Below are 54484 nucleotides of genomic sequence, written 5' to 3' on the forward strand. Positions count from 1 at the left end.
TGACCTTCTCGCCCTCGGCGATGAACAGTCCCTCGGCGGGTTCGCGCCGGCGGCGCAGGGCCACGTCGGTGAGGTCGGTGTAGTCGGCGAGGCGCGGGTCGGCGGGGTCGTCGACGGTGATGAGCTGGGCCACGGGGTGCTGGTGCCTTGTTCTTCCGGAGGGGTCAGGGCTGGTCGGTGGTCGGGGTCGCGTCGACCACGGCGCCGATGACGATGACCGCCGGGGGCTTCACCGCCTCGGCGCGCACGGTCTCCGCCACGGTGGCGAGCGTCGCGTCCACCCGGCGCTGGGCGGCCGTGGTGCCCTCCTGGACGAGGGCGACGGGGGTCTCGGGGGCCTTGCCGTGGGCGATCAGGGTCTCGGCGATCTTCCCGATCTTGTCGACGCCCATCAGGACGACGAGGGTGCCCCTCAGACGGGCCATCGCGGGCCAGTCGACCAGGGAGCGGGGGTCGTCGGGGGCGACATGGCCGCTGACCACGGTGAACTCATGGGCGACCCCGCGATGCGTGACGGGTATCCCGGCCGCGGCCGGCACCGATATCGAGCTGGAGATGCCGGGGACCACGGTGCACGGGATGCCGGCCTCGGCGAGCGCCTGCACCTCCTCCATGCCCCGGCCGAAGACGAACGGGTCGCCGCCCTTGAGCCGCACCACGGACTTGCCCTGCTTGGCGTGCTCGATCAGGGCGTTGTTGATGGCCTCCTGGGCCATGTACCGCCCGTACGGGATCTTGGCCGCGTCGATCACCTCGACGTGCGGCGGGAGTTCGGCGAGCAGGTCGCGCGGGCCGAGCCGGTCGGCGATCACGACGTCGGCCTCGGCGAGCAGCCGCCGGCCCCGGACGGTGATCAGGTCGGGGTCGCCGGGGCCGCCGCCGACCAGGGCGACGCCGGGCGTGCGGGTGCGGTGGTGGGGGGCGACCAGGGTGCCGTCGCTCAGGCCCGCCACGACCGCGTCGCGGATGGCGGCGGTGTGCCGGGGGTCGCGGCCGCGCGCGCTGGTGGTGAGGACGGCGACGGTCACGCCCTCGCTGGTGCCGGTGGCGGGCGTCCAGGCCGTGGCCCGGTCGGCGTCGTCGGAGCGGACGCACCAGACGCGGTGGGCCTCGGCCTCGGCGGAGGCCGCGGCGTTGGCGACGGGGTCGCTGGTGGCGATCAGGGCGTACCAGGCGCCGGAGAGGTCGCCCTCGGCGTACGGGCGGCGCAGCCAGGTGATCTCGCCGGCGTCGGCCATCGCCTCGACGGAGGGGGTGGCCTCCGGGGAGACGAGGAGGACGTCGGCGCCCGCCGCGATCAGCGCCGGAAGGCGGCGCTGGGCGACCTGGCCGCCGCCGAGGACGACCACGCGGCGACCGGTCAGGCGGAGGCCCACGGGGTAGGCGGGGTGTTCGGCCATGAGGTGCGGCTCCTCGTGCGGTGTGCGGTGGGCGCGCCGCGCCTTCGAAGCGGCCCTGACGTGCGGATCTTAATGTCTGGGCCCCTGGTGGGGCACGGGTGGTCCGGCTGGTGAACTCCGGGCCGGACCGCCCGTGGCCGTCGGCTGCTTCTCGGTGACGCTACTTCTCGGTGACGCCGGCCGAGTCGAAGGTCGCCACCTCGTGCATCGCGCGGGCCGTGCTCTGCACCAGCGGCAGCGCCAGCAGCGCGCCGGTGCCCTCGCCCAGGCGCAGGTCGAGGTCGACCAGCGGGCGCAGCCCCAGCTTGTTGAGCGCGGCCACATGGCCGGGCTCGGCGCTGCGGTGACCGGCGATGCAGGCCGCCAGCACCTCGGGGGCGATGGCACGGGCGACCAGCGCGGCGGCACCGGCGCTCACCCCGTCCAGGATCACCGGAGTGCGCAGCGACGCGCCACCCAGCAGCAGACCGACCATGGCCGCGTGCTCGAAGCCGCCGAGGGCCGCGAGGACCCCGATCGGGTCGGCCGGGTCCGGCTGGTGGAGTTCCAGCGCACGGCGGACGACCTCGGTCTTGCGGGCCAGCGTCTCGTCGTTGATGCCGGTGCCCCGGCCGGTGACCTCGGCCGGGTCGGCGCCGGTGAAGACGGAGATCAGCGCGGCGGAGGAGGTGGTGTTGGCGATGCCCATCTCGCCGGTGAGCAGCGCCTTGTTCCCGGCGGCGACCAGGTCGCGGGCGGTCTCGATGCCGACCTCGATGGCGGCTCTGGCCTCCTCGCGGGTCATCGCGGGCCCGGTGGTCATGTCGGAGGTGCCGCCGCGGATCTTGCGGGGCAGCAGACCGGGGGTGGCGGGCAGGTCGGCGACGACACCGACGTCCACCACGCACACCTCGGCGCCGACCTGGTTGGCGAAGGCGTTGCACACCGCGCCGCCGCCCAGGAAGTTGGCGACCATCTGCCCGGTGACCTCTTGCGGCCACGGGGTGACGCCCTGGGCGTGCACACCGTGGTCACCGGCGAACACGGCCACGGCCGCGGGCTCCGGGATGGGCGGCGGGCACTGCCGGGACAGGCCGGAGAGCTGCGCGGAGATGATCTCCAGCATGCCGAGCGCACCGGCCGGCTTGGTCATGCGCTTCTGCCGCTCCCACGCCTCCCCGAGCGCCTTGGCGTCGAGCGGGCGGATCTGTGCGACGGTCTCGGCAAGCAGGTCGTGGGGGTCCTCTCCGGGCAGGGCGCGGCGGCCGTACGTCTCCTCGTGCACCACCCAGGACAGCGGGCGGCGCTTGGACCAGCCGGCCTGCATCAGCTCGGGTTCGTCCGGGAACTCGTCGACGTACCCGACGCAGAGGTAGGCGACGACCTCCAGGTGCTCCGGCAGGCCGAGCGCGCGGACCATCTCCCGCTCGTCGAAGAAGCTGACCCAGCCGACGCCGAGGCCCTCGGCGCGCGCGGCGAGCCAGAGGTTCTCCACCGCGAGCGCGGAGGAGTACGGGGCCATCTGCGGCTGGGTGTGCCGGCCGAGGGTGTGGCGGCCGCCACGGGTGGGGTCGGCGGTGACGACGATGTTCACCGGGGTGTCGAGGATGGCCTCGATCTTCATTTCCTTGAACTGCTTCGCCCGGCCCTTGGGCAGCGACTTGGCGTACGCCTCGCGCTGGCTCATGGCGAGGTCGTGCATCGCGCGACGGGTGTCGGCGGAGCGGATGACGACGAAGTCCCAGGGCTGCGAGTGGCCGACCGAGGGGGCGGTGTGGGCCGCCTCCAGGACGCGCAGCAGCACGTCGTGCGGGATCGGGTCGCCGCGGAAGCCGTTGCGGATGTCACGGCGCTCGCGGATCACCTTCAGCACGGCTTCGCGCTCGGCGTCGTTGTACGCGGGTGCGGCCGGGCCCAGTGGCAGGGCGGACTCGGGCTCCTCCTCGTCCTGGTCGGCGTCGGTGGTGGCGAGGTCCTCGGCGTGCTGGACGAGGTCCGGCTGCGGGGCGATCGCGTCCAGGTCGGGAAGGATCAGCGGCTGCGGCGGGGTCGGCGCGAGGTGCGGGGTGGTGGGCACCTGCCCGTCCACGGCCACGAACTGGCCGAGCGGCTGCTCGGGGTGCGGCGCCTGCGGCAGACCGGAGGGCAGCGGTTCCGCCTGCGCGGGCACCTCCTCGGGGGCCTGGAGCTGGGGGCCGGACGGGGCTTCGCGCGCCTCTGCGGGGGCCGGGGGCTCGAAGACGGGGGGCTGCGGGGCGGCCACCGGGATGTCCTCGGGCGCGGGGAGCGGGAACTCCTCGGCGGTGAGGGGGGCTTCGGGCTCGGGCTCCGGCACGGGGGTCTCCACGGCCTCCGCCACCGGGGCGACCGGGGCCTCGGGCTCGGGGGCCTGCGGGGCCTCCTCGGCGGGAGCCGCCACCTCCTCGGCAGGAGCCTCCGCGATCTCGACGAGCGCCTCCTCGATGGCGGCCTCGGCCTCGTGCCCCGGAGCCGCGTCGGGCACGGTCTCCAGCACCGGCTCGGCCACCTCGGGCTCGGGAATCCCGGCCGCGAGGGGGGCCTCCGGCGTCTCCTCGACGGCGACCTCGGCGACCTCGGCCTGAGCGGTCAGCCGGTCCACGGCGGCCTGCGCGGCCTCAGCGGGCTCGACCGGCGCGCTCTCGGCGACGGGCGGGACAGCCTCCGGCAGGGCTGCTTCCGGTGCGACCGCCTCAGGGGCAACCGCGTCCGGGACGACCGCCTCGGGGGCAACCGCGTCCGGGGCAACCGCCTCGGGGGCAACAGCCTCGGGGACAACGGCCTCCGGAGCAGTCGTCTCAGGAACAACCTGCTCCGGGGCAACCGCCTCCGGAACAGTCGTCTCAGGAACAACCTGCTCCGGGGTAACGGCCTCCGGAACAACCGCCTCAGGCACAACCTGCTCCGGCGCCACAGCCTCAGGAACAACCTGATCCGGCACCAGAGCCTCCGGGGCAACCGCCTCGGCGACACCCTGCTCCGGCACCCCACCCTCCGGAACAACCGTTTCGGCGGCCGGTGCCACGTCCTCCACCGGCCCCGCGCCCCAAGGCACGGCGGCCTGCGGGGCCGGGTCGGGGAGCGCCTGTACGTCGAGGTACTCGGGGCCGGCGAACGGCCGTACCGGCGCACCGGCGGGGCCCCGGTCGGCGAGGGAGCGGACCGGGCTCGCGGAGGCATCCGGGATCGGCGGGCCGAGGTGCAGCGGGCGGCGCGGCGGCTGCACCGGGCCGGGCCCCTGCTCGGGCAGCCGTACGCCGCCGAGGTCGACGGAGCCGGTGTCCCGGCCCGCCGTCTCGTGGGCGTCGGGCTGGTGGACGGCCTCGACGATCGGTGCCGGGGCCGGGGGCGGCAGTTCGTTGCCCCACGCGCCCTGAGCGCCCGGCAGCAGCAGGTCCTCGTCCTCGGCGGGCGCCTCGGCGAGGTAGGTGTACGCGCCGTGCCCGAGGCCCGGCTGCTCCACCATGCCTGCGCTCTCCGGCTGTCCCTCGGCCGGGACCTGGCCGGTGTCGGTCATGCGTACCCCTCGCCCATCGGTTTAGTGCTCCTACGACCAGCTCACCCGGAACGGCGCACCGACCGCCCCGTAGTGAGAACGAGCGTCCGTGCGCATCGGCACGAACGACCCGCCAGAAATGGCGACAAAGCCATTCGGTGGCATTCTCGCGGCCGTTCGGCCGTCGTGACAGCGAGATCACGTGACAGCCCGTTGTGGACTGCGCCACGTTGCGCGTCCTCCGGTTTTGCCGTACCTCACCCACCGCCCCAAAGCGGGCGAGCTTTCCGGACATTGACGAACGAACTTCCGGACCGCGGGTGCGGTACAACGATCGGCCAGCCTACCGCGCGCGGTACGACAAACCGATCACGGGGCGAACCGGTCGGGGAGGGCGGCGGCGGTTCAGCGCGCGGTCTCGCGCGGGGGCAGCTCGCCGCCGAGGAGGAAGACGACGCTCCGCTCGTTCTCCGTCCAGGACTTGGTGTCCAGTCCGACGGCCTGGAGGAGGGCGCACTCGACGCGGTAGCCGTGCTCGGTGAGGTCGCGGCCGATGAGTTCGGCGGCGTCCCGGGTGGCCGCGTGGGCGACGATGCGCTGCGGGCGCCGGTCGGCCACGGCCGAGACGACCGCCGCTCCCCCGCCGCCGACGCGTACGACGTCCGGCTCGGGCAGGTTCTCCAGGATGTGCGGCGCCTCGCCGCGCACGATCTGCAACTGGACCCCGAACTCGCGGGCGGCGGCTTCCGTCCGGGCGCAGGACTCGGGGTCGGCGTCGACGGCGAGCACGGCGGCACCGGCGCGGGCGGCCTCCACGGCGAAGGCGCCGGAGCCGCAGCCGATGTCCCACACCAGGTCGCCGGTGCGCGGGCCCAGCCGGGCGAGCTGGGCGGCACGCAGCAGTTCGTTCTCGCCCTCGCCGAGGACGCCCCCATACACCTCGTCGGGCTGGGTCCAGCCGCGCGGGCCGGTGCCGGGGTCGCGGCCGGCGATCCAGCCGTCGCCCACGAGTGCGCTCTGGGGGCCGCCGATGACGATGACGATGTTGGGGTCGCGCCAGGTGTGGTCGGCGGCCTTGTCGGAGGTGAGGACGCTGACGCGCTCGTTCTCGGTGCCGAGTTCCTCGCACACGACGAAGGTGCGGTGCACCCCGTCCAGGAGCAGGCCGAGTTCGGCGGGTCCGGCGCCGGGTGCGGTGAGGACGGCGACCTTGCTATGGGCACGGCACACATTGACCGCCCGGCGCAGGGTGCGGGGGTGTGCGACGACCACATGGGCGTCGTCCCAGGGCATGCCCGCGCGGGCGAAGGCGCCGGCCACGGAGGAGACGCCGGGCACGACCTCGACCTCCAGGCCGAACTCCGGTGCGCGCAGGGTGCGCACGACGCCGAAGAAGCCGGGGTCGCCGTCGGCGAGCACGACGGCGGTGCCGCGGTGGCCGGCGATCCGGCGGGCGGCCAGGCCGACGCTGCCCAGGCGGACGCGTTCGGCGGTGGCCGGGATCTCCGGAAGCGCCAGGTGGTGGGGGGCGCCCGCGACGAGCGTGGCGGCGCCGAGGGCGCCGCGTGCCGCTTCGGTCAGCGGCGAGCCGTCCCAGCCGATCACCGTGACCCGGTCGGCCATCGTCGTCAGTCTCCAGGTGTCGGTGTGTCGTCAGTGCCCCTGCTGCAGTGTCCCTACTGCGGGCTTGGTGAGGTTACCTGGTGGTCCGGCGCGGCGGGGCGGCGGGGCGGGGTCAGTTCCACTGGGCGTAGGAGCCGAAGCCCCGGCTGTCGGCGAGCTGTTCGTCACTGCCCTCCAGGTCCTCCGGCAGCAGGCTCCACACGATGAAGTCGGTGCGCATGTCGGTCCAGGTGCCGTCCTCGGTGCGCACGTGGACTATGCAGGCGTTGCGGAGCACGCCCTCGCTGATGCAGCCGATCTTCTGGGCGACCTGCTGGGAGGCGGTGTTGTCGGCGGCGGTGCGCAGTTCGATGCGCTCGAAGCGCTGGTCGCCGAAGAGCCACTTGGCGGTGGCGAGCGCGGCCTCGGAGGCGTAGCCCTCGCCGCGTGCCCAGGGGGCGATGATGTACGACAGCTCGGTGGACCGGATGCGCCAGTTGGTCCTGCCGAGCTGGACGACGCCGACCAGGCGCTGGGTGAGGAACTCGGTGACGGCGAGGTCGAGGCCGCGTCCGGCGGCGCGTTCGGCGGGCGCGTACTGGGTGATCCAGCGGCGGGCGCCGTCCTCGGTGAAGGGCTGGGGCACGTCGGTCCAGGCGGCCACCTGCTCGTCGTTCATCATCTCGGCCAGGGCGGGCAGGTCGTCCTCGTCGAGGGGTCGCAGCACCAACCGCTCCGTCGAGATGGAGATGTTGGGGAAGGTGCTAGTCATGCGCCGCTCCGTAACCTTCGAGGATTCGTGAGGGTCCGTCAGGGCCCGCTGAACTGCCCAGCATGCAGCATGACAGCACCCCTGCGCACGTACGGGCCCGCCCCCTGCCGCCCGTTGAGGGGCAGCGGGCGGCGGGCCCGTACGGCGAAGGTCAGTTGCCGCTGACGGGCAGGACCGACCCCTTGTACTTGTCCTGGATGAACTTCTTCACCTCGGGCGAGGTGAGCAGCTTCGCCAGCTTCTTGACCCTCGGGTCGTCCTCGTTGCCCTTCTTGACCGCGAGGAGGTTGGCGTAGGGGTTGTTCTTCGCGGACTCCAGGTAGACGGCGTCCTTGGTGGGGCTGAGGCCCGCGTCCTGGGCGAAGTTGTTGTTGATGACGGCGGCGTCCATGTCGTCCAGGGAGCGCGGAAGCTGGGCGGCCTCCATCTCCTGGAACTTCAGGTGCCGGGGGTTGCTCGTGACGTCGGCCGGGGAGGCGTCGGCGCCCGCGCCGGGCTTCAGCTCGATGACGCCGGCCGAGGCGAGCAGCTTGAGCGCGCGGGCCTCGTTGGTGAGGTCGTTGGGCACGCCGACGGTGGCGCCGTCGCGGAGCTTGGCGACGTCCTTGACCTTGTGGGAGTAGACCCCCATGGGCGGCAGGTACGCCTTCACCACCGAGACCAGGTCCGTGCCCTTGGACTTGTTGAAGTCATCGAGGAACGGCTGGTTCTGGTAGAGGTTCGCGTCGAGCGTGCCCTCCTGGAGCGCGGTGTTCGGCAGGACGTAGTCCGTGAACTCCTTGATCTCCAGCTTGAGTCCGGCCTTGGCGGCGAGCTTGTCGTCGATGTGGTGGAGCACTTCACCGGCGGGGACGGGGGTGACGCCGACGACCAGGGGGCCGTTGTCGTCACCTCCCTTGCCGGTGGCCGTGCCTGAGCCGCAGGCGGTCAGGCCGAGCGAGAGGGCCGCGGCGGTGGCCGCCGCGAGCCAGGTGGTCTTGCGCATGGGTCGGTCCCCTTGAGAGCGGTCGGGGTCTGGCTGCCGGGTGCGGTCGGAGCGATCAGAAGGAGGGGATGACGGAACCCTGGTACTTGTCCTGGATGAACTTCTTCACCTCGGGCGAGGTGAGCAGCTTCGCCAGCTTCTTGACCCTCGGGTCGTTCTCGTTGCCCTTCTTGACCGCGAGGAAGTTGCCGTAGGGGCTGTTCTTCGCGGACTCCAGGACGATGGCGTCCTTGGCGGGCTTGAGGCCGGAGGATATGGCGTAGTTGCCGTTGACGACCGCCGCGTCCACGTCGTCCAGGGAGCGCGGGGTCTGGGCCGCCTCGACCTCCTTGAACTTCAGGTTCTTGGGGTTCTTGGTGATGTCGGCGGGGGTGGCCTCGGAGCCGACGCCGTCCTTGAGGGTGATCAGCTTGTTGGAGGCCAGCAGCTTGAGCGCGCGGGCCTCGTTGACGGCGTCGTTGGGGACGGCGACGGTCGCACCGCTCTTCAGGTCGTCGGCCTTCTTGACCTTGTGGGAGTAGAGGCCGAGCGGTTCCAGGTGAACCGTGACGACGGGCACGATGTGGGTGCCGCGCTTCTTGTTGAAGTCGTCGAGGTACGGCTGGTTCTGGAAGTAGTTGGCTCCGACCGAGCCGTCCTCGGTGGCCGTGTTCGGCGTGATGTAGTCGGTGAACTCCTTGACCTGCAGGTCGAGTCCGGCCTTCTTCGCCAGGTTCTTGCTGACGAAGTTCAGGATCTCGGCGTGCGGGGTGGGGCTCGCGGCGACGATCAGCGGTCCGCTGGTGTCGGTGGAGCCGGAGTCCTTTCCGGAGCCGCAGGCGGAGAGACCGAGGGTGAGGGCTCCGGCGGCGAGGACGGCGGTGGTGAGCTTGGCGGTGTTACGCACGAAAAGTGCCTTTCCTTAAAGGGTGGTGCGACCCCGGACTTGGGTGGCCGGGAAGTCTTGAGGGGGCGTACGGGCGGCTCAGGCGACCTTGGAGATGTCGGCGGCGGCCGGCTCCTTGGCCTTGAGCAGGCGCAGCTTCGGCACCGGTCCGGAGCCGCCGCGCCCGTGCAGCGAGCGGGCGGCGAAGTCACCGGCGAACTGGATGAGGGAGATGACGACGGCGAGGATGCCGACGGTGATCCACATCAGTCCGGTCTCGAAGCGCTGGTAGCCGTAGCGGACGGCGAGGTCGCCGAGTCCGCCGCCGCCGACCGTGCCGGCCATGGCCGAGTAACCGATGAGCGCGATGATCGTCGTGGTGGTGCTGGCGATCAGCGAGGGCAGCGCCTCGGGGATGAGCACCTTGCGGACGATGGTCCAGCTATTGCCGCCCATGGCCTGCACGGCCTCGACGAGTCCGCCGTCCACCTCGCGGACGGCCGTCTCGACCAGCCGGGCGAAGAACGGGATGCCGCCGATGGCCAGCGGCACGATCGCGGCGGTGGTGCCGATGGTGGTGCCGGTCACCCAGCGGGTGAAGCTCATCAGCGCGACCATCAGGATGATGAACGGCATCGAGCGGCCGACGTTCACGACCTGGCCGATCACCTTGTTGGCGACGACGTTCTGGAGCAGTCCGCCGCGTTCGGTGAGGACGAGGAGGATGCCCAGCGGCAGGCCGAGGGCGATGGCGATCAGGGTGGACCAGAGCACCATCGAGAACGTCTCGGAACACGCCTGGGACAGCAGCGGCTGTATCTCGGACCAGGTCACTTCGCACCCTCCGTCACCAGAACGGGCTCACCCTCGGCGTCGACCACGTCGACCTGGAGGCCCTGCTCACGCAGGAAGCCCACCGGCACCACGTTGTCCTCGTAGCGGCCGGGCAGTTCGATGCGCATCCGGCCGATCTGGAGGCCGCCGACGGTGTCGATGGCCGCGCCGAGGATCGAGATCTCGATGTTGTAGGTGCGGGCGAGCTGGGAGACGACCGGCTGGGTGGCCGCCTCGCCGTGGAAGGTGATGTCGAGGACGGTGCGGTCGTCGCCACTGGCCTCGCCGCCGACCGGGAACAGGGCGGAGGCCAACTGCGAGCCGGGGGTGGCCAGCAGTTCGCTGACGGTGCCGGATTCCACGATGCGTCCCTTCTCCATGAGCGCGGCGGAGTCGCAGATCGACTTCACCACGTCCATCTCGTGGGTGATCAGCAGGACGGTCAGGCCCAGTTGCCGGTTCAGGTCGCGCAGCAACTGGAGGATGGAGCGGGTGGTCTCCGGGTCGAGGGCGCTGGTGGCCTCGTCGGAGAGCAGCACCTTCGGGTCGCCGGCCAGGGCGCGGGCGATGCCGACGCGCTGCTTCTGGCCGCCGGAGAGCTGGGCCGGGTAGGACTTCGCCTTGTCGGCCAGGCCGACGAGGTCGAGGAGTTCCAGCGCCTTGCGGGAGCGCTCCTTGCCGGACTTGCCGAGGATCTCCAGCGGCAGCTCGATGTTGTCCTGCACGGTGCGCGAGGACAGCAGGTTGAAGTGCTGGAAGACCATGCCGATGTGGCTGCGGGCCCGGCGCAGTTCCTTGCCCGCACGCGGTCCGCGGCCGGCGAGGGCGGTGAGGTCCTGTCCGGCGACGGTCACGGTGCCGGCGGTGGGGCGCTCCAGCAGGTTGACGCAGCGGATCAGGGAGGACTTTCCGGCGCCGGACTGGCCGATGACGCCGTAGACCTCTCCTTCGCGGACGTGGAGGTCGACGCCGTCGAGGGCGGTGACCTCACGGCCGCGCGAGCGGTAGACCTTGGTCAGGCCCGAGGTGGTGATCACAGGGGTTTCCGTCACTGTCGAGTGCCGGGCGCGGGTGTGCCCGGCACAGGTGCATGGGGTTGCATTTCAGGGACGCGGCACGGTTCTCGCGGTGGCGAGTGAACCGGTGGAGAACAGCGTGTGCGCGAATGGCACGGGGTCCGGTACGCCGGTGTTCCGGAGCCGGGCCGGGCCATGGCTCTCGCTTCGGGGCGCGAGGCTCGTCGGTGGTGCGGGGGCCCTCTAGAAGGCGCGCATTCGGCACGTCATGCGACACATACAACGAGCACCGGGCGTGTGGGTCGCCTCGGTCGCAAGGGTGCGGCTGCTCGTCGTGGTCATGCGGTCAGTAAACCAGACCGGCCGCGCGGACCGGAGAGACCTGTCCACATGCTGGACACGCGTGGATGGTGTCGGTGAGACACACCGGCCCAGGTGGGGGGTGGGTCACCCGCGTCAGCACGGGGCAGGAGCGCATCGGAGGGGCGCGGTGTCCGGCCCCTCCCGCGCGGACGGTTGTGGCCAACACCACGGCGCTCGTGCCCGTGCCGGGGGCGGCGGCGGGCGCCCGATTCGGCCGTAATAAGGTCTCCGCATGCTCAATGCCCTGACGCTGGTGACCGGGATCGCCGCGCTGCTGCTGGCGGCCTGGTGCGGCTGGGCCGCACACCGGGACCAGCCGACCAAGGACTGGCACTTCATCGGCATGGCCGTGGTGTCCCTGCTGGCCGTGGTCCAGTTGGTCGTCGGCATCGTGCTGCTGGCGCGGGGCGACAAGCCGGACCAGGGCACTACGATCTTCGTGGCGTATCTGCTGGGCGCGCTGGCGTGCGTCCCGGCGGCGGGCTTCATGTCGCTGGCCGAGCGCACGCGCTGGGGTTCGGTGACGGTCGCGGCGGGCGGCGTGGTGCTGGCCGTCCTGGAAGTACGGCTCTTTGACATCTGGGGAGGCTGACATGACGGCGCTGGAGGAGAAGCCGGCCCGGCTGATCAGCGGTCCGGGCATGCTGCTGGTCTGGTTCTACGGCGTGATGGTGGTCGGCGCCGTGTCGCGCTCGGTCTACCAGATCGTCACGGACTTCGACCGGGCACCGCTCGCGTACATGCTGTCGGCGCTCGCGGGCGTGGTGTACGGGTTCATCACCTACACCCTGGTCCGGGGCGGCGAGACGGCCCGCCGGGCGGCGGTGGTGTGCTGCGCCGCCGAGCTGGCCGGGGTGCTGATCGTGGGCACCTGGACGCTGGTCGAGCCGTCCGCGTTCCAGGACTCGACCGTGTGGTCGGACTACGGGATGGGGTACGTCTTCATCCCCGTACTGCTGCCGGTGACCGCGCTGTACTGGCTGCGCGCGGCGCGGCGGCAGGCGGCTTGAGACCGCCTGCCCGTCGGTCTCGTCAGGCCGTGGCCGCGTAGTCGGCCGCCGGCTTCTCCAGCACGATCATCTCGACGCCGTCCGCGCCCAGTGAGCGGCCCACGGCCCGGTAGCCCAGCTTGCGGCAGAGCCGCAGTCCGCTCTCGCTGCGGTGCCCGGTGCGCATCCGGTACGTGGTGGCGCCGCGCTGCTCGGCGAGCGCCTTCTCGGCCGCGCCCAGCAGCCGGGCGCCGATGCCGTGGCCCTGGAGGCGGGGGTGGACGCAGAGCATGCCGATGGCGGCCGCGCCGTCCTCGGTGAGCCGCCCGCGCACCGAGCCGACCACCTCGTCCCCGAGCCGCGCGACGAAGACGCAGTCGGCGGCGACCTCCTCGCGGACCTGGTCCAGGCTCTGCACCAGCGGGTCGATGCGGTAGTTCCCGTAGCGCGCGGCCTCGCTCTGGAAGCAGAGGTACTGGAGCCGGAAGATCTGCTCCGCGTCCGGCTCGGCCGCCGCCGAGATGGTCACGCTCATGCCCATGTGCGCATGCCTCCCGCTCACCTGATCACTGTTGTCCCCCACCTCTATCCCCGTGCTTCGGTGCTGGCAACCTCCGCCGTCAGCATTCGTCGCAGACATCCCAGACATCTGGAGCGTTCCGGTCCGAGGCTGCCCTGTGAGATGCCCAACTCCCCCGCGATCTCGCGGTAGGTGAGGTCGCGCGGGGAGAGCAGGGCCGCCATGATGCGCGGGCAGCGGCCGGGGAGCCTGCGGACCGCGTCCCGCACCACCCGGTGCCGGGCGGCGCTGAGGGCGAGTTGCTCCGGGCCGGGCCGGGTGTCGTCGGCGGGTTCCTCGTCGTAGGGCCGCTCCACGCCGTGGGTACGGCGGCTGAGCCGGCCCTCGTCGCGTACGGCGTCGCGCAGCCAGCCGGAGGGGTCCGGCGGCGGGCCCTGGCTCTGCAGCCGCTCCAGCAGCCGGAGCCACACGGCCTGTTCCAGGTCGCCGGGTTCGCTCCCGGAGGCATATGCCTCGGCGGACGCCTCCGCGGTGAGCAGCGGGCGCAGATCGGTCAGCAGGTCGTGGGTCATATGCGTCGAGACGCGCCGTCCCGGCCGGCGGGTTTCCGGGACGGCGCGCTGTCACCCGGATCAGCGGGTGCGGGGCGCCGGTGTTGACGCCCCGGCCGTACTTCAGTGGCCCAGGAAGTCGGCGCGGGCCAGCACGCCGGTGTCGGCGTTGTCGGTGAAGACGCCGTCGATCCCGGTGGCGAAGTAGGTGCGGTACGCGCCGAACACGTCCCCGTAGCCGTCGGGGTCGCCGCCCTTGCGGAACTCCGCCGGGAGGAAGGGGTTCTCGTTGCGCATGGTGTACGGGTGCAGGATCAGGCCGACCTTGTGCGCGTCGGCGACCAGCCGGGTCGGCTCGCCCAGGGTGCCGTCGGCCTTCTTCGGGATGACCAGGTCCAGGGTGGGACCGATGCCCTGGGCGTACCCCGCGATCTCGCGCAGCCCCTTGGGCGTGACGAGGTCGGCCACCGTACGGGGGTCACCGGTGGCGACGAAGTCGTACGGGCGGGTGCCCGCGGCGTCGAGGAGGACGACCAGTGGATTGTCGACGATCCGGTTGAGCCGCTGGATGCTGGTCGGCTCGAAGGACTGCAGCACGACCGGCGAATTCCGGGTGTCCTTGCCGTACTTGCGCAGCAGCTTGGCCACCCGCTGCTCCGGGTCCAGGCCGAGGCGGCGGAAGTAGGTGGGGTGCTTCAGCTCGGGGTAGATCCAGACCTGGCGGCCGCGCTCACGGGTGCGGGCGTCCTGCCACTTCAGCACCTCCTCGAAGGTGGGGATCTCCCAGCGGCCGTTGTAAAGGGTGTTGTGCGGGCGGTTGGCCGGGATGCGCTCGACGGCCCGCAGCGTCTTCAGCTCGGCGAGCGTGAAGTCCTCGGTGAACCAGCCGGTGACGGAGACCCCGTCGAGCACCTTGGTGGTCTTCCGGCCGGCGAACTCGGGGTGCGCGGCGACGTCGGTGGTGCCCCCGATCTCGGGCTCGTGACGGCAGACGAGATGCCCGTCCTTGGTGGGCACCAGGTCACCGGCCTCCACGATGTCGGCGCCGAGTTCCAGCGCGAGGTCGTACGAGCCGAAGGTGTGCTCGGGGCGGTAGCCGCTGGCACCCCGGTGGCCGATGATCGTCGGCACCGGCAGGCTCTTCAGACCGCGTCCGCCGGACCCGGCCGTCCGGGTGTCCGCCGCCCGGGCGGCGGAGGGCAGCCCGAGGACCGCCCCGCCCGCGCCGAGCACCGCCGCACCGAGGACCGCGCGCCGTCCGGTCGCGCGCGAGGGCTGGTTGGTCCGGTCGCTTTCCATACGCGTCTCCCGCTGTCGTTACGAGGGTCTTCTTGGGTCTGACCTGTGCTGTGTCCGTTGGGGTGCGCGCCGATCGTAGGGGCGTGGACATGACGGAGGGGAGACCTCGGCGGGAACACGCGGGTGCGGGCCGATGGCACGACGGGGTGTTCCGCGGCGGATGAGCCCGTGTCAACAACACGTAAGACCTCGGTGAATCGCGCTGCCCGATGTGCGCTTTTCCCATAGCCGCGAGTAATGTCCTCACCTGCACAGACTCATATCGTCCGCTCGGCCTGGAGGACCCGTTGTCCCGCTTCGCGCTCATCAAGGCAGTGCTCGCGCCGGCCATGCGCCTGATGTTCCGCCCCCAGGTGGAGGGCCTTGAGCGCATCCCCGGTGAGGGCCCGGTGATCCTGGCGGGCAACCACCTGACGTTCATCGACTCGATCGTGCTGCCGGTGGTGTCCAAGCGGCAGGTGCAGTTCATCGGCAAGGACGAGTACGTCACCGGCAAGGGGATCAAGGGGCGGGCCATGGCCTGGTTCTTCACCGGGGTCGGCATGATTCCGGTGGACCGGGACGGTGCGAATGGCGGCGTGGCCGCGCTGATGACGGGGCGGCGGGTGCTGGAGGAGGGGCGGGTCTTCGGGATCTACCCCGAGGGGACTCGCTCTCCCGACGGGCGGCTGTACCGGGGGCGTACGGGGATTGCTCGGCTGACGCTCATGACGGGGGCGCCGGTGGTGCCGTTCGCCATGATCGGCACGGACAAGCTTCAGCCTGGGGGGAAGGGGTTTCCCCGTCCGGGGAAGGTGACGGTTCGCTTTGGCGAGCCTATGGAGTTCTCCCGGTATGAGGGGATGGATCGGGATCGGTATGTGCTGCGGGCTGTGACGGATTCTGTGATGGCTGAGGTTATGCGGCTTTCTGGGCAGGAGTACGTGGATATGTACGCCACGAAGGCCAAGGCTGCGTGAGGTTGTTTTTTGGGCGTGGGTGCGTTGTGGCTTGTCGCGCAGTTCCCCGCGCCCCTGGGTAGGCACGGTCAGGCCGCGTTTTCCAGCCTCTGCCCCTTCAGCAGGAACCACGCCGCCACCGCAGTCATCAGCAGTACCGCCGCTCCCGCTCCTGACGCCAAGTGCAGGCCGTGTACGAAGGATTCTCTGGCCGCTTCCAGCAATGCCTCTGATCTCGGGGTGGGCATTGCCGTTGAGGCTTCCACTGCCGCGCCCAGGGACTCGTGGGCGGATTCCGGGGTGCCCGGTGGGGCTGTGAAATTGCGGTAGGCGGCCGTCACGATCGAGCCCAGCAGGGCGATGCCCAGGGCCGCGCCCAGTTCGTACGCCGTTTCCGAGACGGCCGAGGCGGCGCCCGCGCGGTTCTTGTCGACGCTGGAGAGGATGACGTCGGAGGTGACGGTGAAGGAGAAGCCCGCGCCGGTGCCGACGATCAGCAGGGCGGCGCCGAGCAGGGGGTAGCCGGTGGTGGCGTCGAGCGTGGTGAGGACGGCGAGGGAGACGCCGATCGCGGCGAGGCCGCCGGAGACCACCGCGCGTACCGAGAAGCGGCGGGCCGCGCGGCCCGCGATCAGACCGGCCACCACCGCGCCGACGGCGGCGGGCAGTTCGGCCAGGCCCGCCTCGAACGGGTGCCTGCCCTGGACCAGTTGCAGGAACTGGGACAGGAAGAACACCAGCCCCGACATCCCGAGCACCGTCAGCAGATCCGCCAGCACCGCCCCGCTGAAGCCCCGGTGCCGGAACAGCCGCATGTCCAGCAGCGGGGTCGGCAGGGTGAGCTGGCGCCGGACGAACCCGTACAGCGCGGCGGCGCCCAGCAGGCCGGTGGCCAGCGTGAGCGGGCCGAAGCCGTGGGTCGCGGCCTCCTTCACCGCGTAGACCAGCGCGAGCATGCCGACCAGGGACAGCAGCACGCTCGCCAGGTCCCACGGGCCGGGGTTCGGGTCGCGGGACTCGGGCAGGGTGCGGATGCCGACCAGGACCAGGACCGCCATCACCGGCAGGTTGATCAGGAACACCGAGCCCCACCAGAAGTGCTCCAGCAGGAAGCCGCCCACGATGGGGCCGACGGCCGTGCCGGCGGAGGCGGTGGCGCCCCAGATGCCGATGGCGAGGCTGCGCTCGCGCGGGTCGTGGAAGAGGTTGCGGATCAGGGCCAGGGTCGCGGGCATCAGGGTCGCGCCCGCGACGCCGAGCAGGGCCCGCGCCAGGATCATCAGGCCGGGCGTGCTCGCGTAGGCGTTCAGCACCGAGATCGCGCCGAACGCGGCCGCGCCGCAGAGCAGGATGCGCTTGCGGCCGACGCGGTCGCCGAGGCTGCCCATCGAGACGAGCAGTCCGGCGATGACGAACGAGTAGACGTCCCCGATCCACAGCAACTGGGTGCCGGAGGGGTGCAGATCCTCGCTGATGTAGGGGGTGGCGAGGCCGAGGACGGTGGCGTCGACGGCGACGAGCAGGACGGCGAGGACCAGCACCGAGAGTGCCAGCCAGCGGCCGGGGCGCCGCTCGGTCTCGACGGGTAGGGGCTGCCGCAGGGTGCTGGTCATGATTCCGCCCTGCGCAGCGCGCCGCCGAGCAGCAGCTCGGCGACCATCGTGGCGAAGTCTCGGGAGGCCACCCGGCCGTCCACCGCGGCCCAGGCGCACGAGGTGATCAGCCCGTAGAAGGCTTCGGTGAGCCAGCCGGGGGTGAGGTCGATACGGAGGTCGCCGTCGCGCTGGCCGCGCTGGAAGAGGGCGCTGATCCGGGCGTCCAGGCCCAGCCAGCCGGTGTTCTGCCCCGCGCCCTCCCAGAGCTGGTTCTCGCCGTAGAGGAAGGCGAGCAGTCCGGCGGCCGGCTCGATCTCGCGGACCAGACGGCGTACGGCGTCGGCGGCGGGGCCCTCGTCCAGCCGGGCGCGGTCGAGCGCCGCCTCGCACTCCGCGATGCCGAGCGCCTCCAGCGCGCGGACCAGCGCGTCGCGTCCGGCGAAGTGCCGGTGGAGCGTGGCACGGCTGATCCCGGCCGCGCGCGCGACCTCGTCCATCGTCGCGGTGGACTTGCGGGTCAGCAGGGCGGCGGCGGAGCGCAGCACGTGGTCACGGTCGAGAGCCATGAGACAAGGGTACCTCGAATGAGACATTGATGTCTCACCGTGGGCAGGTGAGGCCGTTCACCGGCGGAGAAGCCCCGCCCGCCGCCGTCCGACTACGGGTGAGGCTCGTCTTCCCTCGTCGCCCCTGAGGCCGTGTTGTCGTAGACGGCCCTGGCCTCTGCGATGGCAGCGCGGTGCCGCTCCGCCCATTCCACGAGGCCGGTGAGGGAGGAGTGCAGCTCCTGAGCCATGGAAGTGAGGCTGTACTCGACCTTCGGCGGCACGGTGGGGTAAACGGTTCTCGTCAGCAGACCGTCGCGTTCCAGCCTGCGCAGGTTCAGGGTGAGCATCCGCCGGCTGATGCCTTCGACAGCTCGTTCCAGCTCGGTGAACCTGACGGGGCCGTGCGCGGCGGCGACCAGGATGCTGATGCTCCACTTGCCCGCCACGTGATCGATCACCTCGACCAGCGGACACGCCTGGGCGGTGACCTCCTGGGACACACGCGTGTTACTGCGTGACATGAAAGTGCCTCCTTCCCTGGCTCCTGATGGTTACAGAAGATGGCGGCTGTAACAAATAGTTCCCCAAAGGGAGGTACGACCATGCCCATGTCCCACGCACGGGCGAGTGCGTCACCCTGGCTGACCGTCATCCTGCTCTGCGTCGGCCAGATGATGATCGTCCTGGACCAGAACATCGTGAACGTGGCGCTGCCCGCCGTACAGCGTGGCCTCGGAATCTCCTCCGGGAACCTGATCTGGGTGGTCAACGCCTACGTGATTCCGTTCGGTGGTCTCCTGCTGCTGGCCGGACGGCTCGGTGACCTGATCGGGCGGAAGGCCGTCTTCCTCACCGGGATCGTGTTGTTCAGCGCCTCTTCGGTGCTGTGCGGTCTCGCGGCCGGCGAGAGCGTGCTGATCGCCTCCCGCTTCCTCCAGGGGATCGGTGGGGCGGTGGCCTCCGCCTGCATCCTCGGCATGGTCGCGACCGTGTTCTCCGGTCGCCGCGAGCAGGCTCAGGCCATCGCCGCGTACAGCTTCGCCTCGGCGGGCGGCGGCGCGGTCGGGCCGCTGCTCGGCGGCGTCCTCACCGAACTGCTCAGCTGGCACTGGATCTTCTTCATCAACGCACCGATCGGTGCCGCCCTCGTCCTGGTCGGCGCACGAGTGCTCCCCGGGCAACGCGGCGAGGGCCTGGGCAAGGGCACCGACTTCCTGGGAGCCCTGCTGCTCATGGCCGGCATGACGCTCTTGGTGTACACCGTCGTGGACGCCGAGCGAGTCGGATGGGCAGCGCCCCGGACCCTGCTGCTCGGTCCTCTGGCCCTCGTGTCGCTGATCGGGTTCGTGGTCCGCCAGGCCACGGCCGCCAGACCGCTGTTGCCACTGACTTACTTCCGCTCGCGGAGCCTGGCCGCGGCCAACATCGTCCAGTTCCTGATGATCGGCGGCATGTTCGGCCTGTTGTTCTTCGGCACGCTCTATCTCCAGCGGGTGCTGAGGTATGGCTCCCTGCGGGCCGGCATGGCGTTCGTGCCCATCGCCGTGGTGATCGCGGCGGTGTCCCTCGGTCTTTCGACCCGGCTCATCACCAGGTTCGGCCGGCGCGCGATGCTGCTGCTCGGGCTCGCCCTCGTCGTCGGGGCGTTCGTCATGCTGTCGTTCGCCCGCGTCGACGGCGTCTACCTGGTGGATTTCCTTCCGGCCGGTCTCGTCATGGGGCTCGGCTTCGGCCTCGCCGCGCCCGCCGTCATGGGACTCGGCATGGCCGCCGTCACGCCCGCCGAGTCCGGCATCGCCTCCGGGCTGTTCAACACCACTCAGCAGATCGGGGGCGCGATCGGCCTGACCGTGCTGAGCGCCTTCGTCAGCGCGCGTACCGACAGCCTCACCGCCGCGGGGAAGACCGAGACGGAATCGCTGGCCGGCGGCTACCACGTGGCCTTCCTGGCCGCCTCCGGATTCGCGCTGGCCGCCTTGCTCGTCGGCGCCGGCCTGCTCAGGGGAGCGCCGTCCGTGGGCATGGAGCAACAGAGCACGGCGTCTCCCGAACACCACACCCCGGTCTCCTGACCGGCGGCGGGACGGCCCGGTCAGAGGAGCCGTCAACCTCTCATTGCCAAGGCAGCTCGCCGCGTCGTGCCCAGTAGGTGTGCGGGTCCTCCGCGAGGGTGTCGAGACGGGCCCGCTGGTCGTCGCTGAGGTCGACGGCGGCGGCGTGCAGGTTGGAGCCGAGCTGGGGGACGGTCGCGGCGCCGGAGAGGACGACGCCGGCCCAGGGGCGGCAGAGGATCAGCGCGAGGGCGACGGCGTCCGTGCCGAGGCCGGTCTCCTCCGTGATGTCCCGCAGGGGCTGGGGGGCGTGGTCCGGGGCGAGCCTGCCGTTGGCCATGCCCTCCTTGACGATCACCGTGAGCCCGGCGTCGTGGGCTTGCGCGAGCGCGGGGCCGGCCGAGGTCTCCAGGGCGTTGTACGTGGACTGCACGGTGCGGAACAGGGGCGTGCCGTCGACGGTGATCTCCAGAGCGGCCCGGATGGTGTCGGCCTGGGCGGGGCCGCTGGTGGAGAAGCCGATGGTGAGGCCGCCTGCGGCCGCTTCGGCGAGCCTTTGATGCAGGGCGCGGTCGGTGAGGGCGGGGCTGTCGGGGGTGAGGGAGTGGATCTGGTACAGGTCCAGCCGGTCCCCGAGCAGTTCGGCCGTTTCGGCGCGCTGGCGGTCGTACGTGGGGAGGGTGTGGTCCTTGATCTCGTGCTGGTCGGCGTCGGTGGACCAGTCGGCGGTGTAGGTGTAGCCCCACTTGCTGCCGATCACCACGTCGTCGGCGTCCGGGCGGGCCTTCAGCCAGTTCGCGAGGAACTCCTCGCTGCGGCCGTAGGAGCGGGCGGCGTCGAAGTAGCGGACGCCTTGGGCGTAGGCGGCGTCCAGTAGTTCGTGCGTGCGGGTTTGTAGCGCCTTGGCGCTCCGGTCATCTCCTAGGTCTTTGGCTCGGTTCAGGTTGATGTAGGCGGGGCGGCCTACCGCGGCCAGGCCCAGACCTAGGTGGCAGGTGGGGGTGGTGGCGGAGGAGAGGCGAGTGAAGGGCATCGTGGCGGTCCGTTCGTTCGGCTCCAAGGGGGCGCGCGACCAACGTAACGGGCTGCCGGTGCGTTGTGGCTGGTCGCGCAGTTCCCCGCGCCCCTAGGTTGCGCTGCTCTTGGCCTTTGCCCATTCGTGCTGGTTGGCCACGTCCTGCTTTACCTCCGCCAGTTGCAGCGCCACCGCGCTCGGCGCAGTACCGCCCCTCCCATTGCGGGACGCCAGCGCGCCCTTGACGTTCAGTACCGTGCGGACCTCCGGGGTGAGGTGGGGGGAGATCTTGGCGAACTGGTCGTCGGTGAGGGCGTCGAGTTCCTTGCCGTCCGCCTCCGCGACCTTGACGCACTCCCCCGCGACCTCGTGGGCTACGCGGAACGGGACGCCCTGGCGGACCAGCCACTCGGCGATGTCGGTGGCGAGGGAGAAGCCGGCCGGGGCCAGTTCCTCCATGCGGTCGCGGTGGACGGTGAGGGTGGCGATCATGCCGGTGAAGGCGGGGAGCAGTACCTCGAGCTGGTCGCAGGAGTCGAAGACGGGCTCCTTGTCCTCCTGGAGGTCGCGGTTGTACGCGAGCGGCAGCGCCTTCAGCGTGGCCAGCAGGCCCGTGAGGTTGCCGATCAGCCGGCCGGACTTGCCGCGCGCCAGCTCCGCGATGTCCGGGTTCTTCTTCTGCGGCATGATCGAGGAACCGGTGGAGAACGCGTCGTGCAGGGTGACGAAGGAGAACTCCTTCGTGTTCCAGATGATGATCTCCTCCGCGATCCGCGAGAGGTCGATGCCGATCATCGCGGTGATGAAGGCGAACTCCGCCGCGAAGTCCCGCGAGGCCGTGCCGTCGATGGAGTTGCCCGCGCTCCCCCGCTCGAAGCCGAGGTCACGCGCGACCGCCTCGGGGTCGAGCCCGAGGGAGGAACCGGCGAGCGCCCCGGAGCCGTACGGGGAGACGGCCGTGCGCTCGTCCCACTGGCGCAGCCGCTCGGCGTCCCGGCCGAGGGACTGGACGTGGGCCAGCACATGGTGGGCGAAGAGCACCGGCTGGGCGTGCTGGAGGTGGGTGCGGCCGGGCATGGCCACGTCCGGGTGGGCCTCGGCGAGGCCGACCAGGGCGTCCTGGAGGTCCGCGATCAGACCGCCGATGATCCGGGCGTGGTCGCGCAGGTACATCCGGAAGAGCGTGGCGACCTGGTCGTTGCGCGACCGGCCCGCGCGGAGCTTGCCGCCTAGGTCGGGGCCGAGCCGCTCCAGCAGACCGCGCTCCAGGGCGGTGTGCACGTCCTCGTCGGCGATCGTGCCGGTGAACTCCCCGGAGGCCACGTCGGCTTCGAGCTGGTCGAGCCCCGCGAGCATCCGGGTCAGCTCGTCCTGGTCGAGCAGGCCCGCCGTGTGCAGCACGCACGCGTGGGCGCGGGACCCGGCGATGTCGTAGGGGGCGAGCCGCCAGTCGAAGTGGACGGACGCGGACAGCTTTGCCAGGGCCTCGGCGGGACCGTCGGCGAAACGGCCGCCCCAGAGCCGTACGTCACCGCTGTTGCTGCTCACTGCGTTGCTCCTCGAGCTCGTGGTGTGCCGCCGCCTCCCCACCCTGGCAGGCGGGGAGGCGGTCGGCCTGCTGCTGACGACGGTGCTTAAGCGAGGTCTCGCTTGGCCGCGATCTTCGACGACAGGCTGTAGATGTCGATGAAGCCCTTGGCCGCGGCCTGGTCGAAGCTGTCGCCGGTGTCATAGGTGGCGAGGTTGAAGTCGTACAGCGACGACTGGGACCGGCGGCCGGTGACGACGGCGCGGCCGCCGTGCAGGGTCATCCGGACGTCGCCGGAGACGTGCTCGTTGGCCTCGGCGATGAAGCCGTCCAGCGCCCGCTTCAGCGGGGAGAACCACTGGCCGTCGTAGACCAGTTCGCCCCAGCGCTGCTCCACCTGCCGCTTGTAGCGGGCGAGTTCGCGCTCGACGGTGACGTTCTCCAGCTCCTGGTGGGCGGTGATCAGGGCGATGGCGCCCGGAGCCTCGTACACCTCGCGGGACTTGATGCCGACGAGGCGGTCCTCGACCATGTCGATCCGGCCGATGCCCTGGGCGCCCGCGCGCTCGTTGAGCTGCTGGATGGCCTGGAGGACGGTGACCGGGCGGCCGTCGAGGGCGACGGGCACGCCGCGCTCGAAGGTGACGACGACCTCGTCGGCCTCGCGGGCCTCGGCCGGGTTCGAGGTGTACTCGTAGATGTCCTCGATCGGGGCGTTCCAGATGTCCTCCAGGAAGCCCGTCTCGACGGCGCGTCCGAAGACGTTCTGGTCGATGGAGTACGGGGACTTCTTGGTGGTCGCGATCGGGAGGTTCTTCGCCTCGCAGAAGGCGATCGCCTTGTCACGGGTCATCGCGTAGTCGCGGACCGGGGCGATGCACTTCAGGTCCGGGGCGAGGGCGACGATGCCGGCCTCGAAGCGGACCTGGTCGTTGCCCTTGCCGGTGCAGCCGTGGGCGACCGTGGTGGCGCCGTGCTTCTGCGCGGCGGCGACGAGGTGCTTGACGATCGTCGGCCGGGAGAGGGCCGAGACCAGCGGGTAGCGGTCCATGTACAGGGCGTTCGCCTTGATCGCCGGGAGGCAGTACTCCTCGGCGAACTCGTCCTTGGCGTCGGCCACTTCGGCCTCGACGGCACCGCACGCGAGGGCGCGCTTGCGGATGACGTCCAGGTCCTCGCCGCCCTGGCCGACGTCCACCGCAACGGCGATGACCTCGGCGCCCGTCTCCTCGGCGATCCAGCCGATGGCGACGGAGGTGTCCAGTCCGCCTGAGTAGGCGAGTACGACGCGCTCGGTCACGGGTTCTCTCCTCACGTGCATTCGCTGATATGCATGAGTATGCAGAACTCCGCATGATTCGTCAATCGCGGAGGTGGGGTAGGCAGCGGGCATGGGAAAGACATATGAGCGCATCGACGGCAGGCTCCGGAGATTCATCGAGGAGCAGCCCCTCTTCTTCACCGCGACCGCGCCTCTGTCCGGCGACGGCACGGTGAACCTCTCCCCCAAGGGCCTCAAGGGCTCGTTCGTCGTGCTGGACGAGCTGACGGTGGCGTACCTCGACTTCGCGGGCTCCAACGCGGAGACCGTGGCCCACCTGCGGGAGAACGGCCGGATCACCCTGATGTGGTGCGCCTTCCAGGGCCCGCCGAACATCGTGCGCGTCCACGGGCGGGGCGAGCCGGTCTTCCGCGACGACCCGCGCTTCGCCGAGCTGCTGGCCGCCTTCCCCGGCATCGACCCGGCCCCGCACGGCCTGCGGGCGATCATCGTCGTCCATGCCGAGCTGGTGCGGGACTCCTGCGGGTACGCCGTGCCCCGCATGGCCTACGAGGAGGACCGCGATTCGCACCGGCGGCGTTTCGTACGCGAGGACGACGCCTCCCTCAGCGCCTACTTCACCAGTAAGGAGCACATCGCGACGAGCATCGACGGCCTCCCCGGCCTGCCACTGCCCCTGCCGCCCTCTACGGTCTGAGCCATGCGCCGCCGCCTGGCGCGGCACGGGCGGTGGACGGCGGCCGGGACACGCGTCAAGTACCGCCCGGTGGCCGAGAGTTCCTGGTGGTGCCAGGACAACGACTCCCGCGCCTACAACCGCTGGGCCGACCCCCTCCCCGCCGACTGCCGCGCCTCGGAGTCCGAGCACCTGGTCCCGTACAGCACCCATGCCATGACCGAGATCCTCCGCTGGACCGACCCGTCCAGGCATCCGCACATCGCCATCGGAACCGGGGGCGGGGCCACCGCGCTGGCCCGCTACTGACCCCCGCCAGGTCACCCGCCGGGACGCTGAACACTCCGCCCGCACCGCACGTATGTGTGGGCCAAGGGTCAAGTCCCCCGGAGGAACCGTGACCACCACGCTCGCAGGCGGACGTGCCGCCCGCCGCCAGACGATGCGCCGCATCCGCCCGCGCCGCTCGCCGGCCGTCATCCTGCTGCTCGCGGTCTGGGCGGGTGCCGCGGCCGTGTTGTGGCTCTGGTGGCACAACACGCCGTCCATCGCGGACGACAACGGCAGGATTCTGAACGCGGGCCGGATCACCGGACTGCTCGCCGGCTATCTGATGGCCCTGGTCGTGCTCCAGATGGCGCGCGTACCGGCGCTGGAGCGGCGGGTCGGCTCGGACCGGGTGGCCCGCTGGCACGCGATGAGCGGCCGGTACACGCTGAGCCTGGTCCTGGCGCACGTCTTCCTGATCATGTGGGGGTACGCCCTCCAGGCGGGCAAGTCGCTCGGCGACATCGTCCAGCAGACCGTCGATTCGGTGAACCAGCTCCCCGACATGGGCAAGGCGGCCATCGGCACCGGCCTGTTCGTGGTGATCGGGCTCACCTCCATCGGCCCGGTCCGGCGCAGGCTGCCGTACGACACCTGGTACCACGTGCATCTGCTGACGTACGCGGCGGTGTTCCTGACCTTCTGGCACCAGATCACCACCGGCAACGACTTCGCGGTCGAGCCGATGGCGAAGACCTTCTGGTACGTGCTGTACGGCGTGGTGACCGCGCTGGTGCTCTGGTACCGCGTCATCGTGCCGGTCCGGCTGAACCTGCGGCACCGGATGCGGGTGGAGGCGGTGATCGAGGAGTCGCCGGGCATCGTGTCGGTGCTGATCTCCGGGCGGAAGCTGCACCGGATGGGCGCGGAGGCGGGCCAGTTCTTCCGCTGGCGGTTCCTGGCGCCGGGGATGCGGTTCAGCTCGCACCCGTACTCGCTGTCGGCGGCGCCCCGGCCGGGCATGCTGCGGATCACCGTGAAGGCGATCGGCGACCACAGCGCGCGGCTGCGCGAGCTGACGCCGGGCACGCGGGTGTGGGCGGAGGGCCCGTACGGGGCGCTCACCGCGCAGCGCCGCAGCCGGGGCAAGGTGCTGCTGGTGGCGGGCGGGGTCGGGATCACGCCGATGCGCGCGCTGTTCGAGACCCTGCCGGGCGCCTCCGGCGACATCACCCTGCTGTACCGGGCGAACACCACGCAGGACCTCGCCCTGTGGGACGAGCTGGCCGCGATCGCCGACGAGCGGGGCGCCCGGCTGATGTACGCGGTGAACAGCCCGGAGGGCGAGCGGCCGGACATCTCGGCGGAGAACCTCCGGCGCAAGATGCCCGACATCGACCGCCACGACGTCTTCATGTGCGGGCCGCCCGGCTTCGCGCAGTCGGTGTACGAGGCACTGCGCGGCGCGGGGGTCCCCGCCCGGCGCATCCATCACGAGTCGTTCGAGATGTGAGCGGAGCTCCAGAAGCCATGAGGAAGAGCCACCCCATCCGCCGCGTGATGCTGGCCACCGCCGCCACCGTGTCCGGTGTCGTGCTGCTGCTGTCGCTGAAGCCCGCCTCCGACCCGGCGTCGGCCTCGGCGGCGGCCCCGCCGGCGTCGGCGGCCGCGCAGGAGTCCCCGCAGGGCGGGTCCGGCGGGGGCGCCCAGGCGTCCGACCAGGCCGGCACGGTCACCGGGGACGCGGCGCAGACGCCGTACGGTGCCGTGCGGGTCCGGCTGACGGTCAGCGGCGGGAAGATCACCAAGGCGGAGGCCGTCGAGGCGCCGAAGGGCCCGACGAGCGACGAGAAGACCGCGCTCGCGGTGCCCCGGCTGAACCAGGCGGTCCTCGCGACGCAGAACGCGGACATCGACTCGGTGTCGGGGGCGACGTACACCAGCACCGGGTACAAGAAGTCGCTCCAGTCGGCGCTGGACAAGGTCAAGAAGGCGCCCACGGGCGGGAGTTCAGGGGCCGCGCAGGTCCGTACGGTCACCGGCAGCGCGGAGCAGACGCCGTACGGCGCCGTCCAGGTGCGGGTGACGCTCAGCGGGAAGAAGATCACCAAGGCGGAGGCGGTCCAGGCGCCCAAGGGCGGCGAGAGCGACGAGAAGACCGCGCTGGCGGTGCCCCGGCTGAACCAGGCGGCGGTCGCGGCGGGCAGCGCGGAGATCGACTCGGTGTCCGGGGCGACCTACACCAGCACCGGGTACAAGAAGTCGCTCCAGTCCGCGCTGGACCAGGCCGGTGGCTGAGACGGTGGCCGAGCGGGCGGGGACACCGCATGTGCTGCGGCACGCGGAGGAGGTCATGGGCACCGTCTTCTCCTTCGACGTGCGCGGCGGCGACCCCGGCGAGGTGCGCGCCGCGCTGGGGACGGCGGTCGCGGGGCTGCACCGGGTCGACGCGGTGTTCAGCACCTACCGCGAGGACAGCGAGGTGTCCCGGCTGGCCCGCGAGGAGCTGACGCCGGAGCAGTGCACCCCCGAGGTGCGCGAGGTGCTGGCGCTGGCGGCCGAGGCGGAGCGGGTGAGCGACGGCTGGTTCAGCACCCGGTACCGGGGGACCCTCGACCCGACCGGCATCGTCAAGGGCTGGTCCGCCGAGCGGGCCGCGCGCACCCTGGCCGCCGTCAGCGGGGTGTGCGGGGTCAGCGTGAACGGCGGGGGTGACGTCCAGATGGTGGGCGCGCCCGAGCCGCACCGGGCCTGGCGGGTGGGCGTGGCCGATCCGCTCCGGCCGGGCGGGCTGGCGGCGGTGGTGTCGGCGGCCGGTGCGGACGAGCTGGCGGTGGCGACCTCGGGCACGGCCGAGCGGGGCGCGCACATCGTGGACCCGCGCACCGGCCGTTCCGCGGTGACCGACCTGGTCGCCGTGACGGTGGTGACCCCCCGGCTGACCTGGGCGGACTGCTGGGCCACCGCCGCCTTCGCGATGGGCTCCCGCGCGGGCCTGGCCTGGCTGGAGTCCCTCCCGGACGTGGAGGGCCTGCTGATCACCGCGGGTGACGAGGTCCGCTGCACGGGGGGCCTGGCCACCCGGCTGGGCTGAGCGTCACGGCGCGTTCTGCGCCAGCCGCAGCAGATGGTCCGCGAGGGCCTGCCCGCCGGTGGCGTCCCGGCTGATCAGCATGAGGGTGTCGTCGCCCGCGATGGTGCCGAGGACGTCGTGGAGTTCGGCCTGGTCGATGGCCGAGGCGAGGAACTGGGCGGCGCCGGGCGGGGTGCGCAGCACGACGAGGTTGGCGGACGCCTCGGCGGAGATCAGCAGCTCCTGGGAGAGCCGCCGCATCCGCTCCTCCTTGGCGGAGCCGCCCAGCGGGGCGCGCGGGGTGCGGAAGCCGCCCTCGCTGGGCACCGCGTAGATCAGGTCGCCGTCGGTGTTGCGGATCTTGACCGCGTTCAGCTCGTCCAGGTCGCGGGAGAGCGTCGCCTGGGTGACGCTCAGCCCGTCGTCGGCGAGCAGCTTGGCGAGCTGGCTCTGCGAGCGCACCGGCTGCCGGTTGAGGATGTCCACGATCCGGCGGTGTCGGGCCGTCCGGGTCTGCGGTACGGCGGGTCCGCCCGCCGCCTGATCGTGGTCCTGCGCCTGGCTCATCGTCGTCTCATTCTCGGGGTCGTCCGTCCTCGGTGCTCTGGTCGAGGATGCCGGGCAGCGCCTGGAGGAAGGCGTCCACCTCGTCGTCGCGGAGGTTCAGCGGGGGCATGAGCCGTACGACGTCGGGGGCGGGCGCGTTCACCAGGAACCCGGCCTCCTGGGCCGCCGTCTGCGCCTCGCCGGCGTGCGGCCCGGTGAGCACGATACCCAGCAGCAGGCCCGCACCCCGGACATGGTCGACCAGCGGGTGGTCCAGCGCCTCGATCCCGGCGCGCAGGGCCTCGCTCTGCCGCTTGGTGTTGGCGAGCAGGTCCTCGTCCTCGATGGTGTCCAGGACGGCGAGTCCGGCGGCGCAGGCGACCGGGTTGCCGCCGAAGGTGGTGCCGTGCTGGCCGGGCCGGAGCAGGTCGGCGGCGCGGCCGAAGGCGAGGGTGGCGCCGAGCGGCAGTCCGCCGCCGAGCCCCTTGGCGAGGGTGACGATGTCGGGCAGTACGCCCTCGTGGGCCTGGTAGGCGAACCAGTCGCCGGTGCGGCCGACGCCGGTCTGCACCTCGTCCAGCACGAGCAGCGCGCCCGTCGCGGCCGTGATGGCGCGGGCGGCCTTGAGGTAGCCGGGCGGCGGCACCACGACCCCGTTCTCGCCCTGGATGGGCTCGATGATCACCATGGCGGTGTCCGGGGTGACGGCGGCGGCGAGCGCTTGCGGGTCGCCGTACGGCACGTGCGTGACGTCGCCGGGCAGCGGGCGGAACGGCTCCTGCTTGGCGGGCTGGCCGGTGAGGGCGAGGGCACCCATGGTGCGGCCGTGGAAGCCGCCGTCGGTCGCCACCATGTGGGTGCGCCCGGTGAGCCGGCCGATCTTCAGCGCGCCCTCGTTGGCCTCGGCGCCGGAGTTGCAGAAGAACACCTTGCCGTCCCGGCCGAACAGCCGGAGCAGGCGCTCGGCGAGGGCGACGGGCGGCTCGGCGACGAACAGGTTGGAGACATGGCCGAGGGTGCCGATCTGCTCGCTCACCGCGCGGACGACCGCCGGGTGCGCGTGCCCGAGGGCGTTGACCGCGATACCGCCGACGAAGTCCAGGTACCGCTTGCCGTCGGCGTCCCAGACGGCGGTGCCCTCACCTCGTACGAGAGGGAGGCGCGGGGTGCCGTAGTTGTTCATGAGCGCGCCCTGCCAGCGCGCGGTCAGTTCCTCGTTGCTCATGACTCCCCCGGTGTGTCCGGCTCGTCGGGCACGACCATGGTGCCGATGCCCTCGTCGGTGAAGATCTCCAGCAGGATCGAGTGCTGGACGCGGCCGTCGATGACACGGGCGGTGCGCACGCCGTTGCGTACGGCGTGCAGGCAGCCCTCCATCTTGGGCACCATGCCCGAGGAGAGTTCGGGCAGCAGTTTCTCCAGCTCGGTGGCGGTGAGGCGGCTGATCACCTCGTCGGAGTGCGGCCAGTCCTCGTAGAGGCCCTCGACGTCGGTGAGGACCATGAGGGTTTCGGCGCCCAGCGCAGCAGCGAGTGCCGCAGCCGCCGTATCAGCATTGACGTTGTAGACATGTCCGTCGTCCTGGGAGCGGGCGATCGAGGAGACGACCGGGATGCGGCCGTCGGCGAGCAGGGTCTCGATGGCGCCGGTGTCGATCTCGGTGATCTCGCCGACGCGTCCGATGTCGACGAGTTCGCCGTCGACCCTGGGCCGGTGCCGGGTCGCGGTGATGGTGTGGGCGTCCTCGCCGGTGAGGCCGACGGCGAGCGGTCCGTGCTGGTTGAGCAGGCCGACCAGCTCGCGCTGCACCTGCCCGGCGAGCACCATCCGTACGACGTCCATGGCGTCCTCGGTGGTGACGCGCAGGCCGGCCTTGAACTCGCTGACGATGCCGTGCCGGTCGAGCGCGGCGCTGATCTGGGGGCCGCCGCCGTGCACGACGACAGGGCGCAGGCCGGCGTGGCGCAGGAAGACGACGTCCTGGGCGAACGCGGCCTTCAGGCTCTCGTCCACCATGGCGTTGCCGCCGAACTTGATGACGACGGTGCGGCCGTGGTGCCGGGTGAGCCAGGGCAGCGCCTCGACGAGGGTCTGCGCCTTGGGCAGGGCGGTGTGCTTCCGCGTGGGGGTGCTCATGAGCTGTACGCGCTGTTCTCGTGGACGTAGTCCGCGGTCAGGTCGTTGGTCCAGATGGTGGCGGTCTCGGTGCCTGCGGCGAGGTCGGCGACGATGTGCACCTCGCGGTAGCGCATGTCGACCAGGTCGCGGTCCTCGCCGACCGAGCCGTCCTTGCAGACCCAGACGCCGTTGATGGCGACGTTGAGCCGGTCGGGCTCGAAGGCGGCCTTCGTGGTGCCGATGGCGGAGAGCACGCGGCCCCAGTTGGGGTCCTCGCCGTGCAGGGCGCACTTGAGGAGGTTGTTGCGGGCGATGGAGCGGCCGACCTCGACGGCGTCCTCCTCGGTTGCCGCGTTGATCACCTCGACCTTGATGTCCTTGCTGGCGCCCTCGGCGTCCCCGATGAGCTGGCGGCCGAGGTCGGCGCAGACCTCGCGGACGGCGTCGGCGAAGTCGTCGTAGCCGGGGGTGATGCCGGAGGCGCCGGAGGAGAGCAGCAGGACGGTGTCGTTGGTGGACATGCAGCCGTCGGAGTCGACCCGGTCGAAGGTGACCTTGGTGGCGTCGCGCAGCGCCTTGTCCAGCTCGGCGTCGGTGAGATCGGCGTCGGTGGTGAGGACGACCAGCATGGTGGCGAGGCCGGGGGCGAGCATGCCGGCGCCCTTGGCCATACCGCCCACGGTCCAGCCGTCGCGAGTGACCACGGCGGTCTTGTGGTGGGTGTCGGTGGTCTTGATGGCGAGGGCTGCCTTCTCGCCGCCGTGCTCGCTCAGGGCGGCCGCGGCCTTCTCGACGCCGGGGAGCAGCTTGTCCATGGGCAGGGTCACGCCGATGAGGCCGGTGGAGCAGACGGCGACCTCGATGGGGGCGCGGTCGATAACCTCGGCCACCTTCTCGGCGGTGGCGTGGGTGTCCTGGAAGCCCTGGGGGCCGGTGCAGGCGTTGGCGCCGCCGGAGTTGAGGACGACCGCGCTGATCTGGCCGCCCTTGAGGACCTGCTCGGACCACAGCACCGGGGCGGCCTTGACGCGGTTGGCGGTGAAGACGCCGGCGGCGGCACGTCGGGGGCCGGTGTTGACCACGAGGGCCAGGTCGGGGTTGCCGTTCTGCTTGATCCCGGCGGCGATGCCCGCCGCGGTGAATCCCTTGGCCGCTGTGACGCTCAAGGTGCGACTCCGATCGTGGAAAGCCCGGTGGTCTCGTCGAGCCCGAGGGCGATGTTCATGCTCTGTACGGCACCGCCCGCGGTGCCCTTGGTCAGGTTGTCGATGGCGCTGATCACGATGACGCGGTGGGTCTCGGCGTCCAGGGCGACCTGCACCTGGACGGCGTTGGAGCCGGTCACGGCGCCGGTGGCCGGCCACTGCCCCTCGGGGAGCAGCCGCAGATACGGCTCGTCGGCGTACGCCTTCTCGTAGACCGCGCGGAGGGTCTCCGCGGTGACCCCGGCGCGCGCCTTGGCGCTGCACGTGGCGAGGATGCCGCGGGGCATGGGCGCGAGGGTCGGGGTGAAGGAGACGCTCACCCGTTCCCCGGCGGCCGCGCTGAGGTTCTGGATCATCTCGGGGGTGTGCCGGTGTCCGCCGCCGACGCCGTACGGGGTCATGGACCCCATCACCTCGCTGCCGAGCAGATGCGCCTTGGGCGCCTTGCCGGCCCCGGAGGTGCCGGAGGCGGCGACGATCACGGCCTCGGGCTCGGTGATCCCGGCGTCGTAGGCGGGGAAGAGGGCGAGGGAGACGGCGGTGGGGTAGCAGCCGGGTACGGCGATGCGCTTGACGCCCTCCAACGCGGCGCGTGCGCCGGGGAGTTCGGGCAGGCCGTAGGGCCAGGTACCGGCGTGCGGGGAGCCGTAGAAGCGCTCCCAGTCGGCGGGGTTCGTGAGCCGGAAGTCGGCGCCCAGGTCGATCACGAGCACGTCGGGGCCGAGCTGCTCGGCGACGGCGGCGGACTGCCCGTGGGGCAGCGCCAGGAAGACCACGTCGTGCCCGGCGAGCGCCTCGGCGGTCGTCTCCGCCAGCACCCGGTCGGCCAGCGGTGCGAGCTGCGGCTGCAGCTCCCCGAGCCGCCGCCCGGCACTGGAGTGCCCGGTGAGCGTCCCGACCTCGACCCCGGCATGCCCGAGCAGCAGCCGCAGCAACTCCCCACCGGCATACCCACTGGCCCCGGCCACCGCCACACGCACCACCATGCCAACCTCCTTCAACTGGCATGACTATACGTAGTGCCGCAGGTTTATGCAATCAGGTGCACGAAGGAAGGGCTCCGTGAGCGGCCAGTACGGCCGCGAGGCCCTCCTGCAGGTCCTTGACGAAATACTCCGGGACTTCCAGCGACGGGAAGTGGCCCCCCGCTTCGGGTGACCTCCAGCGGACGATGCGGCGGTACCGCTCCTGCGCCCAGGGGCGTGGGGTCTTCTCGATGTCGCGGGGGTACATGGTGATCGCCGACGGGACGTCGACCCGGAGGTCGGGGTCGAGCGAGTTGTGGCTCTCGTAGTAGATGCGGGCCGCCGACGCGCCGGTGCGCGTCAGCCAGTACAGGGTGACGTCGTCCAGGACGCGGTCGCGGGAGATCGTCTCGAACGGGCTGTCCTCGGTGTCCGACCACTCGGCGAACTTGTCCAGAATCCACGCGAGCAGCCCGACCGGTGAGTCGACGAGCGAGTAGCCGATGGTCTGCGGCCGGGTCGCCTGCTGCTTCGCGTACGCCGCGCGGTGGTGCCAGAAGTCGTGGGTCTCCTCGGTCCACCGGCGCTCGGCCTCCGTCAGGCCGTCCGTGCTCAGTCCGGGCGGCGCCTCCGCGAAGGTGCTGTGGACGCCGAGAACGTGCGCCGGGAACCTGCCGCCGAGGACCGTGGTGATGTTGCCTCCCCAGTCGCCGCCGTGGGCCAGGAACCTGTCGTAGCCGAGCCGTCCCATCAGTTCGACCCACGCGGCCGCGATCTTCTCGGTTCCCCAGCCGGTGGTGGCCGGCTTGTCGCTGTAGCCGAAGCCCGGCAGCGACGGGACCACCACGTGGAACGCCGGCGCGTCCGCGTCCTTCGGGTCCGCCAACTCCTCCGCCACGTCGGTGAATTCGGCGATGCTGCCCGGCCAGCCGTGCGTCAGGATCAGCGGAGTGGCATCCGGGCGCGCGGAGCGGCGGTGCAGGAAGTGGATGCCCAGACCGTCGATGGTCGTGCGGAACTGGCCGATCCGGTCGAGGCGCTTCTCGAAGGACCGCCAGTCGTACTCGGTGCGCCAGTAGTGCACGAGATCGGCGAGGTCGGCGAGAGGAACGCCCTGGTCCCACCGGCGAGAACCGGGCGGGGCGCCATGGACCGTCTCGGCCTCCGGCAGTCGCGCCGCGGCCAGTCGCGCGCGCAGATCGTCGAGTTCGGCGTCGCTCGCGTGGGCTTCAAATGCTTGTACGTCGCTCGTCGGACGGGGCATGAGACCTCCTGGTTCACGGAACCGGCCAAGACGGTTCTAACAGCTCTCCGAGCCCCGCCGCAACCGGCTAAGGTGGTTCTCATGCGTACCGGCTTCCCTGAATTCCGCCTCGGTTCGGTGCTCGCGACCAGCTTCACGGGGACCCTGTCGGAGCGGCACGGCGACGCAGTGGAGCGCATCCCCACCCCGCAGCGGCTCGTCGACTGGCTGGCCGTGTACGGGCTCGCCGTGGACTCCTGCACCGCCGCACAGCTCGATCTCGCGCGGGAACTGAGGGAGTCGATCCACGCCGCCGCGACGGCGGCCGCGCTCGAGGAGGCTCTTCCCGCGCCTGCCGTCCACGTCATCAACAGCCGCAGTGCTCAGGGTCGGGCCGCTGCCGCCCTGACGCCCGAGGGCAAGCGGCAATGGCGGCTCAGCCCGGCTTCCGCCGTAGAAGACGCCCTCGGGGTCATCGCCGCCGACGCGATCAGCGTCATCTCGGGCGCACGGGACGGCAAGCTGGCCCTGTGCGCCTCACCGACCTGCCGAGCCGCCTTCTTCGACACCAGCCGCAGCCGCACCCGCAGATGGTGCGACATGAACACGTGCGGCAACCGCGAGAAGAAGGCACGCTTCCATGCCAACCAGCGCACGACACCCCCTAGGACCGCGTAGCCCTCCCGCACTCGTTCTGCGAGGAGCCGTCCCGGCCGAACGGCGAGTCGCGGTCGTACGGGTCGACCTCCCTGCCGGACTCGTCCGACTGGCGGCCCGGGCCGAAGGGCGGGACGAGGTAGCCCGTGGGGGTGCCGCAGCCGCCGTTGGTCGTGGCGTACTTGTACGAGGTGATCGAGAACGTGCCCGGCTCGGTGCTGACCTTTTCGGGGTCGTCCCAGCTCAGGACCAGTTCGCGGCGGACGATCGTGCGCAGGATCTCGTCGTCGCCGCCCGTGCGGGCGACCGGGTAGACGAAGGTGACGTCGGCGGTCACCTTCAGCGCACCGCGCTCGCCCTCCTCGTACGTCAGCGCGCCGCGTGTCTTCACGACATCGCCGACCAGGTGGGCGCGGGAGGGCTGGAAGCGGCTGAAGAGGAGGAGGGGGTCGTTCTTCTCGCCCGGGGTGCGGAAGGCGGTCTTCAGGAGGTGCTGTACGTCCTTCTGGTGCGGGTTGATCAGCGCGATCGCCTTTTCGGGGCGCTCGCCCCGCAGCACCCCCCGGTCCAGGCTGGACGCGACGAGGAAGTCCCGGCTGCGCGCGAGGGCCCGCTCGACCTCGGCCGCGCTCATCCAGCCGACCGCCCTGGCCTCCTTCGGCAGGGTGATCCCCGCCGCGCCGCTCGCCCAGGTCGCCGCCGGGGAACCACGGAACGGGTCCTGAGCGGTGGGGCGTTGGGCATCCGAACGCGACGCGTCGGAACCGGTGACGAGGTCCACCACCCGTCCGGGGGCGAGCGCCACGAAGAGCAGGGCCGGCACGGCCAGCAGTCCGACCACGTACCAGCCGACGCGCCGCCTGGGCCGGGCGGGCGGGGGGCTGCGCCAGCCGTCCGGGCCCCGGTCGGGCTCCGTGCGCAGCCGTCTCGCCACTTCGCGGGCCCGCGCCGACGGCTCCTTGGGCGCGTCGGCGGTACCCGCCACCGACTCCCGCAGAAACCGCTCCCACTCCTCGTCGGACCTGGACGACCCGTCCGGCTCCGTACCCGCGCCCATCCCGCACCCCCTGCTGATCAGTGAACGCGCCCCACTCCCCTGGGACGCGTCCGCATAATGACACAGAGTGCCGACAGGGGGGCCGACCCAACTGGCCGGATCAAGCGCTCACTTCACGCGTACAGCGCCGCCATCGCTCGCGTCGACGCCGCGATGCGCTCCCGGAGTTCGGCCGGGGCGAGCACCTCCACCTCCGGGCCCAGGCGCAGGAGTTCCGACTCGGCGTGGGTGAGGCTCTCGACGGGGACAGTGGCGTGGCGATGGCCGTCGGGGCCCGGTTCCGCGCGGCTCACGGCGTCGAGGACGGCCTGCGGCGCGAAGTCGCGCAGGCGGTCGAGGCCGGCTTGGGAGATACGGATCTCCGCCTCCCCTTGCCACAGCCGGTCCTGGAGGGACGCCGAGTGGGCCTGCCAGTGGCGGGCCAGGTCGAACCCGGCCGGGGGGTCGAAGGGCTCGTCCAGGGGGTCGAGGACGAGGATCTGCCCGATCCGGTACGTGCGCAGCTCGCTGTCGGTACGGGCGACGACGTACCAGCGCCCCGCTTTGAGCACGATCCCGCACGGCTCCAGCCGCCGTTCCACCACCTGGGGGTCGTACCAGCGGCGGTAGCGGACCCGGACGGCCCGGCGTTCCCACACCGCGGCCGCGACCGCCGGGAGGTGCGGCACCTCGTCGGCCTCCCGGTACCAGCCCGGTGCGTCGAGGTGGAAGCACTCGCGGATACGGCGGCCCTGCTCCCGCAGCCCGGCGGGCAGCGCCGCCTCCAGTTTCAGCTCGGCGGCCGCCAGTACGGGGCCCAGCCCCAGCTCGGCGGCCGGTCCGGGGAGGCCGGCCAGGAACAGGGTCTGCGCCTCGTCGGCCGTCAGCCCGGTCAGCCGCGTGCGGTAACCGTCCAGAAGGGAGTAGCCGCCCGCGTGGCCCGCCTCGCCGTACAGCGGGATGCCCGCCGCGCTGAGCGCCTGCACGTCCCGGTACACCGTGCGTACGGACACCTCCAGCTCCGCCGCCAGCTCGTCGGCGGTCATCCGGCCGCGGTTCTGGAGCAGGAGGAGCAGCGAGAGGAGTCGGCCGGCGCGCATGGCCGCGAATCTACGTCCTCTTCCCTGACACAGGATGTCAGGGGACCGGTCCTAGCGTCTGCCGCATGACGGACAACGACTTCACGTTCTTCACCGGCACCTACGACGTCGCCAACCGCCGGCGCAAGGACTTCCTGGACCCCACCGACGGCGACGACCGCTGGGAGGAGTTCCCCGGCGTCACCCGCGCCTCCGTCCACTTCGACGGCGCCGCCAGCTTCGACGAGATCGAGTTCCCGACGATGGGCTTCTCCGGACTGACCCTGCGGCTGTACGACCCGAAGACCGCCGAGTGGTCCCTCTATTGGGCCAGCAACCGCACCGGCACCCTCTTCCCGCCCGTCACCGGCAGCTTCGGCCCGGACGGCACCGGCGTCTTCCACGGCGACGACGAGCACGCCGGCCACAAGATCCGCGCCCGCTTTATCTGGTCCGCCATCACCACGGACCACGCCCACTGGGAACAGGCGTTCTCCCTCGACGAAGGCCGAACCTGGATCACCAACTGGCACATGGCCTTCACCCGCCGCACGTAACGGCCCCCGGCTACGGCAGACGCCGCTGCCCAAGCGCAGCGGCGACCGATGTCCCCCCGCGCCGCGCGTACGCCACCCGCTCCCGCACCTCCCGCAGCGTCCGCGGCCGCTCCCCCGGCCCACCACAGCAACCTGAAGCAACCCGGCCAGCTTCGGCGTGGGCGCCGGCCCTAGGCTCGGCCTCATGCGCGATGACCAGCAGATACTCGATCTGCTCCGCTCCCTGGACCGCCTCCCGGGCCCGGACCATACCGAGTTCCCCGACGGGTTCGACTACCAGGAGGCCGAGGCGCGGGCGGCGGCGCTGAGCGAGCGGCTGTCAGACGAGTTCGCGGGACCTTGCTCCCTCGACGTGACGCAGGACGCCAGCTACTACTTCATGGTGAGTGTGCCTGCCGCCCTCACCGAGGCGGGTGTCTCTCTCGGCATCCGACTCAGCAACTACGGGCGGCTCGCCGCGGTGACCACGCCCTTGCCCGACAGCCACGCCGACTTGGACGACGCCGTCGCGGACGGGGCGTTGTCGGCGGTGGACCGTCGGCGGGTCGAGACCGCGCTGGCGGAACTGGGGTGCCGGATCGTGCCCCTGCGGCTGCTGCACCTGCGCTACGACGGGGTGACCTGGCTCGCTGACGACGTGCCCGGTGCGTCCGTACTGAGCTACGGACCGTACGCGGGCGAAGCGACCTGGTGGACCAGGTTCTTCGAGCACCTGTGATCGAGGACCCGTGCATAGGATCGCCGCCATGGGACTGCGACCTGTGCACGTCAATATCAAGGCCGTTGATGCCGCGGCGGTCGGGCGGTTCTGGGCGGAGGCGTTGGGGTGGGTTGCCTACAGTCCCGGAGTGACGACTTACGTGGGGCCTGCCGGGGGGCTGGTGTGGCCGGACCCCGTGGTGGTCGGGGTGGATGTCGTGCCGGTGCCAGGGGGTAAGGCGGCGGTGAAGAATCGTACGCATCTTGATCTCGCCACCACCTCCCTGGATCACCAGGCGGAGTTGGTCGCGCGGTTGAAGGGGCGCGGGGCGAGGGCGGTCGACATCGGGCAGGGGGATGTGCCGTGGGTGGTGCTCGCTGATCCCGAGGGGAACGAGTTCTGTGTGCTGGAGCCTCGGGAGCGGTACCGGGACACCGGGCCGATCGCGGCGGTGGTCGTGGACTGTGCGGAGCCGTTGGCGATGGCCCGGTTCTGGGGTGAGGCGCTGGGGTGGACCGTGCACCGGGCGACCGAGGATCTCGTGTTGCTACGGGCGGCCAACGGCACCGGTCCGTATATGGAGTTGTTCCGCTCGTCCGCAGTGGACACGGCGCCCGGCCGTGTCCACCTCGACCTGCTCCCCGACCCCGGCGGCGACCAGGCGGCGGAGGTCGCCCGGCTGAAGGCCCTCGGTGCCGTCGATCTCGACCTCGGGCAGGGTGACGTCCCGTGGGCCTGCCTCACCGACCCCGAGGGTCACGAGTTCTGCGTACTCGCGGTGCCCTGAGGAGTCAGTCCTTCGCCGCCTCGACCAGCACGTCCGCCGACAGCAGCCCCAGCGCGTTGGAGGCGAGCGGGCTGTCGCCGGTGAGGAGTTTGCGGTCCTGGTGGGTCTGGCCGGTGATCTCGGAGTTGAGGACCTCCACGCCCTGTTTCTCCAGCAGATCCGCGACCAGCCAGCGCAGCCGGCCGGGGAGATAGCCCATCTCCAGGTTGGCGCCGGTGTCGAGGGCGTCGGGGAAGACGCACAGGGAGTAGCCGTCGAAGGGCGACTTGTCCTTGCCCCGCGCGGCGGCGAGCAGCGCGGCCGGACCGTGGCAGAGGGTGATGACGTACTTGTCGTTGGCGAGCGCCCAGTCCAGCGTCTCGGTCACGTCCTCACTCTCCGCGAGCCCGATCACCGCACCGTGCCCGCCCGGGATGAAGACCGCGATGTAGTCCGACTCGGGCCCGAGCCTGTCCGCGACCACCTCCGAGAGCTTCAGCGGCTCCTTCAGCTTGGGTTTGAGCGCCTCGTACGTCTCCATGACGGCCTTGTCCTCCTCCGGCATGGCCCACAGCTCCAGCTTCACGGGGTTGCCGCTGAGGGTGGCCACGTCGACGTCGAAGCCGGCCTCCATCATGTGGTGCAGCGGGAGCAGCATCTCGACGGGATGGTTGCCGGTGGAGAAGAACTTGCCGTCCTCAGTCAGCAGATACCGCTCGTCGGTGCCGATCATCAGCACCTTCCACCGCCCGCCGGTGTAGGCACCCTTGTGCTGGACCCCGTCGAAATCGGTCTTGGGAGACGTGTACTTGCTCAGCGAGTACGGGGACGGGAAGAACGCGTTGTCCTCGGCCGGGTCCGGAGCCGGGTCCTTGCTCAGGTCGGTCGCGTCCGACATGGGAAACCTCCTTCTGGCAGGGGATACGTCCTCTTCTCCAACGTAGACACCGCGCCGGTCACCCGCATGATGTGCGAGCCTCGCCCCAGGGGTGCAGAGTGGCCGGGGGGAGCGCGTGGAGGAGACGGGATGCCTCAGCAGCCACCGGAGACCGCTCAGGAATTCGACTTCGTCGTCGTCGGCTCGGGCGCCGGCGGCGGCCCCCTGGCCGCGAACCTCGCCCTCGCCGGGCACCGGGTCCTGGTGCTGGAGGCGGGCGACGAACACGACTGCCCGTACTACTCGATCCCGATCATGCAGGGCTTCGCCAGCGAGGACCCCGACATGGCGTGGAGCTTCTTCGTACGCCACTGGGACGACCCGGCGACCCAGCGCGAGGACCGCAAGTTCACCGGCGCCGAGGACGGCGTGCTGTACCCGCGCGGCAGCTCGCTCGGCGGCAGTACGACGGTCAACGCGCTGATCATGCTGTTCCCGCAGGGCCAGGAGTGGCAGCGGCTGGTCGAGCTGACCGGTGACTCCGGGTGGAGCGAGGAGGCGATGCGGGAACGCTTCCGGCGCCTGGAGAACTGGCAGGGCCAGGACGCCGAGCCGCTCCCCGGCGACACCCCGGCCGAGCGGAACGCCAAGTCCCGGCACGGCACGGAGGGTTGGCTCGGTACGACCCGCGCAGCGCCCTCCCTCGCGCCCCGCGAACCCCGCTTCCTCGACATCATCGGCGCCGTCGAACGCACCGCCCGCGACCGCTTCGGCATCCCCGACGACGTGCCCCTCCCCCGCGACCCCAACGCGGCCGACACCCCGCCGGACTTCCAGGGCATGGGCTTCATCCCGGTCTCGGTCGACGGCGGCACCCGCAACGGCACCCGCGAGCGGCTGCTCGACGTCCGCCACCGGGTGGGGGACCTGCTGACGATCAGGACCAACACCCTGGTGACACGCGTGCTGTTCGACGGCGACCGCGCGGTGGGCGTCGCGTACCGCGAGCAACACCGCGCGTACGGCGCCTCGTCGGACCGTACGTGCCGGCTGCGGCCGGACGCGGCGGACCGGGACGAGGACGCGGTGACCGAGGGGACGGCGTACGCGCGCAACGAGGTCATCCTGGCCGGGGGCACCTACAACACCCCGCAGTTGCTCATGCTGTCCGGCATCGGACCGCGCGAGGAACTGGAGCGGCTCGGCATCCCCGTACGTGTCGACGCGCCCGGTGTGGGGCGCAATCTGCACGACCGGTACGAGGCGTCGGTGGTGGCCGAACTCGACCAGGACTACCCGCTGTTCGAGGGCTCGTCGCTGGATGTGCCGTTGCCCGGCGAGAAACAGGACGAGTTGATCGGCGAGTGGTACGCCGACCGGGGCGGACCCTACGGCACCAATGGCCAACTCGCCGCCCTCATCGGCAAGTCGAGCGTCTCCGACGGGGACTCCGACCTCATGCTGCTGGCGATGCCGCTCGACTTCCACGGCTACTACCCGGGTTACGCCGAGGACGGCACCCATGGCCGGAACCGGCTGGGCGTGGTCGTGCTCAAGGGGCACACCAAGAACCGGGGCGGGTCGGTGAGTCTGCGCTCGACCGACCCCACCGAGCCGCCCGAGATCCGGTTCCACTACTTCTCCGAGGGCACGCCGGGCTGGGAGGAGGATCTGGAGGGCCTGGTGGACGGGTTGCGGATCGCCCGCGAGGTGATCGGCAACGCCTCGGAGGCGGGCGTGAAGGGCGAGTTGGTGCCGGGGCCCGAGGTGCGGACCGACGACCAGCTCAAGGAGTGGGCGCGGACCCAGTCCTGGGGCCATCACGCGTGCGGCACCGCCAGGATCGGCACACAGGACGATCAACTGGCGGTGCTGGACGGTGACTTCAGGGTGCGCGGGGTGGAGGGGCTGCGGGTGGTGGACGCGTCGGTGTTCCCCGACATCCCCGGTCTGTTCATCGCCTCCGCGGTCTATCTGGTCAGCGAGAAGGCGAGTGAGACGCTGCTGGCGGAGTATCCGGCGCCGTGACCTCTGTCTCGCCGAACCACTGGGGCAGGTGGGCGAGCAGCTCCTCCTGGCTCTCCCCCGCCCAGGCGACATGGCCGTCCGGGCGCAACAGCACTGCGGGTACGTCGAGTTCGTCGCTGACGTCGACGAGGTGGTCCACGCGGTCCTCCCAGCCCTCGACCGAGAGGCGTCCGGTCTGGTCGAGGAGCAGGCCGCGGGCGGTGCGGGTGTGCTCGTAGAGGCGTCCCTGCTTGAGCTTGACGTCCCGCAGCCGTCGGCCGACGAGTTCGTGGCCGTCGCCCAGGTCGTAGCGGATGTCGACGGCGGTGATCATGCCGGTGATGTGGCGGTTGGCCTCCTCGAAGTCCATGAGTTTCGCGAAGAGTTCGCGCAGTGCGGTGGCTCCGGGGTCGGTGCCGAGGAGGGTCATCGCGGCGCGGGTGGTCTCCAGGACGCGGGCGCCGACCGGGTGGCGTTCGGCGTGGTAGGTGTCGAGCAGGCCGTCCGGGGCCCGGCCGTGCACCTCGGCGGCCAGCTTCCAGCCGAGGTTGAAGGCGTCCTGGACGCCGAGGTTGAGTCCCTGGCCGCCGGCCGGCGGGTGGATGTGGGCCGCGTCACCGGCCAGCAGGACCCGGCCGACGCGGTAGCGCTCGGCCTGCCGGGTGGCGTCGCCGAAGCGGGACAGCCAGCGGGGTGAGTGCACGCCGAAGTCGGTGCCGGCGACCGCCCGTAGCTGCTGCTGGAACTCGGCGAGGGTGGGGGCGGCGCGGTCCTCGGAGACGCCGTCGGCGGGGACGATGACGCGGTACACCCCCTGCTGGCCGTCCACGTCGGGCGAGAGGCCGAAGCGCAACTGCGTCTTGCGGACCTCCTCCACGACCGAGGCGATGGTCGCCGGGTCCTCGGTGGCCTCCATGTCGCCGAGCAGCGTCTCGACCGAGGCGGGCTCGCCGGGGAAGCCGACGCCGAGCAGTTTGCGCACGGTGCTGCGGCCGCCGTCGCAGCCGACGGCGTAGCGGGCGCGGAGGTCGGTGCCGTCGGCCAGGGTCACGGTCACCCCGTCGGCGTCCTGGCTCAGCGCGACCACCTCCTGGCCGCGCCGGATCTCGGCGCCGAGTTCGCGGGCCCAGTCGCCGAGGAGGCGCTCGGTGACCGCCTGCGGGGTGGCGAGGCCGTACGGGTGGGCCGTGTCCAGCCGGTCCGGCCACGGCTTGACGATGCCGCCGAACAGACCGCCGACCTGGAACTTCTCGCTCTCCACGAGGAACCTGTCCAGCAGGCCCCGCTGGTCCATCACCTCGACGCTGCGCGCGTGCAGGCCGCGTCCGCGGGACTGACGGCTCGGCTCGGCCAGCCGCTCCAGCACGACGACTTCCACCCCGGCCAGCCGCAGCTCTCCGGCCAGCATCAGCCCGGTCGGCCCGCCGCCGACCACGATCACATCGAACATCAACCCGCCCCATCAACGAAGTTACCCACCGGCCGACAGACAGGGGCAAACTCCACGAGCACACCATTTCCCGCACTCCCGACCACGGCCGCCCATTCTGCGACACCGACGGGGCCTTGCCGCAAGGCCCCCTGTGCGCTATATCTTGAAAGTGGCAGGAGGCGTCGAACCTCTTGCCTTCGTTGTTTTCCGGGCTCCGACCACCACCCGACAGAATCGGGCACACATTGTCGGGTCCCGGGTCCCTCCGCCCGCCTAGCGTTCCCGGTGTCAGAAGGAAGGGGACGGGGCGTGCTTGAGCGGCTCAATCAGGCCATGGAGCGGATCGAGCTGGGGCTCGGTGAGGGTGTCGACGCGGAGGAGTTGGCGCGGGTCGCCGGGACCTCGGTGTATCACCTGCGGCGGATGTTCTCCGCGCTGGCCGGGATGCCGTTGTCGGAGTATGTGCGGCGCAGGCGGCTGACGCTCGCGGCGGCCGAGGTGGTCGCGGGGCGGGCGACGCTGCTCGACATCGCGGTGCGTCACGGGTACGGGTCGGGCGAGGCGTTCGCCAGGGCGTTCCGCGCGATGCACGGCGTCGGTCCGAGCGAGGCCCGCCGGGCCGGTGTCACGCTCAGCTCACAGCCCCGGATGTCCTTCCGCCTCGTCGTCGAAGGGAACAGTGACATGCGACACCGGATCGAGCGGAAGCAGGCGTTCGGCGTGGTCGGATACAAGGCCCGGGTGCCTCTGGTGCACGCGGGACCGAACCAGGCGATCATGGACTTCGTCCGGGGGATCGGCCGGGAGGATCTGGAGCGGCTGGCGAAGCTGTCGGACCAGGAACCGGAGGGGATCGTCGCGGTCTGCGACGACCTGGACCCGAGCCGGGCCGAGGGCACGGAACTCGACTACTGGCACGGCGTGGTCACCTCGTCCCCCGCCCCGGAGGGCCTGGCCACGCTGCCCGTCCCGGCCGGCACCTGGGCGGTGTTCACGGTCTCCGGGCCGATGCCGCTCGCGGTCCAGACGCTGTGGCGGGACGTGTTCACGCAGTGGTTCCCGTCGAACCCGTACGTGAGCCGCCCCGGCCCGGAGATCCTGCGCGTACGGCCGACCGGGGACGGGAGCGAGGCGGACGCGGAGCTGTGGTTGCCCGTGGAGGGGGCCGTGGACCGCTGAGGGGTGGGTCGTAAGCTCGGGGTATGGGTGTGTGGGTGCCGTACCTGATGCTGGGCGGTGGGCTGGCGGTGGTGCTGGGGGCGCTGACCTGGCTGGCTCGCTACGTGCGGCGGCGGGGTGGCGCCGGGGGTGTGCTGGCCGCGTACGAGGAGGCGTTCCGGGCGACGAGCCATGCCGCGCACCAGGAGATCCGGGCGGAGGCCGAGCGGAAGACGCCTGCGGACTCGCCCGACGGGCCCTTCAGGAGGACACGGTGACCGGCGGCGAGTGGTGGCCGGTGGCCGACACGCTCGGGTTCCTCGCCGGGCGGTGGCGGGTCACCCGTACCGTGCGGGACCTCGCGGGCGCGGAGGAAGGGTACTTCGCCGGGCACACCGACTTCGGCTCCCTGGACGACGGGCTGCTGCACGAGGAGGCCGGGGAGTTCACCTGGCAGGGGGTGACCCGGCCCGCGACGCGCACCCTGCGGTTCCTGGCGGGCGCCGAGCCGGGCACGGCGGACGTGCGGTTCGCGGACGGGCGCCCCTTCCACGACCTGGACCTGCGCAGCGGACGGCACATCGCCGGACACCCCTGCGCGGCCGACTTCTACCGGGGCGAGTTCACCGTCACCGACGCCGACCACTGGCGTTCGGTGTGGCGGGTCGGCGGCCCGAAGAAGGACCTCGTGCTCACCACGGACTACGTGCGCGAGGGCTGAGGCGACACCGCGTCCAGCCGCAGGGTCCAGCGGCCCGCGCGCCCGGCGACGGTGATGGTGGAGAGGGGGCGTACGTCGATGCTCCAGAAGGCGGACGGCGGCGCCTGGAGGGCGTAGACCAGGGCCGCGCGGATCACGGCCGGTTCCGCCACGGCGACGATGCGGGCGTGGTCGTCGCCGGGCCGGGTGTCGAGCCAGCCGCCCACCCGTGAGATGAAGGCGAGCATCGACTCGCCGCCGTGTGGGCTGGCCCTCGGGTCGGCGAGCCAGGCGTCCACCGCCTGCGGCTCGCGGGCCATCGCCTCGGCCAGGGTCAGCCCCCGCCAGCGTCCCATGTCACAGTCACGCAGGGCGAGTTGGGAGAGCGGGGCGTACCCGAGCGCGTCGCCGGTGGCGCGGCTGCGCGGGGTCGGGGAGCAGTAGCGCAACTCGGCGGCCGCGAGCGGCAGCAGATACCCGACGACGCGCTGCACCTCGTCCCAGCCCGCCTGGCCCAGCGGCCGGTCGTCCTGGAACCGCTCCGCGTGCGACGGGGAACCGTGCGCTGCGGCCACGAACGTCACCCGAAGTGGCATGCGGTGATGGTGATCCCCGGACGGGGGCCGGTCAAGAGCCCTCACCCCGGCCGCTGTGAGCGTGACCGGAAAACACCACCTCCAGTGTCTCAACGCCCCTGATTACGCTGCGACTTGAGTGGCTTCACCGCACTTCGTCCCACGCCGACCGCAGCCGCCGCACCCCCTCCGCGATCTCCCCCGTACTCGCCACGGCCGCGAAGCTCAACCGGATGTGCGCCGCCGGGGGTTCGGCGCTGAAGTAGGGCCGGCCGGGGGTGAGGGAGACACCCGCGCGCAACGCGGCGACGGTCAGCGCGGACTCCGTGACCCCCTCGGGCAGCCGGAGCCAGAGGTGATAGCCGCCGAACGGGATGTGCGGCAGGGCGAGTTCGGGGAGATGCACACCCAGCGCCCCGGTCATCACCTCCCTCCGTACCGCCAACTCCGAGGAAAGCGACCGCAGATGGCGCGGCCACGCCGGTGAGCCGACGAGTTCGAGTGCCGCCTCCTGCAGCGGCCGGGGCACGAAGAAGCTGTCCACGACCTGGATGGCGCGCAGGCGTTCCAGCACCGGCCCGCGCGCGGCGAGGGCGGCCACCCGGAAGCTGGGCGAGGTCGCCTTGGTGAGCGAGCCGACGTGCACCACGACACCGTCCGGGTCGTCCGCCACCAGCGGCCGGGGCAGTCCGGGCGCGTCGGCGTGCGCGAGCCGGCGTACGAAGTCGTCCTCGATGACGAAGGCGCCCGAGGCGCGGGCGATACGCAGCACCTCGGCGCGCCGGCCGGGGGCGAGCACGGCGCCGGTCGGGTTCTGGAACAGGGGCTGGCAGACGAACACGCGGGCGCCGGTCGCACGGAAGGCGTCGGCCAGCAGGTCGGGGCGTACGCCGTCGGGGTCGACCGGCACCGGTACGGGCCGCAGGCCGGCCGCGCGGGCGAGGTCCAGCATGCCGGGGTAGGTGGGCGACTCGACCAGGACGGGCGCGCCGGGCGGTGCGAGCGCACGCAGCGCGGTGGCCAGCGCGGACTGGCCGCCGGCCGCGACGAGCACCTCGGCCGCGGTGACGGACCCGCCGATGCCGCGCGCGAACCACTCCCGCAGCTCGGGCAGCCCCTCCAGCGGCGGCCGCCCCCACGCGCCGGGCCGCCGTCCGGCGCGGGCGAGCGCGGCGGCCATGGCCTGCTCGGGCTGGAGGGAGGGGTGCGGGTAGCCGCCGCTCAGCTCCAGCACACCGGGCGGCGGCGCGGGCAGCGACACCATCACCCCGGAGGCGTCCACGGTGCGGGGTACGACGTCCCCGGCCGCGTCGGCGCTCAGCGCGACCTCCTGCCAGGAGGTGTCCCCGGCGGGCGGGGTCGCGGCGCGCGGCCCGGCCCGGAAGGCGCCCGCACCGGGCCGGGTGACGACCAGCCCCTCGGCGGCGAGCCGGCCCAGCGCCCGCGAGACGGTCACGGGGCTGACCCGGAACCGCTCGACCAGTGCCCGGCTGGACGGGAGCTTTCCACCAGGTGAGTAGCGGTCCAGCTCCCTGCGCAACTGTTCCGCCAGCTCCCGCACACTGCTACGCTCGTTCATGAGAGCACAGAGTAGCGCTACCGATACGACCTCGATAGCAGTCACCGCGCCCCGCGAGCCCCTGCTCCTGGGCACCGGCCAGGCGGCCCTCGGTGTCGTCGCCTTCTCCCTCACCTTCCCGGCGACCGCCTGGGGCCTGGAGAGCTTCGGGCCCTGGTCGCTCGTGGCGGTCCGGGGCGTCCTCGCGGCACTGGTCGCGGGCGCCTGTCTGCTGCTCCTGCGGGTGCCGCTGCCCGAGGCCCGCCATCTGCCGGGGCTCGCCATGGTCGGGATCGGCACGGTGCTCGGCTTCCCGCTGCTGACCACGCTCGCGCTCCAGACCTCGACCACCGCGCACGCGGCCGTCGTCGTGGGCCTGCTCCCCCTGACCACCGCCGCGGTGTCGGCCCTGCGCACCGGCGTACGCCCCTCTCCCCGCTTCTGGACGGCGGCCCTGGCCGGCGCGGCGGCCGTGGTCGCCTTCACGGTCACCCAGAGCGGCTCCGCCCTGACCAGGGCGGACGTCTATCTCTTCGGCGCCCTGCTGGTGTGCGCGGCCGGATACACCGAGGGCGGGCGGCTGGCCCGGGTGATGCCGGGCTGGCAGGTCATCGGCTGGGCGCTGGTGCTGTGCCTGCCGCTGAGCGCGCTCGGCACCGCGCTGGCGCTCGGCCACGAGCCGGTACGGCTCACCGCGCACGGGATCGCCGGGGTGCTGTGGGTCGCGGTGGGCTCGCAGTTCCTCGGGCTGTTGCTCTGGTACCGGGGCATGGCGGCCGTCGGCATCCCGCGTGCCAGCCAGTTGCAGTTGGCTCAGCCCCTGCTCACACTGGTGTGGTCGGCACTGCTACTGGGCGAGCACGTCCCCGCGGCGGCACCGCTGACCGCGGTCGCCGTGCTCGTGTGCATCGCCGTCACCCAACGGTCGTGACCGTGAGGAGGGCCTGACAATGCGCGCGTCGAAGGGCGACCACCTTGTCCAGCACGGACGTGTGGTCGGCCAACACGATCAGGTCACCGAAGTGGTCGAAGTGATCGGCGAGGAGGGCGAACCGCCCTACCGCGTCCGCTTCGAGGACGGGCACGAGGCCATCATGTCGCCCGGCCCGGACTGCCAGGTCCGGCACCACGAGGACGAGACGAGCTAGCGGAACAACGGGGTCAGCGCGGGGGTCTCGCCGGCCGGCGGTAGTGGTCGGCGACCACCCGCGCCATCGCGCCCAGCGGATCGCGGGCCACGTCCTGGGCGGCGAAGAACACATGCCCGCGCACCTGCGGATATCGAGCGGCCAAAGTGAGATGCCGGGACAGTTCGGCGGGGTCCTGCCAGGCGGGGGGCTGCCCCGTCGCGCCCGCCTTGTACAGCGCCTCCCCCACGTACAGCCGGGTCCGGGTGCCCGCGGCCTCGGCCGCCCACCAGTCGAGGAGCCTGGCGTAGTCGGCGGCCGGGAAGCCGATGTTCCAGTAGATCTGCGGGACGATGTAGTCGATCCAGTGCTCGCGCACCCACTTCCGGGTGTCGGCGTACAGGTCGTCGTACGTCTGCACGCCCGCCTGGGTGTCCGAGCCGCGCGGGTCGGTCGCCGCGTTGCGCCAGACGCCGAAGGGGCTGATCCCGAACCGGGTGCCGGGCCGTACCCGCCGGATACCTGCCGCGACCTCCCGCACCAGCCGGTCGATGTTGTGGCGCCGCCAGGCGGCCCGGTTGTCGAAGGCACCCCCGTACGCGTCGTAGGCCGCGTCGTCGTCGAAGGTCTGCCCGGCGACCGGGTACGGGTAGAAGTAGTCGTCGAAGTGCACCGCGTCCACGGGGTACTTGGCGACCGCGTCCAGCATGGCCAGCCGGACGAACCGCCGGACCTCGGGCAGGCCGGGGTTGTAGTACAGCTTGCCGCCGTAGGGCACCACCCACTCCGGGTGCAGCCGCGCCGGGTGGTCCGGGGTGAGCCGGCCGGGGTCGGTGTGGTTGGCGATGCGGTACGGGTTGAACCAGGCGTGCAGCTCAAGTCCGCGCGCGTGGGCCTCGCGCACGGCGGTGCCCAGCGGGTCCCAGCCGGGGTCGCGGCCCTGGGTGCCGGTCAGGTACTCCGACCAGGGCTCGTACGGGGAGGGCCACAGGGCGTCGGCGGTGGGGCGCACCTGGAAGATCACGGTGTTCAGCCGGTCCGCCACCGCCCGGTCGAGGTGGGCGATCAGCTCCGCCCGCTGTTCCTCGGGCGGGAGCCCCGGCCGCGAGGGCCAGTCCCGGTTCGCGACGGTGGCGAGCCAGACCCCGCGCATCTCCCGGCGGTGCTGCCCGGAGGCGTACGCCGGAGTGCTCAGGCCCGCCGTCAGAGCCGCCAGCGTCCCCAGGGCGAGCGTCCGCCGCGAGACGGTTGCCGCACGACTGACCATTCCTGCCTCTCCCACGCTCCGAGTCCGCCCCGTGACGGATCGTCCCGGAGGCACGGCTTGTCCCTACCCCGTCGATCGATCATCGATACTTGGCGGTAACGTGCACGATCGGAGCAGGCACCGAAACCGGACGCCCTGCACGAGCCGGAGAACCAGCGAAGGGGACGATGTGACGGACTTCCGAGCCGGAGACATCTCGCGCGTCGGAGTCGTGGGCTGCGGCCAGATGGGCGCGGGCATCGCCGAGGTGTGCGCACGCGCGGGACTGGACGTGATGGTCGCCGAGACCACCGGCGACGCCCTGGAGTACGGCCGTACCCGGCTGCACAACTCCCTGGCCAAGGCGGCCGAGCGCGGCAAGATCAGCGAGGAGGAGCGCGACGCGGCCCTCTCCCGGCTGAGCTTCACCACCGACCTGGGCGAGTTCGCCGACCGCGATCTGGTGATCGAGGCCGTGGTGGAGAACGAGCAGGTGAAGACGGAGATCTTCCAGGTGCTCGACCAGGTGGTGACCCGCCCGGACGCGATCCTGGCCTCCAACACCTCCTCCATCCCCCTGGTCAAGCTGGCGGTCGCCACCTCGCGCCCCGACCATGTGATCGGCATCCACTTCTTCAACCCGGCCCCGGTGCAGAACCTGGTCGAGCTGATCCCGGCCCTCACCACCTCCGAGGGCACGCTCAGCCGGGCGCAGATCTTCGCCGAGAAGACGCTGGGCAAGCACGCCATCCGCGCGCAGGACCGCTCCGGCTTCGTCGTCAACGCGCTGCTGGTGCCGTACCTCCTCTCCGCGATCCGCATGTTCGAGTCCGGCATCGCCAGCCGCGAGGACATCGACAACGGTATGGAGATGGGCTGTGCCCACCCGATGGGGCCGCTGAAGCTCTCCGACCTCATCGGCCTGGACACGATCGTCTCGATCGCCAACTCCATGTACACCGAGTACAAGGAGCCCCTGTACGCCGCTCCCCCGCTGCTCCAGCGCATGGTCGAGGCGGGCCGGCTGGGCCGGAAGTCCGGGTCGGGCTTCTACTCGTACTGAGCGCCCCGCTGAGCAAGCGGAACGCGGATGGACCCGGTACTCGGATGAGTGCCGGGTCCATGTGTTTCACACTCCGTGTGCGCCGGGGGCTCGCATATGCCTTTCGCACACGCTCCCCACGGGCCCACCAGGGCGGTTGACTCTGCATGCGCATGCAAGGGATGCGGAGTCGTCCCGTCCGACCACAGAGAGGAGTGGACCCGTGACCGTCGAACCGGAGCAGGCCGTGGTTCACGGAGAACTGGCCGAGTTACGCCGCCGCCTCGACGTCGCCTACGCGCGCGTCGAAGGCGGGCTGGCACTGCTCAGTCACCGTACCGAGGAGACCGCCAAGGAGCTCGACGAGCTGAACTCCCGGGTGAAGTCCCTCGAACACGCCCGTTGGCCGCTGACCTCGGTGGCCGCGCTCACCGCCCTGGGGGCGCTCGCCGTCGCCGTCTGGCAGGCGCTGGCTCACTGACCGTCGGCGAGCCGGAGATGGTGCAGCAGGAGTAACGCGGCCGCCATGTTGGCGGCCGGGACCTCCCCTCGGGCGATCATGTCGGGGACGAGTTTGAGCGGGACCCACTCACGGCGGTCCGACTCGAAGTCGTCCACGGGATGACCGGTGTACTCACCCTGGTCGGACCAGTAGACGTGGTGCCGGGCGTCGGTGAGGCCGTTGGACGGCTCCACCGTCATCAGGTGGTGCAGAGGCCCCGGCCGCCAGCCGGTCTCCTCCTCCAGTTCCCGCGCGGCCGCGGTCATGATGTCCTCGCCGTCCTCCACGACCCCCGCGGCCAGTTCCCAGCCCCAACTGTCGGTGATGAAGCGGTGCCGCCACAGCAGCAGGACCTCGTTGGCCTCGTTGACCACCGTGGCGACGGCGACCGGACGGAGCCGGATCAGGAAGTGGTCCAGATGTGAGCCGTTGGGCAGCTCCACATCCGCCAGATTGACGCTGAACCAGCGGTTCGCGTACACAGTTTGTTCGTTCTGTTTCGTCCACTGCACGGTTCTGCCACCTTCCGCCGAGTAAGTGGCAATATCGCAGCAGGGACTATTCCCGGCCTACAGGGCGCTCGCTTCGGCGGCGCGCGCCCCCCGTCCGCTACAGCGGGACGCGCAGCGCGCCGTCGATCAGTTCCGCCGCGTCCGCGGTGCCGGCCGAGCCGCAGCGCACCAGGTACTCGCGGACCGCCCGGAGCCGGTCGCGCAGCCGCTGGGACTCCATGCCGCGTGCCTGCTCGGCCATCTGCACGGCCGTCGCCACCGCCTTGTCGGCGTTGCCCTGCCGCAGCTCGATCGTGCTCAGCATCGCCAGCCGGTGCACCCGGCCCCGGTCGTGCGCCGGGGTGTCCACGGCCGCCGCCGCGTGCTCCCGCGCGGCCGACAGCTCCCCGAGGCTCAGCAGCGCCTCGGCCACCTGGACGTTCACCAGCCCCGGCTGCACGTACCCCGTCTCGTCGGGCTCGGTGCCCGGCCGGATCTGCCCGGCCGCCGACTCCGCCCGCCGGATGCAGGACAGCGCGCCGCCCCCGTCGCCGAGGTGCGCGTACGCCTTGGCCTGCATCGCGTACAGGTCGGAGGCGAGCGCCGGGGTGATGTGCCGGCCCGCCGTACGCAGTGCGGCCTCGGCGAAGGCGACCGCCTGCCGGTACTCCCGCATGAACAGGGACTGGTTGACCAGCAGCGCTATCACGTACGCCCCCAGCCCCCGGTCCCCGCTCGCCTTCGCCAGCCGCAGCGCCTGGTGGAAGTAGCGCTGGGCCAGGCCGTGCGCGTCGGAGTCATAGGCGCAGATGCCCGCGATGGCCACCAACCCGCCCGTCGCGCGGTGCAGTTGGCGGCCGGTGTGGTCGGGGTAGCTGCCGCGCAGCAGGGGCGCCGCCTCGGCGTTGAGGAAGCCGACGATGCGGGTGCGGGTCGCCACCCCGCCGGTCTTGCGGTACATCTGCTCATAGTGGGCGCGGGCCGCCCGCAGGGTGCCGATGTCGGCCTCGGTGACCCGCAGTTGGCCGCCGCGCGAGACGTCGACGTCCTCCGGCGGGTTCTCCCACTCCCACACCGGCATCACCGCGGGCGTACCGGTGACGGCGGGGGCGCCCACGACGTGCGGGCGCTGCTGTTCGTCGGAGCGCCACAGCGCGGTGGCCCGCTCCACGAAGCCGGAGAGCGAGCCGGCGTGGACGGTGGCCGGTTCACCCGGTACGCCGAGACCGATGTCGTCTAGCGTGACCGGGCGCCGTAACCGTCCCGCGAGCACCTCGCAGATCAGATCCGGCACCTGGCCTCTGGGCCGCTGGCCCTTCAACCACCGGGCGACGGCGGTGTGTTCGTATCTGAGGGCGAGTCCCCGGCGGCGGCCCGCCTGGTTGACGTGGGCGGCGAGCCCGGCGTGCGAGATCCCCGCCTCGTCCAGGATCGCGTCGAGCAGAGTGTTGGGCTGCATGGTGGCCCCCCGAGTGGCGTGGTGCCGTAAGCGTAGTGCGAACGGGTTCACACGGGGTGTGAACGGAGTGCGCGCATCCGCGCCCCGCGCGCACTGTCCGGCGCGCGGGCCGGACCGCTTCACTTGGGTCCCCGCCTCACCAGAGGCGGGCCGGGCCGCCCGCTCCCCCTCACAAGGCGGCGGTCCGGCCGAGCGCCCCCGGGCGTCGGGCGGAGCCCCGCACTCTCGCCGCCGCGTGGAACCGGTACCGCGTCGCCGGTACGGCCTTCGGGCCACCGGCCCGCGTTCGCGCGGCGGCGGCCGGGCACCCGGCCCGGCGGGCGCCGGGAACGGCGCCGGCCGGCCACGGATCGAGTCCGTGACCGGCCGGTGCCTTCAGGCTCTCGCGGGGGTCAGCCGCGCAGCTCCGCGCCCGTGCGCTCGCCCGCCAGGGCGATCGCGGCGTCGCGCGCGGCGGACGCCTCGTCCACGGTCAGCGTGCGGTCGCCGGCCCGGAAGCGCAGCGCGTACGCGAGGGACTTGCGGCCCTCGCCGAGCTGCTCCGGGTTCTCGTAGACGTCGAACAGCCGGATGGACTCCAGCAGTTCGCCCGCGCCCTCGCGCAGCGCGGCCTCGACGTCGGCGGCGGGCACCGGCTTGTCGACGACCAGCGCGACGTCCTGCGTGGCGACCGGGAAGCTGGAGATGCGGGGCGCCTGCGGGGTGTCGTCGCCGGCCTTCTCCAGGGCGTCCAGGTCGACCTCCATCGCCGAGGTGCGCTCGGGCAGGCCGAGGGCCTTGAGCACGCGCGGGTGGAGTTCGCCCGCGTGGCCGACGACGCGCTCGGCGCCGTCCACCACGACCGCCAGCTCGGCGCAGCGGCCGGGGTGCCAGGGGCCGTACTGGGCCTTGCGCACGATCAGCTCGGCGCCGGCCTCGCGGGCGACGGTGCGGGCGGCCTCGACGGCGTCCGCCCAGTCGGCCGGGCGGCCGTTGCCCCACCAGCCGGCCTGCTCGCGGGCGCCGGTGAGGACGACGGCCGCGTGGCGCGGCTGCTCGGGCAGCGCGGCGTCCAGGCGGGCGATCTCCTCGTCGGTGGGCCGGCGGTCGACGGGCAGGTGCCTGGCGACGGCGGCTTCCTCGCGCGGCAGGAAGACCAGGCCGGTCTCGAACAGCGCCAGGTCGTGCGAACCCCGGCCGTCGTTGCGGCGCAGGGCGCCCAGCAGGCCGGGCAGCAGCGTCGTGCGGAGCGCGGGCTCCTCGTCGCTGAGCGGGTTGGCCAGCTTCACCACGCGGCGGGCCGGGTCATCGGCGTCCAGACCGAGCTGGTCGAAGACCTGCTCGGCGACGAACGGGTAGTTCGGCGCCTCGACGTAGCCCGCGCCGGCCAGCGCGCGGCCGATCCGGCGGTGCAGCCGCTGCCGGTGGGTCAGACCGCGCCCGGAGGGGGGCTTGGGCAGCGTGGAGGGCAGGTTCTCGTACCCCTCCAGCCGGATGACCTCCTCGGCGAGGTCGTTGGGCTCGGTGAGGTCGGGCCGCCAGGACGGGACGGTGACGATCAGCTCGTCCTGCCCGTACACGTCGCAGCCGATCTCCTGGAGCCGGCGGACGACGGTCTCGCGGCCGTAGGTGACGCCCGCGACCTTGTCCGGGTGGTCGGCCGGCATCGCGATCGTGCGCGGCGCGGACGGCGCGACGATCTCCGTGACGCCGGCCTCGGCGGTACCGCCCGCGAGCAGGACCAGCAGGTCCACCGTGCGCTGTGCGGCAGCGGCGGCGGCCTCCGGGTCGACACCG

54 protein-coding genes and 1 pseudogene (2 of these 55 only partly in view) are annotated in these 54484 nt (G+C 71.8%); 21 read left to right on the plus strand and 34 right to left on the minus strand.

Annotated elements, in window-relative coordinates:
• The 9 genes from E5083_RS25900 to E5083_RS25940 all read right to left on the minus strand — a co-directional run.
• Positions 1 to 133: the 5' portion of a TrmH family RNA methyltransferase gene (locus tag E5083_RS25900; protein ID WP_135788098.1), read on the minus strand. 689 nt of this gene lie to the left of the window's left edge; the window shows 133 of its 822 coding nt (coding positions 1-133); it begins with the start codon at positions 131 to 133; the stop codon falls past the left edge of the window.
• Positions 134 to 164: 31 nt separating this feature from the next.
• Positions 165 to 1400: a uroporphyrinogen-III C-methyltransferase gene (gene cobA / locus E5083_RS25905; protein ID WP_135788099.1), complete on the minus strand. Its 1236-nt coding sequence runs from the start codon at positions 1398 to 1400 to the stop codon at positions 165 to 167.
• 160 nt (positions 1401 to 1560) lie between these two features.
• On the minus strand, positions 1561 to 4914 hold the full coding sequence (gene cobT, locus E5083_RS25910) for a nicotinate-nucleotide--dimethylbenzimidazole phosphoribosyltransferase (RefSeq protein ID WP_135788100.1): 3354 nt from the start codon (positions 4912 to 4914) through the stop codon (positions 1561 to 1563).
• A 384-nt stretch (positions 4915 to 5298) separates the two neighbouring features.
• The gene (gene cbiE / locus E5083_RS25915; RefSeq protein ID WP_135788101.1) at positions 5299 to 6516 is read right to left on the minus strand and encodes a precorrin-6y C5,15-methyltransferase (decarboxylating) subunit CbiE; all 1218 of its coding nucleotides are present in this window, start codon (positions 6514 to 6516) and stop codon (positions 5299 to 5301) included.
• A gap of 112 nt (positions 6517 to 6628) precedes the next feature.
• Positions 6629 to 7267 carry a GNAT family N-acetyltransferase gene (locus E5083_RS25920; RefSeq protein ID WP_135788102.1) on the minus strand — a complete coding sequence of 213 codons (639 nt, stop codon included), beginning with the start codon at positions 7265 to 7267 and terminating at the stop codon, positions 6629 to 6631.
• 151 nt (positions 7268 to 7418) lie between these two features.
• Positions 7419 to 8252: a MetQ/NlpA family ABC transporter substrate-binding protein gene (locus tag E5083_RS25925; protein ID WP_135788103.1), complete on the minus strand. Its 834-nt coding sequence runs from the start codon at positions 8250 to 8252 to the stop codon at positions 7419 to 7421.
• A 55-nt stretch (positions 8253 to 8307) separates the two neighbouring features.
• A complete protein-coding gene (locus E5083_RS25930; RefSeq protein ID WP_135788104.1) occupies positions 8308 to 9138 on the minus strand; it encodes a MetQ/NlpA family ABC transporter substrate-binding protein in 831 nt (276 codons plus the stop codon).
• Between the two features lie 78 nt (positions 9139 to 9216).
• A complete protein-coding gene (locus E5083_RS25935; RefSeq protein WP_135788105.1) occupies positions 9217 to 9951 on the minus strand; it encodes a methionine ABC transporter permease in 735 nt (244 codons plus the stop codon).
• Positions 9948 to 10988, minus strand: coding sequence for a methionine ABC transporter ATP-binding protein (locus E5083_RS25940; RefSeq protein ID WP_167513638.1), 1041 nt, complete (start codon positions 10986 to 10988; stop codon positions 9948 to 9950). Before E5083_RS25940 ends, E5083_RS25935 begins: the two co-directional genes overlap by 4 nt.
• A gap of 574 nt (positions 10989 to 11562) precedes the next feature.
• Here E5083_RS25940 and E5083_RS25945 point away from each other — a divergent pair.
• Both E5083_RS25945 and E5083_RS25950 read left to right on the plus strand, forming a co-directional pair.
• On the plus strand, positions 11563 to 11922 hold the full coding sequence (locus E5083_RS25945; RefSeq protein WP_135788107.1) for a hypothetical protein: 360 nt from the start codon (positions 11563 to 11565) through the stop codon (positions 11920 to 11922).
• 1 nt (position 11923) lies between these two features.
• The gene (locus E5083_RS25950; protein ID WP_135788108.1) at positions 11924 to 12340 is read left to right on the plus strand and encodes a hypothetical protein; all 417 of its coding nucleotides are present in this window, start codon (positions 11924 to 11926) and stop codon (positions 12338 to 12340) included.
• 22 nt (positions 12341 to 12362) lie between these two features.
• Here E5083_RS25950 and E5083_RS25955 read toward each other — a convergent pair whose 3' ends face one another.
• The 3 genes from E5083_RS25955 to E5083_RS25965 all read right to left on the minus strand — a co-directional run bounded on the left by E5083_RS25955 (position 12363) and on the right by E5083_RS25965 (position 14689).
• Positions 12363 to 12860 (minus strand): GNAT family N-acetyltransferase, encoded by a 498-nt coding sequence (locus tag E5083_RS25955; RefSeq protein ID WP_135788299.1) that lies wholly within the window; start codon positions 12858 to 12860, stop codon positions 12363 to 12365.
• Positions 12861 to 12904: 44 nt separating this feature from the next.
• Positions 12905 to 13411, minus strand: a complete 507-nt coding sequence (locus E5083_RS25960; RefSeq protein WP_135788109.1) for a sigma-70 family RNA polymerase sigma factor — start codon at positions 13409 to 13411, stop codon at positions 12905 to 12907.
• A 102-nt stretch (positions 13412 to 13513) separates the two neighbouring features.
• The gene (locus E5083_RS25965) at positions 13514 to 14689 is read right to left on the minus strand and encodes a glycerophosphodiester phosphodiesterase (RefSeq protein ID WP_135788110.1); all 1176 of its coding nucleotides are present in this window, start codon (positions 14687 to 14689) and stop codon (positions 13514 to 13516) included.
• A 329-nt stretch (positions 14690 to 15018) separates the two neighbouring features.
• Between E5083_RS25965 and E5083_RS25970 the strand changes: the two genes are divergently transcribed.
• Entirely contained in the window at positions 15019 to 15648 is a 630-nt protein-coding gene (locus E5083_RS25970; RefSeq protein ID WP_374201406.1) for a lysophospholipid acyltransferase family protein, read from the plus strand.
• 68 nt (positions 15649 to 15716) lie between these two features.
• On the opposite strand, the gene E5083_RS25975 is transcribed toward E5083_RS25970, so the two are convergent.
• The 3 genes from E5083_RS25975 to E5083_RS25985 all read right to left on the minus strand — a co-directional run bounded on the left by E5083_RS25975 (position 15717) and on the right by E5083_RS25985 (position 18291).
• A complete protein-coding gene (locus E5083_RS25975; protein ID WP_135788112.1) occupies positions 15717 to 17240 on the minus strand; it encodes an MFS transporter in 1524 nt (507 codons plus the stop codon).
• Positions 17237 to 17788 carry a TetR/AcrR family transcriptional regulator gene (locus E5083_RS25980; RefSeq protein ID WP_135788113.1) on the minus strand — a complete coding sequence of 184 codons (552 nt, stop codon included), beginning with the start codon at positions 17786 to 17788 and terminating at the stop codon, positions 17237 to 17239. Before E5083_RS25980 ends, E5083_RS25975 begins: the two co-directional genes overlap by 4 nt.
• A 92-nt stretch (positions 17789 to 17880) precedes the next feature.
• A complete protein-coding gene (locus E5083_RS25985; RefSeq protein WP_135788114.1) occupies positions 17881 to 18291 on the minus strand; it encodes a winged helix-turn-helix transcriptional regulator in 411 nt (136 codons plus the stop codon).
• A gap of 81 nt (positions 18292 to 18372) precedes the next feature.
• Here E5083_RS25985 and E5083_RS25990 point away from each other — a divergent pair, with 81 nt between their 5' ends.
• Positions 18373 to 19842, plus strand: a complete 1470-nt coding sequence (locus E5083_RS25990; RefSeq protein WP_244317656.1) for an MFS transporter — start codon at positions 18373 to 18375, stop codon at positions 19840 to 19842.
• Between the two features lie 40 nt (positions 19843 to 19882).
• Here the strand turns inward: E5083_RS25990 and E5083_RS25995 are convergent, their stop codons facing one another.
• From E5083_RS25995 to E5083_RS26005, 3 genes are all read right to left on the minus strand, one after another.
• Positions 19883 to 20854: an aldo/keto reductase gene (locus tag E5083_RS25995; RefSeq protein WP_135788116.1), complete on the minus strand. Its 972-nt coding sequence runs from the start codon at positions 20852 to 20854 to the stop codon at positions 19883 to 19885.
• Positions 20855 to 20947: 93 nt separating this feature from the next.
• Positions 20948 to 22384, minus strand: a complete 1437-nt coding sequence (argH, locus tag E5083_RS26000) for an argininosuccinate lyase (protein ID WP_135788117.1) — start codon at positions 22382 to 22384, stop codon at positions 20948 to 20950.
• A gap of 86 nt (positions 22385 to 22470) precedes the next feature.
• A complete protein-coding gene (locus tag E5083_RS26005) occupies positions 22471 to 23664 on the minus strand; it encodes an argininosuccinate synthase (RefSeq protein WP_208754156.1) in 1194 nt (397 codons plus the stop codon).
• Between the two features lie 91 nt (positions 23665 to 23755).
• Between E5083_RS26005 and E5083_RS26010 the strand changes: the two genes are divergently transcribed.
• From E5083_RS26010 to E5083_RS26030, 5 genes and pseudogenes are all read left to right on the plus strand, one after another.
• A complete protein-coding gene (locus E5083_RS26010) occupies positions 23756 to 24343 on the plus strand; it encodes a pyridoxamine 5'-phosphate oxidase family protein (RefSeq protein WP_135788119.1) in 588 nt (195 codons plus the stop codon).
• 42 nt (positions 24344 to 24385) lie between these two features.
• Positions 24386 to 24631 (plus strand): annotated as a pseudogene (locus E5083_RS26015) (hypothetical protein); the annotation flags it as partial.
• Between the two features lie 88 nt (positions 24632 to 24719).
• Positions 24720 to 26102 (plus strand): ferredoxin reductase family protein, encoded by a 1383-nt coding sequence (locus tag E5083_RS26020; RefSeq protein WP_167513639.1) that lies wholly within the window; start codon positions 24720 to 24722, stop codon positions 26100 to 26102.
• A gap of 17 nt (positions 26103 to 26119) precedes the next feature.
• Positions 26120 to 26887, plus strand: a complete 768-nt coding sequence (locus E5083_RS26025; RefSeq protein WP_208754157.1) for an FMN-binding protein — start codon at positions 26120 to 26122, stop codon at positions 26885 to 26887.
• A gap of 55 nt (positions 26888 to 26942) precedes the next feature.
• Complete coding sequence (locus tag E5083_RS26030) at positions 26943 to 27683, plus strand: FAD:protein FMN transferase (RefSeq protein WP_425276755.1); 741 nt, start codon at positions 26943 to 26945, stop codon at positions 27681 to 27683.
• Positions 27684 to 27686: 3 nt separating this feature from the next.
• On the opposite strand, the gene E5083_RS26035 is transcribed toward E5083_RS26030, so the two are convergent.
• The 6 genes from E5083_RS26035 to E5083_RS26060 are packed head-to-tail and all read right to left on the minus strand — an operon-like array spanning position 27687 to position 33760.
• Entirely contained in the window at positions 27687 to 28229 is a 543-nt protein-coding gene (locus E5083_RS26035; protein WP_030812919.1) for an arginine repressor, read from the minus strand.
• 7 nt (positions 28230 to 28236) lie between these two features.
• Positions 28237 to 29433 (minus strand): acetylornithine transaminase, encoded by a 1197-nt coding sequence (locus E5083_RS26040; RefSeq protein WP_135788120.1) that lies wholly within the window; start codon positions 29431 to 29433, stop codon positions 28237 to 28239.
• A complete protein-coding gene (gene argB, locus E5083_RS26045) occupies positions 29430 to 30344 on the minus strand; it encodes an acetylglutamate kinase (protein WP_135788121.1) in 915 nt (304 codons plus the stop codon). The genes E5083_RS26040 and argB overlap by 4 nt, the downstream gene beginning before the upstream one ends.
• Positions 30341 to 31492 (minus strand): bifunctional glutamate N-acetyltransferase/amino-acid acetyltransferase ArgJ, encoded by a 1152-nt coding sequence (gene argJ / locus E5083_RS26050; protein WP_135788122.1) that lies wholly within the window; start codon positions 31490 to 31492, stop codon positions 30341 to 30343. The genes argB and argJ overlap by 4 nt, the downstream gene beginning before the upstream one ends.
• A complete protein-coding gene (argC, locus tag E5083_RS26055; protein WP_135788123.1) occupies positions 31489 to 32517 on the minus strand; it encodes an N-acetyl-gamma-glutamyl-phosphate reductase in 1029 nt (342 codons plus the stop codon). Before argC ends, argJ begins: the two co-directional genes overlap by 4 nt.
• A 52-nt stretch (positions 32518 to 32569) precedes the next feature.
• On the minus strand, positions 32570 to 33760 hold the full coding sequence (locus tag E5083_RS26060; RefSeq protein WP_135788124.1) for an epoxide hydrolase family protein: 1191 nt from the start codon (positions 33758 to 33760) through the stop codon (positions 32570 to 32572).
• Positions 33761 to 33841: 81 nt separating this feature from the next.
• Between E5083_RS26060 and E5083_RS26065 the strand changes: the two genes are divergently transcribed.
• Positions 33842 to 34417 carry a CGNR zinc finger domain-containing protein gene (locus tag E5083_RS26065; RefSeq protein ID WP_135788125.1) on the plus strand — a complete coding sequence of 192 codons (576 nt, stop codon included), beginning with the start codon at positions 33842 to 33844 and terminating at the stop codon, positions 34415 to 34417.
• On the opposite strand, the gene E5083_RS26070 is transcribed toward E5083_RS26065, so the two are convergent.
• Together E5083_RS26070 and E5083_RS26075 are read right to left on the minus strand one after the other, a co-directional pair.
• Positions 34404 to 35453 carry a hypothetical protein gene (locus E5083_RS26070; RefSeq protein WP_135788126.1) on the minus strand — a complete coding sequence of 350 codons (1050 nt, stop codon included), beginning with the start codon at positions 35451 to 35453 and terminating at the stop codon, positions 34404 to 34406. The two genes, E5083_RS26065 and E5083_RS26070, sit on opposite strands and share 14 nt — an antisense overlap.
• Positions 35454 to 35566: 113 nt before the next feature.
• Positions 35567 to 36532, minus strand: coding sequence for a helix-turn-helix transcriptional regulator (locus tag E5083_RS26075; RefSeq protein ID WP_135788127.1), 966 nt, complete (start codon positions 36530 to 36532; stop codon positions 35567 to 35569).
• A 65-nt stretch (positions 36533 to 36597) separates the two neighbouring features.
• Here E5083_RS26075 and E5083_RS26080 point away from each other — a divergent pair, with 65 nt between their 5' ends.
• From E5083_RS26080 to E5083_RS26095, 3 genes are all read left to right on the plus strand, one after another.
• Positions 36598 to 37068, plus strand: a complete 471-nt coding sequence (locus E5083_RS26080) for a hypothetical protein (RefSeq protein ID WP_135788128.1) — start codon at positions 36598 to 36600, stop codon at positions 37066 to 37068.
• A 184-nt stretch (positions 37069 to 37252) separates the two neighbouring features.
• Positions 37253 to 37786 carry a hypothetical protein gene (locus E5083_RS26090; protein WP_135788129.1) on the plus strand — a complete coding sequence of 178 codons (534 nt, stop codon included), beginning with the start codon at positions 37253 to 37255 and terminating at the stop codon, positions 37784 to 37786.
• A gap of 28 nt (positions 37787 to 37814) precedes the next feature.
• Positions 37815 to 38555, plus strand: coding sequence for a VOC family protein (locus tag E5083_RS26095; protein ID WP_135788130.1), 741 nt, complete (start codon positions 37815 to 37817; stop codon positions 38553 to 38555).
• Between the two features lie 4 nt (positions 38556 to 38559).
• Here the strand turns inward: E5083_RS26095 and hchA are convergent, their stop codons facing one another.
• On the minus strand, positions 38560 to 39432 hold the full coding sequence (hchA, locus tag E5083_RS26100; RefSeq protein ID WP_135788131.1) for a glyoxalase III HchA: 873 nt from the start codon (positions 39430 to 39432) through the stop codon (positions 38560 to 38562).
• A 129-nt stretch (positions 39433 to 39561) separates the two neighbouring features.
• Here hchA and E5083_RS26105 point away from each other — a divergent pair, with 129 nt between their 5' ends.
• A complete protein-coding gene (locus E5083_RS26105; RefSeq protein ID WP_135788132.1) occupies positions 39562 to 41439 on the plus strand; it encodes a GMC family oxidoreductase in 1878 nt (625 codons plus the stop codon).
• On the opposite strand, the gene rox is transcribed toward E5083_RS26105, so the two are convergent.
• Positions 41390 to 42868, minus strand: coding sequence for a rifampin monooxygenase (gene rox / locus E5083_RS26110; RefSeq protein WP_135788133.1), 1479 nt, complete (start codon positions 42866 to 42868; stop codon positions 41390 to 41392). The two genes, E5083_RS26105 and rox, sit on opposite strands and share 50 nt — an antisense overlap.
• Positions 42869 to 43159: 291 nt before the next feature.
• Between rox and E5083_RS26115 the strand changes: the two genes are divergently transcribed.
• Genes E5083_RS26115 through E5083_RS26125 form a run of 3 tightly spaced genes read left to right on the plus strand, consistent with a single transcriptional unit; the run spans position 43160 to position 44729 of the window.
• A complete protein-coding gene (locus tag E5083_RS26115; RefSeq protein WP_135788134.1) occupies positions 43160 to 44029 on the plus strand; it encodes an AraC family transcriptional regulator in 870 nt (289 codons plus the stop codon).
• Between the two features lie 23 nt (positions 44030 to 44052).
• Positions 44053 to 44286, plus strand: coding sequence for a hypothetical protein (locus tag E5083_RS26120; protein ID WP_135788135.1), 234 nt, complete (start codon positions 44053 to 44055; stop codon positions 44284 to 44286).
• Complete coding sequence (locus E5083_RS26125) at positions 44283 to 44729, plus strand: DUF6314 family protein (RefSeq protein ID WP_135788136.1); 447 nt, start codon at positions 44283 to 44285, stop codon at positions 44727 to 44729. Before E5083_RS26120 ends, E5083_RS26125 begins: the two co-directional genes overlap by 4 nt.
• Here E5083_RS26125 and E5083_RS26130 read toward each other — a convergent pair.
• Positions 44711 to 45304, minus strand: a complete 594-nt coding sequence (locus tag E5083_RS26130; protein ID WP_135788137.1) for a histidine phosphatase family protein — start codon at positions 45302 to 45304, stop codon at positions 44711 to 44713. The two genes, E5083_RS26125 and E5083_RS26130, sit on opposite strands and share 19 nt — an antisense overlap.
• 124 nt (positions 45305 to 45428) lie before the next feature.
• Entirely contained in the window at positions 45429 to 46862 is a 1434-nt protein-coding gene (locus E5083_RS26135; protein WP_208754158.1) for an aminotransferase-like domain-containing protein, read from the minus strand.
• Here E5083_RS26135 and E5083_RS26140 point away from each other — a divergent pair.
• A complete protein-coding gene (locus E5083_RS26140) occupies positions 46861 to 47772 on the plus strand; it encodes a DMT family transporter (RefSeq protein ID WP_135788138.1) in 912 nt (303 codons plus the stop codon). The genes E5083_RS26135 and E5083_RS26140 overlap by 2 nt on opposite strands.
• A 19-nt stretch (positions 47773 to 47791) precedes the next feature.
• Positions 47792 to 47989 carry a DUF1918 domain-containing protein gene (locus E5083_RS26145; RefSeq protein ID WP_030812868.1) on the plus strand — a complete coding sequence of 66 codons (198 nt, stop codon included), beginning with the start codon at positions 47792 to 47794 and terminating at the stop codon, positions 47987 to 47989.
• A 13-nt stretch (positions 47990 to 48002) separates the two neighbouring features.
• Here the strand turns inward: E5083_RS26145 and E5083_RS26150 are convergent, their stop codons facing one another.
• Positions 48003 to 49235, minus strand: coding sequence for a glycoside hydrolase family 10-like protein (locus E5083_RS26150; RefSeq protein ID WP_135788139.1), 1233 nt, complete (start codon positions 49233 to 49235; stop codon positions 48003 to 48005).
• Positions 49236 to 49404: 169 nt separating this feature from the next.
• Here E5083_RS26150 and E5083_RS26155 point away from each other — a divergent pair, with 169 nt between their 5' ends.
• On the plus strand, positions 49405 to 50277 hold the full coding sequence (locus E5083_RS26155) for a 3-hydroxybutyryl-CoA dehydrogenase (RefSeq protein WP_135788140.1): 873 nt from the start codon (positions 49405 to 49407) through the stop codon (positions 50275 to 50277).
• A gap of 202 nt (positions 50278 to 50479) precedes the next feature.
• Complete coding sequence (locus E5083_RS26160; RefSeq protein WP_030812856.1) at positions 50480 to 50737, plus strand: hypothetical protein; 258 nt, start codon at positions 50480 to 50482, stop codon at positions 50735 to 50737.
• Here E5083_RS26160 and E5083_RS26165 read toward each other — a convergent pair.
• The 3 genes from E5083_RS26165 to pheT form a co-directional block, all read right to left on the minus strand.
• Positions 50731 to 51270 carry an NUDIX hydrolase gene (locus tag E5083_RS26165; protein WP_135788141.1) on the minus strand — a complete coding sequence of 180 codons (540 nt, stop codon included), beginning with the start codon at positions 51268 to 51270 and terminating at the stop codon, positions 50731 to 50733. The two genes, E5083_RS26160 and E5083_RS26165, sit on opposite strands and share 7 nt — an antisense overlap.
• 97 nt (positions 51271 to 51367) lie before the next feature.
• Positions 51368 to 52708: an NsdA family TPR-like regulatory protein gene (locus tag E5083_RS26170; protein WP_135788142.1), complete on the minus strand. Its 1341-nt coding sequence runs from the start codon at positions 52706 to 52708 to the stop codon at positions 51368 to 51370.
• A gap of 392 nt (positions 52709 to 53100) precedes the next feature.
• Positions 53101 to 54484, minus strand: the 3' portion of a protein-coding gene (gene pheT, locus E5083_RS26175) for a phenylalanine--tRNA ligase subunit beta (RefSeq protein WP_135788143.1). 1130 nt of this gene lie beyond the right edge of the window; only the last 1384 of its 2514 coding nucleotides appear in the window; its start codon lies beyond the right edge, outside the window — the gene reads right to left on this strand; its stop codon occupies positions 53101 to 53103.

The organism is Streptomyces bauhiniae (assembly GCF_004784475.1).
Lineage (GTDB): Bacteria > Actinomycetota > Actinomycetes > Streptomycetales > Streptomycetaceae > Streptomyces > Streptomyces seoulensis.

What these genes read in the sequence shown, in the direction of transcription:
- E5083_RS26040 (WP_135788120.1), bottom strand. Translation starts at nt 29,433, where the DNA reads ATGAGCAACGAGGAACTGACCGCGCGCTGGCAGGGCGCGCTCATGAAC.
- E5083_RS25945 (WP_135788107.1), top strand. Translation starts at nt 11,563, where the DNA reads ATGCTCAATGCCCTGACGCTGGTGACCGGGATCGCCGCGCTGCTGCTG.
- hchA (WP_135788131.1), bottom strand. Translation starts at nt 39,432, where the DNA reads ATGTCGGACGCGACCGACCTGAGCAAGGACCCGGCTCCGGACCCGGCC.
- E5083_RS25975 (WP_135788112.1), bottom strand. Translation starts at nt 17,240, where the DNA reads ATGACCAGCACCCTGCGGCAGCCCCTACCCGTCGAGACCGAGCGGCGC.
- E5083_RS25960 (WP_135788109.1), bottom strand. Translation starts at nt 13,411, where the DNA reads ATGACCCACGACCTGCTGACCGATCTGCGCCCGCTGCTCACCGCGGAG.
- E5083_RS26080 (WP_135788128.1), top strand. Translation starts at nt 36,598, where the DNA reads ATGACGGACAACGACTTCACGTTCTTCACCGGCACCTACGACGTCGCC.
- E5083_RS25920 (WP_135788102.1), bottom strand. Translation starts at nt 7,267, where the DNA reads ATGACTAGCACCTTCCCCAACATCTCCATCTCGACGGAGCGGTTGGTG.
- E5083_RS26145 (WP_030812868.1), top strand. Translation starts at nt 47,792, where the DNA reads ATGCGCGCGTCGAAGGGCGACCACCTTGTCCAGCACGGACGTGTGGTC.
- E5083_RS26060 (WP_135788124.1), bottom strand. Translation starts at nt 33,760, where the DNA reads ATGCCCCGTCCGACGAGCGACGTACAAGCATTTGAAGCCCACGCGAGC.
- E5083_RS26095 (WP_135788130.1), top strand. Translation starts at nt 37,815, where the DNA reads ATGGGACTGCGACCTGTGCACGTCAATATCAAGGCCGTTGATGCCGCG.
- E5083_RS25980 (WP_135788113.1), bottom strand. Translation starts at nt 17,788, where the DNA reads ATGGCTCTCGACCGTGACCACGTGCTGCGCTCCGCCGCCGCCCTGCTG.
- E5083_RS26035 (WP_030812919.1), bottom strand. Translation starts at nt 28,229, where the DNA reads ATGAGCCAGGCGCAGGACCACGATCAGGCGGCGGGCGGACCCGCCGTA.
- argB (WP_135788121.1), bottom strand. Translation starts at nt 30,344, where the DNA reads ATGAGCACCCCCACGCGGAAGCACACCGCCCTGCCCAAGGCGCAGACC.
- E5083_RS25955 (WP_135788299.1), bottom strand. Translation starts at nt 12,860, where the DNA reads ATGGGCATGAGCGTGACCATCTCGGCGGCGGCCGAGCCGGACGCGGAG.
- E5083_RS25965 (WP_135788110.1), bottom strand. Translation starts at nt 14,689, where the DNA reads ATGGAAAGCGACCGGACCAACCAGCCCTCGCGCGCGACCGGACGGCGC.
- E5083_RS25925 (WP_135788103.1), bottom strand. Translation starts at nt 8,252, where the DNA reads ATGCGCAAGACCACCTGGCTCGCGGCGGCCACCGCCGCGGCCCTCTCG.
- E5083_RS26150 (WP_135788139.1), bottom strand. Translation starts at nt 49,235, where the DNA reads ATGGTCAGTCGTGCGGCAACCGTCTCGCGGCGGACGCTCGCCCTGGGG.
- E5083_RS26065 (WP_135788125.1), top strand. Translation starts at nt 33,842, where the DNA reads ATGCGTACCGGCTTCCCTGAATTCCGCCTCGGTTCGGTGCTCGCGACC.
- E5083_RS26070 (WP_135788126.1), bottom strand. Translation starts at nt 35,453, where the DNA reads ATGGGCGCGGGTACGGAGCCGGACGGGTCGTCCAGGTCCGACGAGGAG.
- E5083_RS25970 (WP_374201406.1), top strand. Translation starts at nt 15,019, where the DNA reads ATGCGCCTGATGTTCCGCCCCCAGGTGGAGGGCCTTGAGCGCATCCCC.
- cobT (WP_135788100.1), bottom strand. Translation starts at nt 4,914, where the DNA reads ATGACCGACACCGGCCAGGTCCCGGCCGAGGGACAGCCGGAGAGCGCA.
- E5083_RS26140 (WP_135788138.1), top strand. Translation starts at nt 46,861, where the DNA reads ATGAGAGCACAGAGTAGCGCTACCGATACGACCTCGATAGCAGTCACC.
- E5083_RS26090 (WP_135788129.1), top strand. Translation starts at nt 37,253, where the DNA reads ATGCGCGATGACCAGCAGATACTCGATCTGCTCCGCTCCCTGGACCGC.
- E5083_RS26120 (WP_135788135.1), top strand. Translation starts at nt 44,053, where the DNA reads ATGGGTGTGTGGGTGCCGTACCTGATGCTGGGCGGTGGGCTGGCGGTG.
- E5083_RS25995 (WP_135788116.1), bottom strand. Translation starts at nt 20,854, where the DNA reads ATGCCCTTCACTCGCCTCTCCTCCGCCACCACCCCCACCTGCCACCTA.
- E5083_RS26105 (WP_135788132.1), top strand. Translation starts at nt 39,562, where the DNA reads ATGCCTCAGCAGCCACCGGAGACCGCTCAGGAATTCGACTTCGTCGTC.
- rox (WP_135788133.1), bottom strand. Translation starts at nt 42,868, where the DNA reads ATGTTCGATGTGATCGTGGTCGGCGGCGGGCCGACCGGGCTGATGCTG.
- E5083_RS26010 (WP_135788119.1), top strand. Translation starts at nt 23,756, where the DNA reads ATGGGAAAGACATATGAGCGCATCGACGGCAGGCTCCGGAGATTCATC.
- argC (WP_135788123.1), bottom strand. Translation starts at nt 32,517, where the DNA reads ATGGTGGTGCGTGTGGCGGTGGCCGGGGCCAGTGGGTATGCCGGTGGG.
- E5083_RS25985 (WP_135788114.1), bottom strand. Translation starts at nt 18,291, where the DNA reads ATGTCACGCAGTAACACGCGTGTGTCCCAGGAGGTCACCGCCCAGGCG.
- E5083_RS26075 (WP_135788127.1), bottom strand. Translation starts at nt 36,532, where the DNA reads ATGCGCGCCGGCCGACTCCTCTCGCTGCTCCTCCTGCTCCAGAACCGC.
- E5083_RS25990 (WP_244317656.1), top strand. Translation starts at nt 18,373, where the DNA reads ATGCCCATGTCCCACGCACGGGCGAGTGCGTCACCCTGGCTGACCGTC.
- E5083_RS26135 (WP_208754158.1), bottom strand. Translation starts at nt 46,862, where the DNA reads ATGAACGAGCGTAGCAGTGTGCGGGAGCTGGCGGAACAGTTGCGCAGG.
- cobA (WP_135788099.1), bottom strand. Translation starts at nt 1,400, where the DNA reads ATGGCCGAACACCCCGCCTACCCCGTGGGCCTCCGCCTGACCGGTCGC.
- E5083_RS25950 (WP_135788108.1), top strand. Translation starts at nt 11,924, where the DNA reads ATGACGGCGCTGGAGGAGAAGCCGGCCCGGCTGATCAGCGGTCCGGGC.
- E5083_RS26025 (WP_208754157.1), top strand. Translation starts at nt 26,120, where the DNA reads ATGAGGAAGAGCCACCCCATCCGCCGCGTGATGCTGGCCACCGCCGCC.
- E5083_RS26030 (WP_425276755.1), top strand. Translation starts at nt 26,943, where the DNA reads ATGGGCACCGTCTTCTCCTTCGACGTGCGCGGCGGCGACCCCGGCGAG.
- E5083_RS26130 (WP_135788137.1), bottom strand. Translation starts at nt 45,304, where the DNA reads ATGCCACTTCGGGTGACGTTCGTGGCCGCAGCGCACGGTTCCCCGTCG.
- cbiE (WP_135788101.1), bottom strand. Translation starts at nt 6,516, where the DNA reads ATGGCCGACCGGGTCACGGTGATCGGCTGGGACGGCTCGCCGCTGACC.
- E5083_RS26170 (WP_135788142.1), bottom strand. Translation starts at nt 52,708, where the DNA reads ATGCAGCCCAACACTCTGCTCGACGCGATCCTGGACGAGGCGGGGATC.